Raw genomic sequence first — 57154 nt, 5'->3', positions numbered from 1 at the left:
GAAGGGGTCGTCGCGGTCGAACAGGGCCGAAGAGGCGTAACCGACCACCCGCGCCACCTGCTCGTCGGCATAGCCGCCGGCGATCAGAGTGCGCCGCGCGGCATTGGCGCGATTGGCCGACAGCTCCCAGTTGCCGAAATCGCCGCGACCGACGAAGGGTTTGGCATCGGTGTGGCCGCTGATGCTGATCTTGTTCGGCACCGCGCGAATGGTGTCGGCCATGGCCAGCAGGATGTCCTCGAAATAGGGCTGCAGCTCGGCGCTGCCGAGGGCGAACATCGGCCGGTTCTCGGCGTCCATGATCTGGATGCGCAGGCCGTCCTGGGTGATCTCGAACAGGATCTGGTCCTTGAAGCGCTGCAGCTCGGGGTTCTCGTCTACCTTGTTCTGCAGTTCCTGCAGCAGCAGCTCCAGGCGCTCGCGCTCCAGCTTGTCGGTCAGGGTCTCGACCTGGTCGGCGTCGATCTCCACGTCCTGGCTGTCGGGCTGATCCTGGATTTCCGGGTTGAGGGTGCGCTCCGGCGCCGGCGTCGGCGTGCCGCCGAGATCGATGGCGTGCGGGCTGGCGCTCTCGGTGAAGCCGATGGGGTCCTGGAAGTAACCGGAAATGGCCTTCTTCTGCTCCGGGGTGGCCGAGGACATCAACCACATCACCAGGAAGAACGCCATCATGGCCGTGGCGAAGTCGGCGAAGGCGATCTTCCAGGCGCCGCCGTGGTGCCCGCCGGCGCGCTTCTTGCCGCGTTTGACGATGATCGGCTGGTTGTTTTCCATGGCTTAGTTGCCGCGCATGGCCTGTTCGAGCTCGGTGAAGCTCGGCCGGTGCGCCGGGAACAGCACCTTGCGGCCGAACTCCACCGCCAGGCTCGGCGGCATGCCCGAGGCCGAGGCCACCAGGGTCGCCTTGATCGCCTCGTAAAGGTTGACCTCCTCCTTGGCGTCGTGCTCCAGCGCCACCGACAGCGGGCCGAAGAAGCCGTAGGAGGCGAGGATGCCGAGGAAGGTGCCGACCAGCGCGGTGGCGACCTTCTCGCCGATCTGCGCGTTGTCCGCCTCGGCGAGGATCGACATGGTGATGACGATGCCCAGCACCGCGGCGACGATACCCATCGCCGGCAGGCCGTCGGCGACCTTGGCCACCGCATGGGCGGGGTGCTCCACATCCTCCTTGAGGCTGGCCAGTTCCATGTCGAACAGGCCCTCCAGCTCGTGCGGGGCCATGTTGCCGGAGGACATGATGCGCAGGTAGTCGCAGATGAAGGCGGTCATCCGCGCGTCCTTGAGCACACCTGGATACTTGCTGAAGATCGGGCTGGCGTTGGGGTCCTCGATGTCCGCCTCGATGGCCATCATGCCTTCGCGGCGGCTCTTGTTGAGGATCTCGTAGAGCAGCTTGAGCACTTCCAGGTAATAGGTGTGGGTGAAGCGGGTGCCGAACATGCTCACCGACTTCTTGAATACCGTCATGAACATGCTGCCCGGGTTGGCCTGGAGGAAGCCGCCCAGCGCCGCACCACCGATGATCAGCACTTCGTAGGGATGAACGAGCGCCATGAACTGCCCGCCGGACAGGACGAAGCCGCCGAAGACGCAGCCCAGAACCACGATGATGCCGATGATTTTTGCCATAGAAGAGTGCTTGCAGAGCCAAGAGAGAGGGTTATTAAAAACAACCCTTCTAATTATCGGAACTTATACGCCAGACTATAGCCAGTTAAGGTCAAAAGCCAGTTCGGCTCAACTCACATGTCGACGCCAAAGCCCCTGCCACGCACCCTCGACGCCTGGCTGCAACAGCTGGCCAAGCTGCCCCTGCCGATCGAGCAGGAGCAGCATGCACGCCTGCGGCGCATCCTCGGCGACGGCCGCCGCACCTGGGGCGAGATCGCCGAGGCGATCGAACTCAGCCCGACCTTCGCCCTGCAGGTGCTGCGCGAGGCCAACCAGGCCGGCGGCACCCTCAGCGACCCGGCCGACAGCCTGGAGACCGCGCTGGCCCGCCTCGGCCTGAAGCGCTGCGAAACCCTGCTCAACCAGGCCCCCGCCCTGCCGGCAGGGGAAATCCCGCCGGCCCTGCGCCAGCTCCTGCTGATCAGCCAGCATGCCAGCCAGCAGGCGCGCGGCCTGTTCGGCGCACGTCTGGCGCGCCTGTGGAACGAACTGCATGGCTGCAGCCTGCTGTTTCTCGCCCCGCTCTGGCCGCTGCTATGCGCCCATCCGCAGCTGTTCGAGGCCTGGGAGCAGCGCATCCTGGCCAAGGGCGAGCGGCCGGCCAAGGTGGAGCAGGAGCTGCTCGGCGTACCGCTGCTGCAGCTGTGCCTGCAACTGGCCGAACGCTGGCGCCTGCCAGAGTGGATAGTGCAGGGCTACCGCCTGCTGGAGCGCGACCGCCGCCTGCTGGTCAAGGCGCTGCATATCGCCCGCGACAACCAGCACCCGCTGCACCAGCAGCAGTTGCTCGATGCCGACATCCCCTTGCGCCGCTGGCTGACCCAGCCGAGCAACTGCGTGCTGCTGGCCAACGGCCTGGCGCTGTCGGCGCACCAGGCCTGGAACGCCCCGCACAGCCTGCGCTGGCAGTGCCTGACCGGGCTCTACCTGCAGCTGCCGCTGGCCGAGGTGCAGCAGGAAGTGCACCGACACGCGGTGAGCAGCGCACGCCTGAACCACGACGCCCAGCTCTGGCACCCGGCCCAGGCCCTGCTTTGGCCCTGGGACGCCCGTCGCCTGAACCCGCCGCGCAGCCCGGCGCCGGCGCCCAGGAGCGACGCCCTCGACGCCTGGCGCCAGCACTGCGCCCGCCTGCTGGCCGAGCCCAGCACCTTCGCCAACGTCCTGCAGCTGACCGCCTGCGCCCGCGACGCCGTGCAGGCCTGCGGCCTGAACCGGGTGCTGTTGCTACTCGCCGATCGTCAGCACAGCCGCCTGCAGGCCCAGCAGCAGGCGGGGCTGGAGCCGGCCGCCAGCGCCCTGAGCCTGGACCCGGCGCACAGCCAGGTGCTGCGCCGGCTGCTCGCCGAACCCGGCCAGCTGCGCCTGAGCCCGACCAATATCGCCCAGTTCTCCGCCCTGCTGCCGGGCAGCCTGAAGGCGCTGTTCCCCGGCGAACACCTGCTGCTGCGCTCGCTGGCCAGCAATGGCCGGGTGGTCATGCTGCTGGTCGCCGACCAGGGCGGCCAGCCGTTCAACGAGCTCGGCCTGCAGGCCTTCGGTAAAACCGTGCAATGCATCGAGCGCGCCCTGGCCAGCTTCGCCAGGCGCGGGCGCTAGCCCTTTCCGCTACAATCGGCCTCTTTTCATTCGAGGAGGCCTCCATGTCCGCCTTCGCCAACCTGCCCCTGGTGATCGAGCCCGCCGAGCTGGCCAGCCGCCTGGACGCCGCCGAGCTGATTCTGGTCGACCTCAGCGGCGCGACGCGCTATGCCGCCGGGCATATCCCCGGCGCGCGCTGGGTCGACAGCAAGCGCACCCAGCTGGGCCGCCCGCCCGCCCCCGGCCTGGTCCCGCCACAGGCGCAGCTCGAAGCGCTGTTCGCCGAACTGGGCCATCGTCCGGACGCCACCTACGTGGTCTACGACGACGAGGGCGGGCCCTGGGCCGGGCGCTTCATCTGGCTGCTCGACGTGATCGGCCACAGCCGCTACCACTTCCTCAATGGCGGCCTGCAGGCCTGGATCGGCGAGGGCCGCGCACTGAGCCAGGACAGCCCGCCGGCGCAGCACACGCCGGTGGCGCTGACCCTGCACGACGAGCCGACGGCCAGCCGCGACTATGTGCAGGCGCGCCTGGGCGCCGCCGACCTGGCGATCTGGGACGCCCGCGGCGCGGACGAATACCGTGGCGAGAAACTCAGCTCGGCGCGCGGCGGCCATATCCCCGGTGCGGTCAACTTCGAGTGGACCGCCGGCATGGATCCGCAGCGCGGCCTGCGCATCCGCGACGACATCGCCGAAGTGCTGCAGGATCTGGGCATCACCCCCGACAAGGAAGTGATCACCCACTGCCAGACCCACCGCCGCTCCGGCTTCACCTACGTGGTGGCCAAGGCGCTGGGCTATCCGCGGGTCAAGGCCTACGCCGGCTCCTGGGCCGAGTGGGGCAACCTGCCCGATACCCCGATCGAGCGCTGAACCCGGACGCCAATCAGCTGCACGCGCCGGCTGCCTCAGCACCGGCTCCGAACCCTCAAGGACACACGATGAAACAACGCCTGTTTATCCTCAGCCAGTACCTGCTGCCCCACCACCTGCTGTCGCGGCTGATCGGCTGCGTCGCCGAATGCCGCATCGGCTGGCTGAAGAACCCGCTGATCACCTGGTTCGCCAAGCGCTACCAGGTGAACATGAGCGAAGCCCGGGTCGAGGACCTGCGCACCTACGAGCACTTCAACGCCTTCTTCACCCGCGCCCTGAAGGACGGCGCCCGCCCGCTGGACGAGACCCCCGGCGCCATCCTCTGCCCGGCCGACGGCGCCATCAGCCAGCTCGGCGCCATCGAGCACGGCCGCCTGTTCCAGGCCAAGGGCCACAGCTTCAGCGCCGTCGAACTGCTCGGCGGCGACGCCGAGCGCGCCGCGCCCTTCATGGGCGGCCAGTTCGCCACCGTGTACCTGTCACCCAAGGACTACCACCGCGTGCATATGCCGCTGGCGGGGACCCTGCGCGAGATGGTCTATGTGCCGGGGCGGCTGTTCTCGGTCAACCAGACCACCGCGGAGAACGTGCCCGAGCTGTTCGCCCGCAACGAGCGGGTGGTCTGCCTGTTCGACACCGAGCGCGGGCCGATGGCCGTGGTGCTGGTCGGCGCGATGATAGTCGCCAGCGTCGAGACGGTCTGGGCCGGCCTGGTCACCCCGCCCAAGCGCGAGCTGAAGAACACCCGTTACGACGCCGCCGCGCGCGCGCCGATCGAACTGGCCAAGGGCGCCGAACTCGGTCGCTTCAAGCTGGGCTCCACCGCCATCGTGCTGTTCGGCCCGCAGCAGGTGCAGTGGGCCGCCGAACTGGGCGCCGGCAGCGCCGTGCGCATGGGCCAGTTGCTGGGCCACGCCGAGGCCTGAGCAACGCCGCGGCACTGAACCCGGTCGCAGACCGCCTGGTCATAGTTGCGTACTCTGGCAGGGCCGCCCGTCCCCGGGATGGGCTGCGACCGCGGCGAGATGCTGCTAGAGTTCGCGAGACTATTACGAGAGCCGCTAGCCTTTGCGTGGCCGGAGTATCCGAGTTTGATGGATAAACAGAGTCCCCACCTACTGCTGTTGCGTGTCCCCACCCCGAGCAAGCCAAGCCTGAGCTTCTGCGACGGCAGCCCCCGCGACCTCAAGCGCTGGCTCGCCGCCCTGCCCAAGGCCAACATCGGTGAGACCGCGCGCCAGCTGTACCAGAGCCTGGTGGAACTCAACCAATTCCTCACCCCCTCGGAAAACCGCCTGCGACTGCTGGAGCTGCTGCGCCCGGAAGTGCACTTCGTCTGCCAGCACCTGGAACGCCACTTCCTCAACCAGGCCATCGTCCTCGACGAGCGCCCACGCAAGGTCGCCAACCTGTGCCAGGCGCTGCAGAACCACCTGGCCGTCGGCTACAAGCTGATCATCTCGCGGGCCATGGCGCGCAGCGGCAAGGAGCGCGACCAGCTGCTCGCCGTTGCCCTGCAGCGCGCCAGCCACAGCCTGTGCAACCCGCTGATCCGCGCCAGCCAGCTGTACTGCCCGGTGCCCGAAGGCCTGTGGCTGGAACTGCACCAGCTGTATCAGATCGCCAGTGAGCAGCGCCTGCAGCGCCAGGCGATCCGCGACCCGCTGGCGCGCCATTCGCCCGCCCTGAGCACCGAGCAGTGCTACCTGATCGCCCTGCTGCTCGGCTGCGCGCGCACCAACCAGATGCGCCAGCACGGCATCGCCCGCCTGGCCGAAGCGCTGGAGCCCTGGAGCGCACTGGTCAGCCTGCAGGCCGGCGACCTGCCGAGCAGCCTGTTCGTACTCTCCCCGCAGGTGGACGGCCCGCCGCGCTACAAGTCGCTGTACCCCGACAACGAACTGCACAACCTGCTGGGCATCGACCCGCAGCCGCTGGTGGACGCGATCAGGGAATACCTGCTGCTGCCAGAGGAGGACCGGCCCAGATCGCGCCTGCCGGTGCCCGAAGGCATGAGCCTGGACCTGCTGCAACACGTCGGTGCCGCCTGGGGCGATATCGCCGAGCGCACCTTCCAGCGCACCAGCGGCCGCGGCAACCTGACCCTGTGCATCGGCATGAGTGCGCTGCATTTCTTCCTCGCCGGCGAACAGTCCTTCGGCGAGGTGCTCAAGCGCCCCAGCGAGGCCGGCGCCGCGGTGTTCAAGCCCGCGACCGGCGCCCCGGACGTCTGGGCCAACGCCTTCGACGCGCAGCGCATCGGCAGCGACTTCCACTTCGAAGAAATCCAGTACAGCAAGGTCAGTACCGGCGAGCAGCCCGCCGAGCCGGAAAGCAGCAATGAAAGCTATCCCACTTACGCGCTGGCCATCGTCAACCACAGCCCCGGCGGCTACTGCCTGTCCTGGGCCAAGGAAGTGCCCGCCCAGTTGCAGGCCGGCGAACTGCTCGGCGTGCAGGACAGTCCCAGCCAGGGCTGGAGCGTGGCCATCGTGCGTTGGATCCGCCAGGTGCGCGGCGGCGGCACGCAGATGGGCATCGAGCTGATCGCTCCGCATGCCCGCTCCTGCGGCCTGCAACTGGTGCGCAAGGCCGAGCAGTACAGCCAGTACCTGCGCGCTCTGCTGCTGCCGGAGATCAGCGCCATCTCGCGCCCGGCCAGCCTGATCACGCCGCGCCTGCCGTTCCAGGAAGGCAGCAAGGTGCTGATCAACGACCACGGCGAGGAACACCGCGCGGTGCTGACCCGCAAACAGGCCAGTACCGGCAGCTTCAACCAGTTCGAGTATCACCGCGTCGGTGCCAAAGAAGGCGCCGCCGGGAAGCCGGTCACAGCCTCGCAAAGCCAGAAACCGGCCGGGGAGGAAGATTTTGACTCACTCTGGAAGTCGCTGTAGGCTGCGGCCAACTCACCATTTGTCGCCTTTTCGCGCCCGTTCGGCGCGGTATTGACCCCATCCTATGGCCATCGAAAAGAAAACCATCCGCCTGCTGATTCTCGAGGATTCGCAGAACGAAGCCGAGCGCCTGGTCAGTCTGTTCCGCAATGCCGGACACGCCACCCGCGTGCACCGCCTTAGCTCCAGCGATGACCTCGCCGAGACCCTGCAACAGACCTGGGATCTGCTGATCTGCGCACCGAGCAGCGAGCAGCTCGACCCCGGCGAGGCGATCGGCGCCATTCGCCGCCAGGCCAAGGACATCCCGGTGCTGCAGCTGGTCGAGGGCAACGATTCCGAACTCATCACCGAGGCGCTGCTGTTCGGCGCGCAGGACGCCCTGCCGCAGGGTGAGGACGAGCGCCTGGTGCTGGTGGCCAAGCGCGAGCTGGCCAACCTCGAGGAACGCCGCGCCCGCCGCGCCGCCGAAGTGGCCCTGCGCGAGGCGGAAAAGCGCTGCCAGCTGCTGCTGGAAAGCTCGGTGGACGCCATCACCTACGTCCACGACGGCATGCACATCTACGCCAACCGCGCCTACCTGGAGCTGTTCAGGTACGAGGACGGCGAAGAACTGGAAGGCATGCCGATGATCGACCTGATCGCCAGTGCCGATCAGGGCGCGTTCAAGGACTTCCTGAAGAACTACCAGAGCGCCGAGGGCAATGCCGAGCTGGCCTGTCAGGGCGTGCGCGCCGACGGCAGCAGCTTCGCCGCACAGATGAGCTTCTCCCCGGCCACCTACGACGGCGAGCCGTGCATCCAAGTGGTGATCCGCGCCGAGACCTCCAACGCCGAGCTGGAGGAGAAGCTGCGCGAGATCAGCAGCCAGGACCTGGTCACCGGCCTGTTCAACCGCAACCATTTCCTCGAGCTGATGGACGCCGCCGCCGAGCGCGCGGTCAACGCCGGGCAGCCGTCCGCCCTGGCCTATATCCGCGTCGACCGCTACGCCGGCCTGCAGGGCGAGATCGGCCTGGCCGGCATCGACCTGCTGCTCACCGACCTGACCGGCCTGCTGCGCGCGCACTTCGCCGCCGACACCCAGCTGGCGCGCTTCGGCGACGACGTGTTCGCCGCCCTGCTGCCGGGGCAGACGCCCGAACAGTGCGAGGACAGCCTCGCCGCGCTGCTAAAGAAGGTCGAAGGGCACATGTTCGACGTCAACGGCCGCACGGTGCAGACCAGCCTGTCGATCGGCGTCGCCGGCCTCAGCGAGAAGACCGCCAAGGCCCAGGCAGTCATCGACCGCGCCCACCGCTGCGCCGACGAGCTGGCCGAGGGCAATGCGCTGAAGCTGTTCAACCCGGCCGACGAACTGGCCGCCGCGGCCAACCGCGGCAACCTGCTGGCGATGGTGCAGCAGGCGCTGGAGAACAACAGCTTCCGCCTGCTGTTCCAGCCGATCATCAGCCTGCGCGGCGACGCCCACGAGCACTACGAGGTGCTGCTGCGCCTGCTCAGCCCGCAGGGCGAGGAAGTGCCGCCGACCGAGTTTCTCGCCGCCGCCAAGGATGCCGGCCTGGGCGAGAAGATCGATCGCTGGGTGGTCCTCAACTCGATCAAGCTGCTCGCCGACCACCGCGCCAAGGGCCACAACACCCGCCTGTTCGTCCACCTGTCCAGCGCCAGCCTGCAGGACCAGACCCTGCTGCCCTGGCTCAGCGTGGCGCTCAAGGCGGCGCGCCTGCCGTCCGACGCGCTGGTGTTCCAGTTCAGCGAACCGGATGCCATCGCCTACCTGAAACAGGCCAAGGTGCTGACCCAGGGTCTGGCCGAGCTGCACTGCAAGGTGGCGCTGAGCCAGTTCGGCTGCGCGCTCAACCCCTTCAACACGCTCAAGCACCTGCAGGTGGACTTCGTCAAGATCGACGGCTCCTTCTCCCAGGAGCTGGGTAACGCCGACAACCAGGAAGCGCTGAAGACCCTGCTGAGCAGCCTGCACGCCCAGGCCAAGCTGACCATAGTGCCCTTCGTCGAGAGCGCCAGCGTGCTGGCGACCCTCTGGCAGGCCGGGGTCAACTTCATCCAGGGCTACTACCTGCAGGGGCCGAGCCAGTCGATGGACTACGACTTCTCCGCCGGCGACGAGTAACCCGCGCCGCAACGAAAAAGCCGCCTCGAAGGGCGGCTTTTTTCTGGGCGACGCTGTTACTCCTGGCCTTCGCGGTCGCGAAAGCCGAGCAGGTAGAGGATGCCGTCCAGGCCCAGGGTGGAGATCGCCTGCTTGGCCGACTGTTTGACCAGCGGCTTGGCGCGAAAGGCCACGCCGAGACCGGCCAGGCCGAGCATCGGCAGGTCGTTGGCGCCGTCGCCGACAGCGATGGTCTGCTCCAGCTGCAGGCCTTCGCGCTCGGCCAGCTGACGCAGCAGGTCGGCCTTGCGCTGGGCGTCGACTATGGGCTCCACCGCCACGCCGGTGACCTTGCCGTCTTCGATCTGCAGCTCGTTGGCGAACACGTAGTCGATGCCCAGCTTGGCCTGCAGCTGCTTGGCGAAGTAGGTGAAGCCGCCGGAGAGGATGGCGGTCTTATAGCCCAGGCGCCCCAGTTCGGCGAACAGCGTCTCGGCGCCCTCGGTCAGGCGCAGCGAGGCGCCGATTTCCTCCAGCACGTCCTCGGACAGGCCCTTGAGCAGGCCCAGGCGCTCCCTGAAGCTGGCGGCGAAATCCAGCTCGCCGCGCATGGCCCGCTCGGTGATCTCGGCCACCTGCTCGCCGACGCCGGCGGCCTTGGCCAGCTCGTCGATCACCTCGGCCTCGATCAGCGTCGAATCCATGTCGAAGACCGCCAGGCGGCGGTTGCGGCGGAACACCGAGTCGCGCTGGAAGGCGATGTCGACGTTGAGTTCCTGCGCCACGCTGAGGAACTCGGCACGCAGCGCCGCCGGGTCGGCCGGCTCGCCGCGCACCGAGAACTCGATGCAGCCCTTGCCCTGCTCGGCCGGCATGTCCAGCGGCATGCGCCCGGACAGACGGTCGATATGGTCGATATTCAGACCGTACTTGGCGGTGATGGCGCTGACCCGCTGCAGCTGCTCGGCGCTGACCTTGCGCGTCAGCAGGGTGACGATATGCCGGGCCTTGCCCTGGCCGCCCACCCACTGCCGGTAATCCTCCTCCGAGACCGGGGTGAAGCGCACCTGCTGGTCCAGCTCGTAGCCGGTGAACAACACTTCCTTGAGCACCGACTGGGCGCGGGCGTTGTCGGGTATCTCGATGAGGATGCCGAACGACAGGGTGTCGTGGATCACCGCCTGGCCGATGTCGAGGATATTCACCCCGCCCTGGGCCAGCACGCCGGTGATGGCGGCGGTAAGACCGGGGCGGTCTTCGCCGGTGATGTTGATCAGGACGATTTCGCGCAAGGCGCACCCTCCGGGGCAGACGATTGAGAGGCATGAGGCGGCGAACGACCACCAGGCCGAGGAAAAGGCGCACATTCTACCCAGTTCCGCGCCAGACGGGCACGCTCGCCGCTTTGCCCGCCACAGGGCGACCGCTATACTGCGCGGCAACTTCAGTCGACAAGAGCCGTGCTCTGTGAACCGGCCCGCGCCCGTCAAACCCGATAATTTCTTCCTGCTGATCTTCCACGCCCTGCGCCAGCGGCGCGTGCCCCTGGTCCTGCGCATTGCCAGCCACAGCCTGCTGCTGGTGGCGCTGGCCATGCTGATCTACGCCTGGGTCATGGGCATGCAGTTCAAGCAGGCCATGCAGCAGCAGGCCGACGCCCTCGGCCAGAGCCTGATCACCCAGACCGCCAGCTCGGCCACCGAACTGCTGGTGTCCAACGACATCCTCAGCCTCAACGTGCTGCTGAACAACCTGGCGAAGAACCCGCTGGTGGCCCACGCCGCCATCTACAGCGTGGACAACCGCATCCTCGCCGAGGCCGGCGCACGCCCGACGCGCAGCGTGCTGGGCGAGAGCGAAGGGCTGTACTCCACGCCCATCACCTTCCAGGAGGTGATCGCCGGGCAGTTGCGCATCAGCCTGGACATGCGCCAGTTCCAGCAGCCGATGACCATCAGCCTGCAGAGCATGGGCATTCTCAGCCTGATCCTGCTGGCCCTGACCCTGTCGCTGAGCATGCGTCTGGGCCGGCATATCTCCACCCCGCTGCTGCAGCTGCGCCTGTGGCTGCGCGACCCGGACGACCCCGCCCCCGGCGCCGGGCGCAACGACGAGATCGGCGACCTGGCGCGCCAGCTGCAGTCCCGTCTGGTGCCGGAAAAACCGGAGCCCGAGCCGGAGTTCGACGACGAACCCGCTTTCGCCGACAGCGACGCCTACCCGGACGAACAGGACGACAGCGCCTTCGCCGAGCTGGACGACGAGGTGCCGATCGTCGACGAGCGCGTCTTCGCCGAGAACGAGCCTGGCGATGACCGCGACCAGCCGCTCAAGCCCTGGCCCGAGTCGATAGCGCCGGACGATCCCTTCGCCGAACTGAGCGACGAGCCCGAGGCGCCCGCTGCGGCGACACCGGCGCCGCGCCAGGCCCAGGCCAGCGCGGTGCTGGCCATCCAGCTCGGCGCCCAGGAGCAGCTGCGGCGCCTGCCGCGCACGCGCCTGCTGGACCTGCTGGAACGCTATCGCGGCTGCCTGGAACAGGCCGCCGCGCTCTATCAGGGCCAGCTGCACACGCTCAAGGATGGCAGCAGCCTGATGCTGTTCCACGAACAGGAATGCGGCGAGGACTACCTGACCCACGCCATCTGCTGCGGCGAGCTGATGCGCGCCCTCGGCCACGCCCTGCAGATCGAGGTGGCCGACAGCGGCATCACCCTGCAACTGCAGCTGGGCCTGACCCTGGGCAGCGACCTGGACGGCCTCGGTCAGGCCGAGCTGCTGCTCAGCGACAGCGCCCTGGACGCCCTGGCGCTGTCGCAGCACAGCCGCAATCTGCTGCTGGTGGAACAGCGGGTGGCGCAGGATGGCCTGGCGCGTCAGCGCGCACGCATCCGCCCGATCGCCAGCCCGGAAGGCGCCAGCTGTGTCGAGCGCCTGCTCGACCCCTACCCGGCGCTGCTGGAACGCCAGCTGACGCGCATGCACGAAAGCCGGGCGCACTGACGCCCGGTCACGGCTCAGGCCTGGTGCGCACACCGCGGCGGCGTTGGCGCGCCACAGCGCTGCAGCCAATCCTTCCAGCGAATCCGCTCGTCACGCACCAGCCAGCCGTCCTGCTCGGCGAAACTCTCCGACAGCCACAAGCCGCGGGTGCTGGCCGGCCGCAGTTCGCCCTTGCTCAGGGTGAACAGCTCGCCGCTGGGCAGGCCCTGCTGCAAGGCCAGCAGATAGAGGTCCGGCCGGCGCCGCTCCAGGCGCGCGACCAGGCGTCCATCCTCCAGGCATTCGTCGACATGGAACAGGCTCAATTGGCGCACGTCGCGCGGCAGCTCCAGGCTCAGGTCGTAGACCAGCTGCAGCGAGGCGGTGGGCAGGTGCACGTAGGCACGCGGGCGCTCCAGTAGGGTCAGGTTGCCGCACTGCACCGGGCGCGCCGCGCCGGACAGCGGGCTGAGGCGGAAGTGGCTGGCCTCGCGGTAGCGCAGGGCGCCCTGGTAGGGCGTCGGCAGCCAGGTATCGCCGAAGCGCCCGGCCAACCAGCCATCGGCCGTCTCCAGCAGGCATTCCTCGGCCACTTCCTGGATGGCGGTGAGCAGCGGCAGGTTCAGTTCGTGGGCCGGCACGTAGCCGGAAATCAGCTTGAGCACGGTGTCGCCGCGATCCGGACGGCGCTGGCGCACCAGCAGCCAATAGTCGCGGCCATGCAGGCGCAGGGTCAGGCGCACCGAGACGCCGAGGTTGGCCAGCTCCGCGGCGAAGCGCCAGCTGTCCGCCACCTGCAGCGGCCGGCGCCGCTCGAGCATCTGACGGAAGTTCAGCGGCTGGCCCAGGCTCTGGTAACTCAGGCCCTCGGGCCCGGCCTCGACGAACAGCGGCAGGGTCTTGAAGGTGCTCGGGTCCTTGCGGATCAGCGTACGCGGCATCTCGACTCCTCGTTCCTGCTGGGCGTGCAGCCGGCGCGGCAGACAGCCTGCCCGGCGGACGCAGGGTGGTCAGGGTGAAGCGCAACAATGGCTCAAGGCGGCTCCGAGCGACAACCCGCCACCGGTAAGCGCAGGTTTCAGCAGATGTCCTGGATCACCGCCGCCGCCGTGGCCACGTTGGCCGCCAGGTGCGCGGGGTTGATGGTACCGACGATGGCGCTGCTGACGCCGGGGTGATCGAAGATCAGTTCGAAGCTGGCGCGCAGCGGATCGACGCCGGCGCCCAGGCAGGCATGCCCGCTGGCCAGGGCCTTCTTGATCAGGATGCCCTTGGCGTGACTGGCAGCGTAGTCCAGGACCGGCTTTTCGCCCTGTTCGTTGAGGTTGTAGGTGACCATCGCACAGTCGCCCTGCTGCAGCGCCAGCAGGCCGCCCTCGACGGTCTTGCCGGACAGGCCGTAGGCGAGGATCTTGCCCTCGCGCTTGAGCGCGGCCAGGGTCTCGTACACGCCGCTATCGCGCAGCACCGCCAGGTCGTTGCCGTCGGAGTGCACCAGCAGCAGGTCGATGCGGTCGGTCTGCAGGCGCTTGAGGCTGCGCTCCACCGACAGGCGGGTGTGCGCCGGGGAGAAGTCGAAGCGCGACTGGCCGTGCTCGAACTCCTCGCCGGTCTTGCTGACGATCACCCAGGCGTCGCGCTGGCCGCGCAGCAGCGGGCCGAGGCGCTGCTCGCTGAGGCCGTAGGCCGGCGCGGTGTCGATCAGGTTGATGCCCAGCTCGTGGGCCTGGCGGATCAGCGCGGCGGCCTGGGCATCGTCGGGGATGCGGAAGCCGTTGGGGTACTTCACCCCCTGGTCGCGGCCGAGCTTGACCGTGCCCAGGCCCAGCGGCGAAACCAGCAGGCCGGTGGACCCCAGCGGGCGATGCAGATCGTGCAGGGTGCTCTTCATGGCAACAGCGCCTCCCATACCGGCTGCGCCACGTCCGGGCGCGGCAGCGCCGGCAAGGGCGCATGGCGGCCGGGCTGCACGCCGTCGCGATCCAGCGCGGCCAGCACGCGGTCGGCGAAGTCCGGGGCCAGCGCCAGCTTGGTCGGCCAGCCCACCAGCAGGTGCGGCTGTTCGGCGAGGAAGGCGTTGTCCGGGCGCACCAGGCCGCTCTGCGCCGGCTCGGCACGATCGACGCGCAGGGTCGCCCAACGGGTCTGCGCCTGGTCGACCCAGGGCAGCAGCTCGGCCATTTCCTGCTGCGCGGCGCGGATCTGCGCGGCCTCGTCACGGGCCACGCCGTCGGCCTCGGCCAGGTCGCCGCCGAGGTACCAGACCCACTGGCCGTCGGCCGCCGGATGGCTGGTGACGGTGACCCGCGGCTTCGGCCCGCCGCCCAGGCAGTGGGCGTACAGCGGCTGCAGCGCCGGCCCCTTGGCCAGCACCATGTGCAGCGGGCGCAGTTGCTGTCTGGGCTGTTCGATACCCAGCGCGGCGAGCAGCTCGGCATTGCCGGCGCCGGCGCTGAGCACCACGCGCTGGGCGCGAATCTCGCGACCGTCGACCCGCAGGCCGCGCAGCTCGCCGTCCTCGCGCAGCGGCTCGATCCGCCGGGCCGCCAGCAGGCCGTCGCCGGCCAGCTCGGCCAGACGGGCGATCAGGCTGGGCACGTCGAGCACCAGTTCGGCCAGGCGGTAGACCTTGCCCTTGAATTTCGGGTGCTGCAGCGCCGGCGGCAACTGCTCGCCCTTGACCTGGTCGACCCGGCCGCGCACCGCCTTGCTGGCGAAGAAGCTGGTGAGGTTGCCGGCCAGGGTGCCCGGCGACCACAGGTAGTGGGCCTCGGACAGCACGCGCACGCCGGAGAGATCCAGCTCGCCGCCGCCGGCCAGGACCTCGCGCCAGCGCCGCGGCATGTCGGCGATGGCCTCGGAAGCGCCGCTCAGGGCGCCATGCAGGGCGTACTTGGCACCGCCGTGGATGATGCCCTGGGACTTCAGGCTCTGCCCGCCGCCGAGACTGCCACTCTCCAGCAGCAGGGTGGCGAAACCCTGGCGACGCAGGCGCGCGTTGAGCCAGAGGCCGGCGATGCCGCCGCCGACGATCAGGACATCGGTGCTGAGGGACTGGGACATGAACGGGCCTCGCCGGAAAACAGGGGCGCAAGTATAACCCGCCCGGGCCGGCCTGCCCGAGGCCGCCGTCAGTGGCCGGTGGACTGCGAGAACAGCTGAATCACCAGCACCCCGCTGACGATCAGGCCCATGCCCAGCACCGCCGGCAGATCGAGCTTCTGCTGGTAGAGGAACAGCGCGGCGACGCTGACCAGGACGATACCCAGGCCGGCCCAGATGGCGTAGGCGATACCCACCGGAATGGTGCGCACCACCAGGGTCAGCATCCAGAAGGCGATGGCGTAGCCGCCCACCACCAGCAGCAGCGGCAGCGGCTTGTTGAAGCCGTCGATGGCCTTCATCGAGGTGGTGGCCACCACTTCGGCGGCGATGGCGATGGCGAGGTAGAGGTATCCGGGCATGGCGGCGACTCCTGAGCGATGGCGCGATTCTAAGCTCGTCAGCGATGGGATAAAGTCATTACCAATCTGAATTACAGATAGGTTGACCCCATGAACTGGAACCTCGATCAGCTGCACCTGTTCGTCCGCACGGCCGAATGCCGCTCCTTCTCCGCCGTGGCGCGGGAGGTGGGGCGCGCCCAGTCGGCAGTGAGCACCGCCATCGCCCTGCTCGAAGCCGACCTCGGCGTGCAGCTGTTCGAGCGCAGCAGCGGGCGCCAGCCACAGCTGACCGAAGCCGGTGCGGCCCTGCTGGAGGAAGCCCGCAGCGTGCTGCAGCAGTGCGAGCGCCTGGACGGCCGCGCCTTCGGTCTGGCGCGCGGCGAGGAGGCGCGCCTGCGTCTGGCGCAGGACGAAGCCATGCCCTACCAACCGGTACTGGCCAGCCTGGGGGCGCTGGCCGAGGCCTTTCCCCGGCTCGAGGTGCAGCTGTCCAGCGGTGCCCAGGGCGATGTGGCGCGCAAACTGCTGCAGCGCCAGGCCGACCTGGGCCTGCTGTTTCATCACGAACAGATGCCCAGGGAGCTGGAAAGCCAGCGCCTGGGCACCATCGAGATGGTCACGGTATGCAGCCCGCAGCATCCGCTGGCCGGACGTGCCAGCGTGGAGCGCCGCGATCTGGCCGAACACCGCCAGTTGCTGATGACGCCGCAGGACAGCCACTACCCCGGCGGCGAGCAGATCAGCCCACTGGTGTGGCGCGCCGACAGCTTCTACGTGATGGCCGAGCTGGTGATTCGCGGCCTGGGCTGGGCCTGGCTGCCGCGCCACGTGGCGCAGTACCCGACCTATCAGGGCCACCTGCAGGAACTGCGCAGCGACTGGGCGCCGCTGCCGCTGGTGGTGGAGCTGGTATGCCGCCGCGACGGCGCGCTCGGCCCGGCGGCCAACTGGCTGGCCGACTGCCTGGCGCGCGAGCTGCTGCGCCCGCAGGCCTGAGAGCCCCTCCAAACTCTGCTGCGCGTCGGCACTGCTGCGTTAAAAACAGGCTCGGAATGCTCATGTACAAAAGCACACTCCGCTTCCTCGCCTGTTTTTGCCTTGCATTGCTCTAGCTCGCGAGACGTTGAACGGGCTCTAAGTCCACTTCCAGGAGCGGGCCTCGACCGCTAAGCTGCGCGCCCATGAACAGACACCTCTATACCCTGCTGCTGCACCTGGCCCTGCCCCTGATCGCCCTGCGCCTGGCCCTGCGCGCGCGCAAGGCGCCGGCTTACGCGCGACGGATCAAGGAGCGTTTTGCCTTCGCCCTGCCAGCGCTGAAACCGGGCGGCGTCTGGGTGCACGCGGTGTCGGTGGGCGAGAGCATCGCCGCCGCACCGCTGGTCCGCGCGCTGCAGGCGCGTTATCCCGATCTGCCGATCACCGTGACCTGCATGACCCCGACCGGCTCAGAACGCATCCAGGCGCTGTTCGGCGATGGCGTGCAGCATTGCTACCTGCCCTACGACCTGCCTTGGGCCGCCGCGCGTTTTCTGCGTCGAGTGCAGCCGCGCCTGGCCGTGGTAATGGAAACCGAGCTGTGGCCCAACCATATCCACCAGTGCGCCAGGCGCGGCATCCCGGTGGCGCTTGCCAACGCGCGGCTGTCGGAACGCTCGGCACGCGGCTACGGGCGCTTCAGGCGACTCACCGCGCCGATGCTCGCCGAGCTGTCGCTGATCGCCGTGCAGACCCAGGCCGAGGCCGAGCGCTTTCTCGCCCTCGGCGCGCGCCGCGACTGCGTCGAGGTGACCGGCTCGATCAAGTTCGACCTGCAGATCGATGCCGGCCTGGTGCAACGCGCCGCCGAACTGCGCCGCGCCTGGCAGGCCGAGCAGCGCCCGCTGTGGATCGCCGCCAGCACCCATGCCGGCGAAGACGAGATCGTCCTTGCCGCCCATCGGCAGCTCCTGGTCTCCAGGCCGGATGCCCTGCTGATTCTGGTGCCGCGCCACCCCGAGCGCTTCAACTCGGTCCATCAGCTGTGCCTGCACCAGGGCCTGACGACGCGCCGCCGCTCCACCGGCGAGGCCGTGCAGGCCGGCGACCAGGTGCTGCTCGGCGACAGCATGGGCGAGCTGCTGTTTCTCTACGCCCTGGCCGACGTGGCGTTCGTCGGCGGCAGCCTGGTGGCCAACGGCGGGCACAACCTGCTGGAGCCGGCGGCCCTGGGCAAACCGGTGCTGAGCGGCCCGCACCTGTTCAACTTCCTCGAGATCGCCGCGCAGCTGCGCGAAGCCGGCGCACTGGGCGAGGTGCAAGGCGCTGACGACCTGGCCGGCGAGGTCGCGGCGCTCTGGCGCGAGCCGGCTCGCAGCGAGCGCATGCGCCAGGCCGGCCTGAACGTGCTCAAGGCCAACCAGGGCGCGCTGCAACGCTTGCTGGCGGGGCTGCAAAGGCTGCTGGAAGGGCGTCGCCCCTAGCCCCTGCCGACCCGCGTCAAGAAAAAGCCCGACACGAAGTCGGGCTTTTGCTTGACGCGGGTGGTTCAGAAATCCGGATCGCCCTGCAGGCGCGCCTCGGCGGCCGAGGCCAGATCCGGCGGCAGGAAGTCCTCGTCCGGGTTGTAGTCCGGCTTGAGGAAGCTGCCCAGCGCTTCCAGGTCGGCCGGGCTGAGGGTGCCGGCGGCCTGCTTCAGGCGCAGGTTGTTGAGGATGTAGTCGTAGCGCGCGTCGTTGTAGTTGCGCACCGAGCTGTACAGCTGACGCTGGGCGTCGAGCACGTCGACGATGTTGCGGGTACCGACCTGGTAGCCGATCTCGGTGGCCTCCAGCGCACTCTGGTTGGAGATGATCGACTGCTTGCGCGCCTGCACGGTTTCCACGTCGGTATTCACCGCACGGAACAGGTTGCGGGTGTTCTGCACCACCTGGCGGCGCAGGCTCTCGCGCAGCTGCTCGGTCTGGCCCAGGCGCTGGTAGGCCTCGCGCACCTGCGAGCTGGTCAGGCCGCCGCTGTACAGCGGGATGTTCAGTTGCAGGCCGATGGAGCGCTGGGAGACGTCGCCGCTGTAGGTCGGGCTGCCGAAGGTGCCGCTGTTGCTGAAGCCCAGGCTGTCGTTATCGCCCTTCTGGTAGCTGGCCACCGCGTCCAGGGTCGGTGCATGGCCGGACTTGCGCTGGCGCAGGGTTTCCTCGGCGGCGTCCACCGCATAGTAGCTGGCCTGCAGGTTGAGGTTCTGCGCGGCGGCGGTGTCGACCCAGGACTTGGCGTCGTTCGGCGTCGGCGCCAGCACCGGCAGGGTATGCACGATGCCTTCGACTGCCGCGTAGTCGCGGTTGGTCAGGGTCACCAGGGCCTCGAAGGCGTCCTCCACCGCGCGTTCGGCGAGGATGCGGTTGGCGCGGGCGGTGTCGAAGCCGGCCTGCGCCTCGAGCACGTCGGTCTTGTCCGACAGGCCGACGTCGAAGCGCTCGTTGGCCTGGTCCAGCTGGCGCTTGAACGCCGCTTCCTCGGCCTTGGTCGAGGCCAGGGTGTCCTGCGCGCGGAGCACGGCGAAGTAGGTCTCGGCGCTCTGCAGGATCAGGTTCTGCTCGGTGGCCGACAGCTCCAGCGCGGCCTGCTCGCTGGTGGCCTCGGCGGCCTGCAGCTGGAACCAGCGGTCGGCGCGGAACAGCGGCTGGCTGAGGTTGGCCTGGTAGGTGGTGCCGCTGCGCGAGGCGCTGTTGCTCGGCGAGTCGATCTCGGTGCGGGTGTCGCCGTAGGTGGCGCCCGCCGACAGGTTGGGCAGCAGCCCGGCGCGGGCCTGCGGCACCACTTCCCGGCGCGCCTGGTAATCGGCGCGCGCGGCGGCGATATCGGCATTGTTCTTCGCCGCTTCCTGGTACACGGTCACCAGGTCGGTCTTGCTCGACAGCGGGGCCTCTTCGGCCTGGGCCAGGCCTGCGGCGACAGCGGCAATGGCGACGGCCAGGGAAAGTCTGCGCAACATGAAGGTCGATCCTTGAATGGGCGGTGATGGGCAAGGCTACGGGGCGCCGCGGGCGAGGGTCAAGCGCACCTTGGACGGCATCAGTCTAGCTGGCGGCAAGCTATGTTGCTCGCCGGGAACAATGCCCGGCAGGTGGCACTAGCGGTCGTTTTCCGACGCACGGGTCGACCTTTTCTGACCCTCGGGTTGGTTTTATCGCTCAAGCTTGATTAGACTGCCTGGGTTCTTGTCGGGGTGCCCCATATGCGGGGCTGAGATTGGCAGCTGCCGGATCCCGTTGAACCTGATCAGGTTAAGGCCTGCGTAGGGAACAAGATGTCCTCGCCAGCGTACCGGCGAGTCCTCTCGGCACCGCCCCATGGTGCGCCTTCGCCCCTCCTCTCTCAGGTTCTGCTCCGACAACCATCCCCGGAGAGAGCCTTGATGAGTGCACAACAACAAAAGAATCTGAGTGAATCGGCTCAGGTCGATCAGCAGTCCGTACAACCCTTTCCCCGTTCGCAGAAGGTCTATGTAGAGGGCTCGCGCCCGGACATCCGCGTGCCGATGCGCGAGATCAGCCTGGACGTGACGCCCACCGACTTCGGTGGCGAGATCAACGCGCCGGTCACCGTCTACGACACCTCCGGCCCCTATACCGATCCGAACGTGACCATCGACGTGCGTAAGGGCCTGGCCGACGTGCGCAGCGCCTGGATCGAGGATCGCGGCGATACCGAAAAGCTGCCGGGACTGTCCTCCGAGTTCGGCCAGCGCCGCCTGGGCGACGCCGAGCTGGCCGCCATGCGCTTCGCCCACGTGCGCAACCCGCGCCGGGCCAAGGCCGGCAAGAACGTCAGCCAGATGCACTACGCCAAGCAGGGCATCATCACCCCGGAGATGGAATACGTCGCCATCCGCGAAAACATGAAGCTGGCCGAGGCCCGCGAGGCGGGGCTGCTCAACGAGCAGCACGCCGGCCATAGCTTCGGCGCCTCGATTCCGAAGGAAATCACCCCCGAGTTCGTGCGCAGCGAAGTGGCCCGCGGTCGCGCCATCATCCCCGCCAACATCAACCACGTGGAACTGGAGCCGATGATCATCGGCCGCAACTTCCTGGTGAAGATCAACGGCAATATCGGCAACTCGGCGCTCGGCTCCTCCATCGAGGAAGAAGTGGCCAAGCTGACCTGGGGCATCCGCTGGGGTTCGGACACCGTGATGGACCTGTCCACCGGCAAGCATATCCACGAGACCCGCGAGTGGATCATTCGCAACAGCCCTGTGCCGATAGGCACCGTGCCGATCTACCAGGCCCTGGAAAAGGTCGGCGGCGTGGCCGAGGACCTGACCTGGGAGCTGTTCCGCGACACCCTGATCGAGCAGGCCGAGCAGGGCGTGGACTACTTCACCATCCACGCCGGCGTGTTGCTGCGCTATGTGCCGCTCACGGCGAAACGCGTCACCGGTATCGTTTCCCGCGGCGGCTCGATCATGGCCAAGTGGTGCCTGGCGCACCACAAGGAAAACTTCCTCTACACCCACTTCGACGACATCTGCGAAATCATGAAGGCCTACGACGTCAGCTTCTCGCTGGGCGACGGCCTGCGTCCCGGCTCGATTGCCGACGCCAACGACGCCGCGCAGTTCGGCGAGCTGGAGACCCTCGGCGAGCTGACCAAGATCGCCTGGAAGCACGACGTGCAGTGCATGATCGAAGGCCCCGGCCACGTGCCGATGCAGCTGATCAAGGAGAACATGGACAAGCAGCTGGAATGCTGCGACGAGGCGCCGTTCTACACCCTCGGCCCGCTGACCACCGACATCGCCCCCGGCTACGACCACATCACCAGCGGCATCGGCGCGGCCATGATCGGCTGGTTCGGCTGCGCCATGCTCTGCTACGTCACGCCCAAGGAGCACCTGGGCCTGCCGAACAAGGATGACGTCAAGACCGGCATCATCACCTACAAGATCGCCGCCCACGCCGCCGACCTGGCCAAGGGCCACCCGGGCGCGCAGATCCGCGACAACGCCCTGTCCAAGGCGCGCTTCGAGTTCCGCTGGGAAGACCAATTCAACCTCGGCCTCGATCCGGACACCGCGCGCGCCTTCCACGACGAGACGCTGCCCAAGGACTCGGCCAAGGTGGCGCATTTCTGCTCCATGTGCGGGCCGAAGTTCTGCTCGATGAAGATCACTCAGGAAGTGCGCGACTATGCTAAGGAACAGCGTATCGACACCCTCGACCTGGACGCCGAACAGGGCATGCAGGCCAAGGCCGAGGAGTTCAAGGCCCAGGGCAGCCAGCTGTACCAGAAGGTGTAGCCCTCTGGTCATGGAAGCTTGATCTGGCAGCGCTAAGCTCGCTAGTGTGATCGGTAACGGGCCAACTGGCCCGTTACTGCCAGTTGGGGGATGCCTATGGGCAAAGACGACATCGACATCATCGAGCGCGAGGCCTGCTTCCGTGGCTTCTACCAGCTCGACCGGGTGCGCCTGCGCCATCGCCAGTTCGCCGGCGGCATGGGCCCGCAGCTCAGTCGCGAGCTGTTCGTGCGCCACGACGCCGTGTGCGTGCTGCCCTACGACGCGCAACGCGACGAAGTGGTGCTGATCGAGCAGTTCCGCGTCGGGGCCATGGACAAGCGCGCCAACCCCTGGCTGCTGGAGCTGGTGGCCGGCCTGATCGACAAGGACGAAGAACCCGAGGAGGTCGCCCGCCGCGAGGCGGTCGAGGAAGCCAACCTGCAGCTGACTGCACTGTGGCCGATCACCCAGTACTACCCCTCGCCCGGCGGCTCCGACGAGCGCGTGCACCTGTTCGTCGGGCGCTGCAGCAGCGAGGGCGCCGGCGGCGTGCATGGCCTGGCCGAGGAAGGCGAGGACATCCGCGTGCACGTCTGGCCGCTGGCCGATGCCCTGCAGGCGGTGAAGGACGGCCGCATCGACAACGCCGCCAGCATCATCGCCCTGCAATGGCTGGCGCTCAATCGCGACGAAGTGCGGGGGATGTGGTCGTGAACCTGGTGCGCGAGCGCTACCGGGTCGACCTGGTCGAACTGCAGGCCGCCTGCGAAGCCAACTACGCTCGCCTGATGCGCCTGCTGCCGGACATGCGCAGCGAGCCCCAGGCGCGTCGCGTGGCCCTGAGCCAGGGCGACCGCCTGCTCGGCGTGCTCAGCCTGGAAGTGGTCGAAGCCTGCCCCTACACCACCACCCTGCGCGCCCGCCAGGAGCACAGCCTGCCCTGGCTGCCGGTGCCGCAGCTGGAGGTGCGGGTCTATCACGACGCGCGCATGGCCGAAGTGGTCGGTGCCGAGAATGCCCGCCGCCTGCACAGCCGCTACCCTTATCCCAATGCCGCCATGCACCAGCCGGACGAGAAGAGCCAGCTCAACCTGTTTCTCGGCGAATGGCTCAGCCATTGCCTGGCCTGTGGCCACGAACCCCAGCCGGTCATCTGAACCGTCAAGCTTCGCACCGCCCGGCCGATAGCGCGGCGCCACGCTGTTTTTCTGTGATCTGCGTCCGCTTCGCGGGTTTTCCCTTTAGCGCGGCAACCACCATAATTCACCTGATTGTGCCCTAGGAGACGGTCTTGCCGAGCCTGCCCACCCCTTCCGCTGATTCCTCGGTCCTGCTGGTGCAGCTGTCCGACAGCCACCTGTTCGCCGAAGCGGATGGCAAGCTGCTGGGCATGGACACCTGCGACAGCCTGCAGCGGGTGATCGAACGGGTGCAGCAGGAGCAGGCGCAGATCGACCTGATCCTGGCCACCGGCGACCTGTCGCAGGACGGCAGCCAGGCCTCCTACCAGCGTTTCCGCCAGCTCACCGCCGCCATCGGCGCGCCGGCGCGCTGGCTGGCCGGCAACCACGACGAAGTGCCGCCGATGCAGGCCGCCTGCAACGGCAGCGCGCTGCTGGAGCCGGTGATCGACCTCGGTGCCTGGCGCATCGTCATGCTCGATTCCTCGATCCCCGGCGCGGTGCCCGGCTTTCTCGCGGACAGCCAGCTTGAGCTGCTGGAGCGGGCGCTGAGCGAGGCGCCGCAGCGTCACCACCTGATCTGCCTGCACCACCACCCGGTGTCCATCGGCTGCAAATGGATGGAACCCATCGGCCTGCGCAACCCGGACGCCCTGTTCGCCGTGCTGGCCCGCCACCGGCAGGCCAAGGCCCTGCTCTGGGGTCATATCCACCAGGAATTCGACCAGCAGCGCGGCGACCTGCGTCTGCTCGCCTCGCCCTCCACCTGCGTGCAGTTCGCCCCCGGCAGCGAGGAATTCCAGGTCGGCAGCGAGGCGCCCGGCTACCGCTGGCTGCGCCTGCATGCCGACGGCCGCCTGGACACCGGCGTATCGCGCGTCACCGGCATCCATTTCGAGGTGGATTACAGCGTCAAGGGCTACTGAAACACCCCCAATCAGCTTGAGGCTTGCAGCTTGCGGCCTCGGACTAGTAGCCTCCCGCCCCATGACCGCATCCATCCTCTATATCCACGGCCTCAACAGCTCGCCGGCCTCGCACAAGGCCAGCCAGCTGAGCCGCGCCATGCGCAGCCTGGGCCTCGACGCCCGGCTGCGGGTGCCGGCGCTGCACCATCATCCGCGCCAGGCCATGGCGCAGCTCGAAGCCCTGGTGGCGGAACTCGGCCAACCCGTGCTGGTGGGCAGCTCCCTGGGCGGCTACTACGCCACCCATCTGGCCGAGCGCCATGGCCTCAAGGCCCTGCTGATCAATCCCGCGGTACGCCCGCACCTGCGTTTCGACGGCTACCTCGGCCCGCAGCAGAATTACTACAGCGACGAGACCTGGGAACTGACCGAAGATCACATCGAGGCCCTGGCCGAGCTGGAGGTGGCGCCCCCCAGCGACCCGGCGCGCTACCGGGTATGGCTGCAGACCGGCGACGAGACCCTCGACTACCGCGACGCCGAACACTACTACCGGGCCTGCGCCCTGCGCATCCAGGCCGGCGGCGACCACGGTTTCCAGGGCTTCGCCGCCGACCTGCCGATGATCTTCGCTTTCGCCGGGATCGACGCCACACTCTGGCGCGATACCGACTTTTCCGCACTCATTTGACGAACAAGAGAGCCCATGGCCCAGCAGAACGCCTATAACGCCGACGCCATCGAAGTCCTTTCCGGCCTCGACCCGGTGCGCAAGCGCCCGGGCATGTACACCGACACCACGCGGCCCAACCACCTGGCCCAGGAAGTCATCGACAACAGCGTCGACGAGGCGCTGGCCGGGCATGCCAAGTCGATCCAGGTGATCCTCCATGAGGACAACTCGCTGGAAGTGCTCGACGACGGCCGCGGCATGCCGGTGGACATCCACCCGGAAGAAGGCGTGCCGGGCGTCGAACTGATCCTCACCAAGCTGCATGCCGGCGGCAAGTTTTCCAACAAGAACTACCAGTTCTCCGGCGGCCTGCACGGCGTCGGTATCAGCGTGGTCAACGCCCTGTCGACCCGCGTGGTGGTGACCGTCAAGCGCGACGGCAACGAGTACCAGATGAGCTTCGCCGACGGCTTCAAGGCCAGCGAGCTGGAAGTGGTCGGCACGGTGGGCAAGCGCAACACCGGCACCAGCGTGCACTTCTGGCCGGACGCCAAGTATTTCGACTCCTTCAAGTTCTCGGTCAGCCGCCTCAAGCACGTGCTCAAGGCCAAGGCCGTGCTGTGCCCGGGGCTCTCGGTCAGCTTCACCGACAAAGCCAGCGGCGAGCAGGTCGAGTGGCTGTATGAAGACGGCCTGCGCTCCTACCTGGTCGACGCCGTCAGCGAGTTCGAGCGCCTGCCCGCCGAACCCTTCGTTGGCAGCCTGGCCGGCAACAAGGAGGCGGTGGACTGGGCCCTGCTGTGGCTGCCCGAGGGTGGCGACGCGGTGCAGGAAAGCTACGTCAACCTGATTCCCACCGCCCAGGGCGGCACCCACGTCAACGGCCTGCGCCAGGGCCTGCTGGACGCCATGCGCGAGTTCTGCGAGTTCCGCAACCTGCTGCCGCGCGGGGTGAAACTGGCGCCGGAAGACGTCTGGGAACGCATCGCCTTCGTCCTCTCGATGAAGATGCAGGACGCCCAGTTCTCCGGGCAGACCAAGGAGCGCCTGTCCTCGCGAGAGGCGGCCGCCTTCGTCTCCGGCGTGGTCAAGGACGCCTTCAGCCTGTGGCTCAACGCCCACCCGGAAACCGGCCTGGCCCTGGCCGAGCTGGCCATCAGCAACGCCGGCCGTCGCCTCAAGGCGGGCAAGAAGGTCGAGCGCAAGAAGATCACCCAGGGCCCGGCGCTACCCGGCAAGCTGGCCGACTGCGCCGGGCAGAACCCGCTGCGCTGCGAGCTGTTCCTGGTCGAGGGCGATTCCGCCGGCGGCAGCGCCAAGCAGGCGCGCGACAAGGAATTCCAGGCGATCATGCCGCTGCGCGGCAAGATCCTCAACACCTGGGAAGTCGACGGCAGCGAGGTGCTGGCCTCGCAGGAAGTGCACGACATCGCCGTGGCCATCGGCATCGACCCCGGCTCCAGCGATCTCTCCGGGCTGCGCTACGGCAAGATCTGCATCCTCGCCGACGCCGACTCCGACGGCCTGCATATCGCCACCCTGCTCTGCGCCCTGTTCGTCCGCCACTTCCGCGCCCTGGTCGACGCCGGCCACGTCTACGTGGCCATGCCGCCGCTGTACCGCATTGACCTGGGCAAGGAGATCTTCTATGCCCTCGACGACGCCGAGCGCGACGGCATCCTCGACCGCCTGGTGGCCGAGAAGCGCCGCGGCAAGCCGCAGGTGACCCGCTTCAAGGGCCTCGGCGAGATGAACCCGCCGCAGCTGCGCGAAACCACCATGGACCCCAACACCCGCCGCCTGGTGCAGCTGACCCTGGACGATTTCGAGGGCACCCGCGAGGTGATGGACATGCTGCTGGCGAAAAAACGCGCCGGCGACCGCAAGAGCTGGCTGGAAACCAAGGGCAACCTGGCCGAGGTACTGGCCTGATGCGCAGGCTGTTGCTGGCACTCGGCCTGCTGGCCGGCGGCGCCCACGCCGAGCCCGCGGCGCTGGAAGAACTGCAGCTGCAGGCCGAATACCCGGTGAACGAGATGACCGGCGGCAACCTGTCCGGCCTGGCCCAGTGCGGCGAGGCGCTGTGGGCGGTGTCCGACCGCGACGACGCGACCCTCTACCAGCTGCACCGGGAAGACGGCCTGCTGCGCGCCGAGGGCGAACCCTTCGTCGCCCCCGAGCCGCCCGACAGCGCCCTGCCCTGGGGCCTGCGCATGCGCAACTGGGCCGCCAGCCTGGTACGCGGCGGCAAGCTGGATTTCGAGGGGCTGTCCTGCGATGCCCGGGGCAACCGCTACCTGGTCAGCGAGACGCGCGCCGCGGTGCTGCAGGTGGCGCCCAGCGGCAGCGCGCAGTGGCTCAACCTGCCCAGCGGTCTGGTGCGCCAGGCGCGTGCCAGCGGCATGCTGCTGCACTTCAACCAGGGCTTCGAGGGCATCGCCGTCGACCCCAGCGGCGAGCGCCTGTGGCTGGCCGCCGAACAGCGCCGCCGCGGCCTCACCGTGCTGCACCGGCAGAACAGCACCTGGCGCTGCACCGGCGGCTGCGTGCTGATCAGCGAGAGCGGCGAAGAGCCCTCGCCCGCAGCGCTCGGCGGCCGCGCCGCACCGCGCGACTTCGCCGGCCTGGCCTACTTCGGCGAGAAGCTGTTCACCCTCGAACGCCAGGCTCATCGCATCTGCCGCCGCACCCTGAGCAACGGCGAGGCCGAGCTGTGCTGGTCGTTCGCCGGCGAGGCGCTGGCCGAAGCGCGTCGCTACCCGCCGAAATACGGCATGGCCGAAGCGCTGTGGATCGACCAGGACGGCGCCTGGATCGGCGTCGACAATGGTAGCCAGACCCGCGCCGACGGCGAGCAACGCCCCCTGGTCTGGCGCTTCAATGCGCCCAAGGGCGGCTGGAGCCGTCGTCCGTGAGCGAGCAGACGCCCGGCCGCCGCGCCGGACGGGTAATGTGGGTGCTCGCCTGGGGCGCCGGCCTGCTGCTGGCCACGCATTTCTTCGGCAACTGGGAAGACAAGCAGCGCAACCCCAACCAAGTGCCGCAATCGGTGCAGGGCGAGGGGTTCGTCGAGGTGCGCCTGGCCAGCAGCCGCCAGGGCCATTACCTGGTCAACGGGCAGATCGACGGCCAGGACGTGACCTTCCTGCTCGACACCGGCGCGACCCAGGTGGCGGTGCCCAGCGCCGTGGCCGAGCGCCTTGGCCTGGCGCGCGGCGCGCCGATCGTCATCAGCACCGCCAACGGCCGTGCCACCGGGCATCGCACGCGCCTGGCCAGCCTGCGCCTGGGCGATATCGAACTGCGCGACGTCGCCGCGCTGATCGCCCCGGGCATGGACGGCGACGAGGTGCTGCTGGGCATGAGCGCGCTGCAACAACTCGAATTCAGTCAAAAGGGCGGCACCCTGGTGCTGCGCCAATCAACCTTGCAATGAGGCCCGCATGAGCGAATCCCTCGATTTGAGCCTGGAAGGCGTGGAACGTCGGTCGCTGGCCGACTTCACCGAGCAGGCTTATCTCAACTACTCCATGTACGTGATCATGGACCGCGCCCTGCCGCATATCGGCGACGGCCTCAAGCCCGTGCAGCGGCGCATCGTCTACGCCATGAGCGAGCTGGGCCTGGACGCGGACTCCAAGCACAAGAAGTCGGCGCGCACCGTCGGCGACGTGCTCGGCAAGTTCCACCCGCACGGCGACAGCGCCTGCTACGAGGCCATGGTGCTGATGGCGCAGCCGTTCAGCTACCGCTACACCCTGGTCGACGGCCAGGGCAACTGGGGCGCGCCGGACGATCCTAAGTCCTTCGCCGCCATGCGCTACACCGAGGCGCGCCTGTCGCGCTATTCCGAGGTGCTGCTGAGCGAGCTGGGCCAGGGCACCGTCGACTGGGTGCCGAACTTCGACGGCACGATGAACGAGCCGGCGACCCTGCCGGCACGCCTGCCCAACCTGCTGCTTAACGGCACGACGGGTATTGCGGTCGGCATGGCCACCGACGTGCCGCCGCACAACCTGCGCGAAGTCGCCACCGCCTGCGTACGTCTGCTGGACGAGCCGGGCGCCACGGTCGAGCAGCTCTGCGAGCATATCCAGGGCCCGGATTTTCCCACCGAGGCCGAGGTCATCACGCCCAAGGCCGATCTGCTGAAGATCTACGAAACGGGTCGCGGCTCGGTGCGCATGCGCGCCGTCTACCGCGTCGAGGACGGCGACATCGTGGTCACCGCCCTACCGCATCAGGTCTCCGGGGCCAAGGTGCTGGAGCAGATCGCCGCGCAGATGCAGGCCAAGAAGCTGCCGATGGTCGCCGACCTGCGCGACGAATCCGACCACGAACACCCGACCCGGATCGTCATCATCCCGCGCTCCAACCGCGTCGATGCCGACGAACTGATGACCCACCTGTTCGCCACCACCGAGCTGGAATCGAGCTACCGGGTCAACACCAACGTCATCGGCCTCGACGGCAAGCCGCAGGTCAAGGACCTGCGCACCCTGCTGAGCGAGTGGCTGGTGTACCGCGTCGGCACCGTACGGCGCCGCCTGCAGTTCCGCCTGGACAAGGTGGAAAAGCGCCTGCACCTGTTGGAAGGCCTGCTGATCGCCTTCCTCAACCTCGACGAAGTGATCCGCATCATCCGCACCGAAGACCAGCCGAAACCGGTGCTGATGGAGGCCTTCGGCCTGACCGAGGTGCAGGCCGACTACATCCTCGACACCCGCCTGCGCCAGCTGGCCCGCCTGGAAGAGATGAAGATCCGCGGCGAGCAGGACGAGCTGGCCAAGGAACGCGAGAAGCTGCTGGCCCTGCTCGGCAGCGAAGCCAAGCTGAAGAAGCTGGTGCGCAAGGAAATTATCGAGGACGCCGAGAAGTACGGCGACGACCGTCGCTCGCCGATCGTCGCCCGCGCCGAGGCCCGCGCCCTGTCGGAAACCGAGCTGATGCCGACCGAACCGGTCACAGTGGTGCTCTCGGAAAAGGGCTGGGTGCGCTGCGCCAAGGGCCACGATATCGACGCCACCGGCCTGTCCTACAAGGCCGGCGACAGCTTCAAGGCCGCCGCGCCGGGCCGATCCAACCAGTACGCGGTGTTTATCGACTCCACCGGACGCAGCTATTCGCTCGCCGCCCACAGCCTGCCGTCCGCGCGCGGCCAGGGCGAGCCACTGACCGGTCGTCTGACCCCGCCGCCGGGGGCGACCTTCGACTGCGTGCTGCTGCCGGAGGACAGCGCCCTGTACGTGATCGCCTCGGACGCCGGCTACGGCTTCGTGGTCAAGGGCGAGGACCTGCAGGCCAAGAACAAGGCCGGCAAGGCCCTGCTCAGCCTGCCCAACGGCGCCCGGGTGGTGGCGCCCAAGCCGGTGGCCAGCGTCGAGAACGACTGGCTGGCGGCGGTGACCACCGAAGGCCGCCTGCTGCTGTTCAAGGTCGCCGACCTGCCGCAACTGGGCAAAGGCAAGGGCAACAAGATCATCGGCATCCCCGGTGAACGGGTGGCCAGCCGCGAGGAATACCTCACCGATCTGGCCGTGCTGCCCGCCGGCAGCTCGCTGGTGCTGCAGGCCGGCAAGCGTACCCTGACCCTCAAGGCCGACGATCTGGAGCACTACAAGGGCGAGCGCGGCCGCCGCGGCAACAAGCTGCCGCGCGGCTTCCAGCGCGTCGACCAGTTGCTGGTGGAATAAGCGCCGCCCCTACCGACAGGCGGGCAAGGCTGGAGTCGCGGCGCGGTTTGACGGATGATACGCGACCCGGGTCGTCAGGATGACGACCCGCCGGCATGACATGGGATTGATGCGCAGCCGCCCGCAGCGGCTGCCGGGAACGAATGATGACTGTAGTACGCCCCCTGGCCCTGCTTCTGACCACCCTGCTCAGCCTGAGCGGTTGCAGCCTGCTGCAGCAGAAGCCGGTGCCACTCTACCAACTCGACAGCGGCAGTGCCGTCGCCCCGGCCAAGGACAGCGGCATGGCGGTGCTGGTCGGCCCGGTCAGCATCGCCGACTACCTGCGCCAGGAACACCTGCTGCAGCGTCAGGCCGACGGCAGCCTGGTGGCCGCCCGCGATGCCCGCTGGGCCAGCGGCCTGGCCAACGACATCGACCAGCAGTTGCTGCGCCAACTGGCCTGGCGCCTGGACAGCCAGCGCCTGGCCCTGGCGCCGGCCGCCCCCGGCTTCAGCGCCGACGCCCAGGTGATGCTGACCATCACCCGCCTCGACTCCGGCCCGCTGGTGCCGGCGGTGCTGGAAGCGCAGTGGCGCCTGCTGGATCGCCGCGGCCAGCTGCGCGACAGCCGCCTGGTGCGCCTGGAGGAGGGCCACAACGGCGCCGTGGCCGAGCAGGTCAAGGCGCAGAGCCTGCTGCTGCAACGCCTGGCCGCCGAGCTGGCGGTGGCCATCCAGCCGATCGCCGTGGCCGAGGAGGCCCCGGCCGAGCCACCGCGCAAGAAGGCCCCGGTGGCCAAGGCCAAACCGCAGGAACCCGGGCCGAAGATTCCGGTGGCCGAACCGATCAAGATCGATACCGAAGTCTTCCGCTTCTAAGCAAAAAGCCCGCAGATGCGGGCTTTTTTGTGACCTTCCATCCCAGGCTGAACACCACGCGTACCGCCAGCCGGTAGGTTGGGTTGAGGCGCGTAGCGCCGAAGCCCAACTCGCCATGTCGCAGGTCGTTGGGCTTCGCTGCGCTCAGCGCCAACCTACGGCGCTACCAAGCGCAGCTCGCCGCGATGCCCTATTTGAGTTCGCTGGAACTCTTGCCCAGCAGGCGCCGGGCGACGATCAGCAGCTGGATCTGCTGGGTGCCTTCGAAGATGTCGAGAATCTTCGAGTCGCGCGCCCACTTCTCCAGCAGTTCGTCCTCGCCGTAACCCAGGGCGCCGGCCAGCTCGACGCATTTGAGCGTCACCTCGCTGGCCACCCGTCCGGCCTTGGCCTTGGCGATGGACGCCTCCTTGGAGTTGGGCAGCTTGTTGTCGGCCATCCAGGCGGCCTTGAGCGTGAGCAGGCGCGCCGCTTCCCACTCGGCCTCCAGCCGATACAGCGTGGCCTCGGCATGGCTCACGGCCAGCAAGGGCTTGCCATAGTCGAAGCGGCAGCCGGCCTTGACCAGCAGCTCGCGGGTGCGCTCCAGCGCCGCCCGAGCCACCCCGACCGCCATGCCGGCGACCAGCGGACGGGTGTTGTCGAAGGTTTCCATGACCCCGGCGAAGCCCTTCTGCACGTCGATCTCGGCGTTGCCCAAGAGGTTGGCCGCCGGCACCCGGCAGTCGCTGAAGCTGATCGAGGCGGTGTCCGAGGCCTTGATCCCGAGCTTCTTCTCCAGGCGCGTCACGCTCATGCCCGGCGTGCCCTTCTCGACCACGAAGGACTTGATCGCCGCGCGCCCCAGGCTGCGGTCGAGGCTGGCCCAGACCACCACGGCGTCGGCGCGCTCGCCGGAGGTGACGAAGATCTTCTCGCCGTTGAGCACGTAGTGCTCGCCGTCCTTCACCGCCGTGGTGCGGATCGCCGCCGAGTCCGAGCCGCAGCCCGGCTCGGTGATGGCCATGGCCGCCCAGGTCCTGCCGAAGCGCGCCAGCTGCTCGTCGTTGGCCACCGCGGCGATGGCGGCATTGCCCAGGCCCTGGCGCGGCATGGCCAGGAGCAGGCCGACGTCGCCCCAGCACAGCTCCATCACGCCGAGCAGCGCGGCCAGGTTGCCGCCGTTCTTGACGCCCTCCTGCTGTTCGCGGGCGGCGCCGCGCTTGCTCGCCGAACCGGCGCCGACGGCGTCGGGCGAGCCCTCGTTCATGCCGTCGAGCAGCGCGGCGAGCAGGTCCAGCTCCTTGGGATAGGCGTGCTCGGCCTTGTCGTACTTGCGCGAGATCGGCCGGAAATAGTGCTTGGCCACCTGCTGCGCCTGCTGCTGCAGGCCACGGAATTTCTTCGGGGTTTCCAGATTCATCGTTGTCACCTGTTCAGAGATGAAGGCCGCCGGCCAGCACGGCCACGCTGCGCAGATCGCGGTACCAGCGCTCGACCGGGTGCTCCTGGGTGAAACCATGGCCGCCGAGCAGTTGCACCGCATCGCTGCCGATCTTCATCGCCTTCTCCGCACAGAGCAGCCGCGCCAGGTAGGCCTCGCGCCGGAACGGCAGGCCGGCCTCGGCGCGGGCGCAGGCGCGCCACAGCAGCAGGCGCATGGCATCCAGTTCGATGGCGATGTCGGCGACCATAAAGGCCACGCCCTGGCGATGGCTGATGGGCTCGCCGAAAGCCTGGCGCTCGTTGCAGTAGCTGGTCACATAGTCCAGCGCCGCCTGCGCCGTACCGACGGCAAGGGCGCAGAAGGCCAGCGCGGAATGATCGAGAAAGGCCTGAAAATCGAAGCCAGCGCCAGCCAGCCGGCACTCGCCCGGCACCTTGACGCTTTTGAGTTGAATACGCGCCAGGCCACAGGCCTTGAGGCCCATGGCCGGCTCGGCGCGGCGGCCGATGCCCTTGCTCGCGGCATCGACGATAAACAGCGCCGGGCCGTCGCCGGCCTGGGCGCTGACGATCAGCCGGCTGGCCTCCAGCCCGCCCAGCACCAGGGCCTTCTCGCCGTCGAGCAGATAGGCTTTGCCGCGTTTGCGCGCGCGCGTGGCGGGCACCCGCGGGTCGCTCAGCACGCCCGGCTCGCCCACTGCGAGGGCGAAGGGTTGCGCCCCCGCCTCGCTGACGAAGGCCGGCAGCCAGGCCGCCTGTTGCGCCGGCGAGCCCCAGCGGCGGATGCAGTTGGCCGCCGACAGCGGCAGCAGCAGCGCGGCGGCCAGGGAGAAGTCGCCTCTGGCCAGGCTTTCGCCGATGAGCGCGTTGCTCAGCACGGTGCGCGCCCCGGCCAGGCCGCCCTGCGCCTCGCCGACGCCATAGTGGGCCAGGCCCAGCTCATGGACCTGACTGCGCAGCGCCGCCGGCACCCGCGCCTGGGCGTCGGCCTCGTGCGCCAGCGGGCGCAGCACGTCCAGGGCGAAGCCCTGGAGCATCTCCACCAGCATCTGCTGCTCGTCGGAAAGCGACAGGTCGAACAGCTCGTCGGCCGCCGCCGGACGCGGCGTGCGCGTCTTGCCGGCGGCCAGACGGAAGCTGGCGCGGCTGCCGCTGTAGACGAGTCTTTCGAAGGGTTTGCGCAGCTTGAGGCGATCCGGCCAGTCGGCCTGGGCCAGCTTACTCAGTACGCTCAGGGCCTGGCCCTGCATATCGACGGTCATGGCATCTCGCTCCACAGGGGGGATGCCATCGATGATGCGCCGCCGGCTGGCGAGCGCCTATGACCCTCAAGCCACGAGCCGGCGGCAATCGGGTCAAGCGGTCACACAGAGGAACGTAGGGTGAGCATGGCGCCCGCCTTGCCCACCGCCAGCGCTGGATTGGTGGACAGGCCTTCGGCCTGTCCAGCCTATTTGTTGCGGATCTTCTCGACTATGGCGGTGGTCGAGCTGTTCTCCACCAGGCCGAGCACGCGCACCTCGCCGCCGTAGGCCTGGACGATATCGGCGCCGACCACCTGGTCGATGCCGTAGTCGCCGCCCTTGACCAGCACGTCCGGCTGCACCTGCTTGAGCAGGCGCTCGGGGGTGTCCTCGGCGAAGCTCACCACCCAGTCCACCGCACCGAGGCCGGCGAGCACCGCCATGCGCCGGTCCACCGCGTTGATCGGCCGGCCCGGGCCCTTGAGGCGGCTGACCGAGGCGTCGTCGTTGATCGCCACGATCAGGCGGTCGCCCTGGGCGCGCGCCTGCTCCAGGTAGGTCACGTGGCCGGCATGCAGGATGTCGAAGCAGCCGTTGGTGAAGACGATCTTCTCGCCGTGGGCGCGGGCGTCCTCGATCGCCACCAGCAACTGGTCGAGGCTCAGTACGCCGCGCTCGGAGCCCTCCTCGCGCTGCACCGCGCGGCGCAGCTCGGGAGCGCTGATGGCCGCGGTGCCGAGCTTGCCGACCACGATGCCGGCGGCCAGGTTGGCCAGGGCCACGGCCTGCGGCAGCTCCTCGCCGGCGGCGATGGAGGCGGCCAGGGTGGAAATCACCGTGTCGCCGGCGCCGGTGACGTCGAACACCTCGCGCGCCCGCGCCGGCAGGTGCAGCGGCGCGTGGTCCGGGCGCAGCAGGGTCATGCCGTGCTCGCCGCGGGTCACCAGCAGCGCGCCGAGTTCCAGCTCACGCATCAGCTTGGCGCCCTTGCTGACCAGCTCGGCCTCGTCCTTGCAGCCGCCGACTATGGTCTCGAACTCGTGCAGATTGGGGGTGATCAGGCTGGCGCCGCGGTAGATGGAGAAGTCCTTGCCCTTGGGGTCGGCCAACACCGGGATGCCCCTGGCGCGCGCGGCCTGGATCAGCACCTGGTGGTTCTGCAGCGCGCCCTTGCCGTAATCGGACAGCACCAGCACCTTGACCCCGGCGAGCAGTGCCTCGACCTGGCGCGCCAGGGCCTGGGTGTCGGTGGCGAAGGGTTCTTCGAAGTCCATGCGCAGCAGCTGCTGGTGGCGGCTCATGACGCGCAGCTTGACGATGGTCGGCTGCTCGTCACGGCGCTGGAAGTGCGCCTCGACGCCGGCGGCGGCCAGGCTGTCGGCCAGGCTGTCGGCCGCCTCGTCCTCGCCGGTGACGCCGACCAGCAGCGCCGGCGCGCCGAGCGCGGCGATGTTCAGCGCGACGTTGGCCGCGCCGCCCGGGCGATCCTCGATCTGCTCCACGCGCACCACCGGCACCGGCGCCTCCGGCGAGATGCGCGAGGTGCCGCCATGCCAGTAGCGGTCGAGCATGACGTCGCCCACCACCAGGACGGGGGCTTGATCGTAACGGGGCAGGGTCAGCTTCATGGTGGCTCCGGAGCGTCGAAAACGCCGCGGATCATAACATAGCCGCTCAGTCGGCCCGCGACTCCCGCATGCCGGCGCGACGCACCCAGAACAGCTCGTGACGACGCACCGCCTTGCGGAAGAAATCGTCCTGCCCCACCTCCGGCCAGCGCCGCCCGACCAGCAGCCACTGGATGAGCCGGCGCAGGCGCTTCTTCAGCGGCAGGGGGGTCTGCAGGTCGTGCTGCATGGCCAGGGCCTGGGTCTTGTCCAGCCGTGCCCCCGCATCCAGCAGAGGGCTCCACAGGCCGTCCGCCGGCAGGGGTTGCTGACGCGGCGGCAGCGCCACGCCGGCGCCGACCGGGCCCATGGGCCAGCGATCGTTGTCATAGAGGTGATTGGCGTAGAGCAGGCGCACCTCGGGGCACCAGCCGGCGAGCGCGACGGCCTCGTCCAGCGCCTGGCTGGCCTGGATATGGTCGGGATGGGGATCCAGTTCCGGGTGGGGCAGCACCACCACCTCGGGGCGAAAGCGCTTGAGCAACGCCGCGAGGTCGCCCACCAGGTTGTGCCAGCTGGGCATGCCGTCGACATCGCCCGGCAGCGCCAGGGGGTTGAACCGGCGCACGCTGCGGATGTCCGACTCGCCGGACTCCAGCGACGGGAAGGCCCGGTGCGGCTCGGCGCGCATGGCCGTCAGTTGCAGGCAGTAATACCCCAGCTGCACGCAGCGGCTCGCCGGCACGCCGCCCCAGAGCGGCACGCTGAGGCTGCTCCAACTGCGCAGACGGCCCTTGAGGCGAGCGGCAGCCGCCTTGTCGAGCCCCATGCGGCGATAATGCTGGGCCTCGACCTCGCCCTGGGTGAGGGTGACGATGCTGACCTCCGCACTGCGGCTGTAGAGGCCGAAGGCGGCGAGCTCGGCATCGTCGGCATGGGGGGCGATGATCATCAGGCGACGCGCGGCATAGTCCGGATTGCTGAAGGCATACAGGCTGACCTCCGCGCCCAGTCGGCAGAAGCGTCCGCGCAACTGTACGCGCCCCTCCCGGAGAGCCGGCAGCAGACCGGACAGGTTGAGGTAGCGACAGCCGCGCACGCCGCGCTCGAAGTCCTGACGATCGCAGGGCTGGCCGTCGCGAATCAGTACATGGGGATCCAGCCAGCGACCCAGCCAGGTGCTGCGCACCTGCACCGCGAGGATCAGGGTGTCGGCCTCGGCCGGCAGCTGGGCGAGGTCCAGCTGCAGCCGCCCCTTTTCCAGACGGCCGGCCAACTGCGGCGCCGAGTCGGGGAAGGCGTAGCGATAGTCCTCGCGCGGCGAATAGAAGAGGTGGTCGGCGAACCAGGCCTCGTGGGCGATCCAGGCCAGCACCAGAAACACCGGCAGGCTGTTCCAGCCGGCAAACCAGTCAAGCGCCACCAGCACCAGCAGCGCCGCGACCATGAACAGGCGCTTGCCGCGCCGGTGACGGCGCAGCAGTTGTTGTTTGCGTGTATCCATTCACTCACACCCTAAAGGTGGCAACCCTGTTGCACCAACGATCCTTGTAGTCCCGATCGGCCCGCCCGAACGAGTAACGCAATACCTTGCCCCGCGCCCGCGCGTCCGCCCAGGCAGCCTGGGTGTTGATGAAGCTGAGGACGCTGCCGGGACTGAGGTGCTGAGCCCGGGGGTCGACACCGCCATTGATGTACTCGTAGCTGATCCAGTCTGCCGATTCGGCCCTGTACAGCACCTGAACGGCCACCGGAAAACCGTCCAGCATCAACAGCGATCCCTGGAGGAATTCCCGCATCAGACCGAAGACCTCGGCCAGCCTCGGCTTGCCCGGCACCTCGAAGCCCCAGCGGCGCTCGAACAGCTCGCCGTAGATCGCCGCCAGCTCGGCGGGGGTGAACTCCGCCACCGCCCGCACCACGCCGCCCGCCTCCTCGAACAGGCGCAATTCGCGCCGCTGGTTGTAACGAAACTTCTTCGACCACTCCTCCGGCGCCCGCGCCATGGCCAGCTGCTCCTGCTGCGGCCGCAGGCCACTGAAGCCATGCCGGTTCAACTCGGAAAGGTAGGCGACCTCATGCCGCAACGGCACCCCCGCGTTCGGCGCGACCGGCAGGATCACCTCGGCATTGCCCAGGTCGAAGAGATTGCGCAGCCCCCGGCGCTTCAACACTGGCCGCGACAACGCCAGGTGCCGTCCCCAGGTGGGGATCGCCGCCCTGAGCTCGCCGTCGACGCAATGCCCGAGGTAGCGCACCGGCACGCCCGCCAGCCCGGCCAGGCGGGCGACGACCTGCGGCTGGGTGATGACGCTGCCGCCGAAACGGGCCCAGGTCTCGGCATAGCCGGCCGCATCGATGGGCGTCCAACCGCGCTCGCGCCAGCTGCGCAAATGGTTGAGCATCAGGCGTCCTGTTCGGCGGCGACGACCTCGCCCCCCTCCTCGAACTGACGGGCGTGCAGGCGCGCATAGTAGCCATTGCGCGCCAGCAGCTCGGCGTGGCTGCCGCGCTCGACGATCTGCCCCTGGTCCATCACCAGGATCAGGTCGGCCTTCTCGATGGTGGACAGGCGGTGGGCGATCACCAGGGTGGTGCGGCCCTGCATCACCTTATCCAGCGCGGCCTGGATATGCCGCTCGGACTCGGTGTCGAGTGCCGAGGTGGCCTCGTCGAGCACTAGCAGCGGCGCGTCCTTGAGCAAGGCGCGGGCGATGGCCAGGCGCTGGCGCTGGCCGCCGGAAAGCAGCACGCCGTTCTCGCCGACCAGGGTGTCGTAGCCCTGCGGCATCTTCTCGATGAACTCGGCGGCGTAGGCATCGGCGGCGGCCTGCTTGACCGCCTCCAGCGGCGCCCCGGCCAGGTCGCCATAGGCGATGTTGTTGCGCACCGTGTCGTTGAACAGGGTGACGTGCTGGGTCACCAGGGCGATATGCCGGCGCAGGTTGCGCAGGCTGTAGTCCTCGACATCGACCCCGTCGAGGAGGATCTGCCCCTGCTCATGGTGGTAGAAGCGCGGAATCAGGTTGGCCAGGGTCGACTTGCCGCTGCCGGAGCGCCCGACCAGGGCGATCATCTGTCCCGGCTCGGCCGTGAAACTGACGTCGACGAGCACGGCTTTTTCGCTGCCGGGATAGCTGAAGCTCAGGTTGCGCACCTCGAGACGGCCACCGACGCGCTCGCGCTCGACGCTGCCACGATCCACCTCGGGCGCCTCGTCGAGCTGCTGGAAGATGCTCTCGGCGCCGGCCAGGCCCTTCTGGATGGTCGAGCTGACCTCCGAGAGCTGACGGATCGGCTTAGGCAGCAGGCCGGCCAGGGTGATGTAGGCCACCAGATCGCCGGCCGAGGCATCGCCGCGCATGAACAGCACCAGGAACATCAGCACCGCCATGGCGCTGTAGATCACCAGTTGCAGCATTGGCGTGTAGATAGCGCCGGTCTTGGTCATGCGCAACTGCTTGCGGGTGTTGTCGCTGGAGGCGAAGCGAAAGCGCTGCGACTCGTAGGGCTCGCCACCGAAGCTGCGCACCACGCGATAACCCTGGATGGTCTCGGAGGCGACGTGAGTGACGTCGCCCATGGCCACCTGGATCTTCTTGCTCTGCTTGCGAAATTTCTTGCTGGCGCTGCTGACCATCAGGCCGATCACCGGCAGGATCGCCAGCATCACCAGGGTTAGCTTCCAGTTCATCAGCAGCAGGGTGGTGAACAGGAACACCACCGTCATGCCTTCGCGGATCACCACCTTGATCGCGTCGGTGGCCGCGCCGGTGACCATGGTCACGTTGAAGGTGATGCGCGAGATCAGATGCCCAGAGTTGTGGTTGTCGAAGTAGCGGTTGGGCAGCACCAGCAACTTGTCGAACAACTCCACGCGCAGGTCATGCACCAGCCCTAGGGAGACCTTGGCCAGGAAATAGTTGCCCAGGTAGGAGCCGATGCCCTGCCACAGCGCGATCAGCACGATCAGCAGCGGCACCGTCTGCAGCAGCTTCAAGTGGGCGAGGAAGGGAATCTCCGACAGGTAGGGGACGCTGGCGAAGAAGCTGGCCTCGGGATTCGACAGACCGTCGACGAAGTACTTGAGGACGTAACCCAGCATGGGCTGGGTTGAGGCGAAGATGACGAAGCCGACGATGCTGAGCATGAAGAAGCCGATATAGGGCTTCACATAACCCAGCAGACGGAAGTAGACCTTCAGGCTGGAGGGCTCGGACTGATCGTTGCGGCTCATAGGCTCTGCGCTCTAAAAGGGGGGCGGGAGTGTAACACAGGGCCTTTTTTCCTCTTTCAACAGGATGACTGAGTTAATATACGCGGCCTTCACACGAGACCCATTGATTGATGCAAGCCCTGGATCACGACGCTTACCTTAGATTGAGCGCTGACGCCAAAGTCCTGGAGGCCGACCGGTACGGTGACAAGGTACTGCGCCTCGCCGATGGCAACTTTCTTAAGCTGTTTCGCCGTAAGCGCCTGCTTTCCTCGGCCCTGTACTATCCCTACGCCCAACGCTTCGCTGATAACGCCAAGCTACTGCAAACACATGACATCCCCTGCCCCAAGGTGCTTGCAGTTTATCGGGTGAGTACCCTGGCGCGAGATGTCGTGCATTACCAACCGCTCCCCGGGGAAACCTTGCGTCAGCTCTACCTGCATCGCTCCGACAGCGCCGACCGGCACCTCAAGGAACAGCTGGGAGCCTTTATCGCCACTCTGCACGACCGGGGGATTTACTTTCGTTCCCTGCACCTTGGCAATATCGTGCTGACCCCTGACCACACTCTGGGTTTGATTGACATCTCCGACCTGAAAGGCCAAACAACGCCCTTGGGTCGACACAAACGCCTGAGGAATTTTCGCCACATGCTGCGCTACACCGAAGATCGACGCTGGTTACTGAATGATGCCGGGCAGGCTTTTTGGAATGCCTATATTGCCGCCAGCACACACCCGGCAGCGCTGGCCTTGGCCAACCAACTAAAACCGCTTTGACCTGAGAACTCCGTGACTGCACTCCTCGCTTTTGGCAATCGGCTGACCAAGACCTCTACCTGGCTGGTTCAATACATTCTGCCCACTGGCTGGTTCGCGCTGCTCACCGGAATGTTCTGGATAGGGGACAGGGCGCTCTACCACAAATTGTATTACCTCCTGCTGGCCGCCCCAACGCTGCTCGCCTTGCTCGGCCGCCCCCGAGATATCAAGGATCTGTTCACGTCCCCGCTGATCGCCGCATTCTTTCTATTCGGCCTGTACACAGCCATTAGTCTTGCCTGGTCCAGCACAGACGACGCCTTCGGCTCACTGGTCAAAAGACCCATATACGTGCTGTTCCTGTTCTTCTCTGCAGCCCTGCTGGCACAACAAGCGCCGCAGCGACTGCTTTTCAGCCTCAAAGCCAGCGCCATTTTCGCCAGCCTGGCCGGCGCAGCAGCCCTAGGCTTCCATCTGTATAACGGTGGGGCAGGACGCCTGTCTGGCTATGGTGCCCTATACAATCCCTTGCTCAGTTCGCACGTCTATGGCTTCTTCGCTGCGCTATGGGCCGGTTACTGGTTCAACGGCAAGAGTGTGTTCAACCCACTGGCACTGATCTCGCTAAGCATATTAGCGGTCCTGCTTCTGGAGACGGGGTCGCGAACCCCAATCATGGCCCTGACTGCTTGCCTGCTATGGCTGGTAATCGCCCACTGGAACAGGCGCAGCCTTATCGCACTGGCCGCCGTCGCAGTGATCGGCATCCTGCTCATCAATCTCTACCCCGACGAACTCACCAGCAGAGGGCTATCGTCTCGCCCGGAAATCTGGGGCAAGGCCTGGCTGCAAATCCTCGAGGCCCCCTGGCTAGGCCAGGGTTATGACGCCCCCCTGAGCATCTGGATCACAGCGCACAACTACGCGATGGCGGATCCGCACAACATGCTGCTGGCCGTCCTCTACTACGGTGGGACCGTGGGTTTGGCGCTCTGGCTCTCACTGTATGCAGTTGCCTTTATATTTGCCTGGCGCAACCGCAAGGTGCCCTCGGTGATGATCTGCTCAGGTCTATTGGTGTTTGGTTTGGCAGCCAGCATGACCGAGGGCGGCGCCTTTCTCTCGCGCCCCAAGGAGCATTGGTTCCTAATCTGGATCCCCATGGCTCTACTGACTGCCACCTGGTTCATCTGCAGAGGTAAGGAGCAGGCCCGTGAAATGGAAGGAACTTGAGCAGCGCATCAGGAAAGCCTGGAAACGCTGGCGGAAAGGCCCAGAGCAACCCCGTTTCTACCGGCCGCAAATCCGTTTTCGCCAGCGCTACCCCCAATATCAGATAGGCCTCGGCAGCTACGGCCTACCACTGGTTCACGACTGGGACGAAGGCAGCACACTCAAGATCGGCAATTTTTGCTCAATTGCCGACAACGTACAGATATTCCTCGGTGGCCACCACCGCATCGACTGGGTCAGCTGCTACCCATTTCCGGCCTACCTTCCGGAAGCAGCCCATATTACCGAGTACGGCGGGACCCGCGGCGACGTGATTATCGGCAGCGATGTCTGGCTCTGCGCGAACTGTACGATTCTCTCAGGCGTCACAGTAGGCCACGGGGCGGTGGTTGCCAGCGGTGCAGTCGTCAGCCGCGATGTTCCGCCCTACTCTGTAGTCGCTGGCAATCCAGCCAGGCACGTGCGCTGGCGCTTCGATGAGAAAACCCGAAACGAACTGCTCGACAGCGCGTGGTGGAACTGGCCCGAAGCAGAAATAAGACAAACTGTCGAAAAACTGTGCAGCAGCGACATACAGGGCTTCCTCGCTTATGCCCGCTCCCGTCCCGTCAGTGAGTAGGTAGCAGCATCCGCGCCAGGCCACGCAGCGTTTTCCAGCGCCAGAAGCGCGGCGGAATCTCGCGCAACAGGGCCCAGGCAAGGGCGCGGTCGCTGCGCGCGCACTTGAGCAGCATCGAGTTGCGAAAACGTGCGCAGACCTCCGGGTAGGCCGGGTGGTCGCTGAAACGGGCATAGGTCTTCAGCACGTTGTCGACCATGAAGCGGTAGTTCTTGTAGGTGTTGCTGTCATGCACCCGGTAGAGCGCCAGGGGCTCGCCGAGAATATCGATGAAGTAGCCGGCATGGGTGATCTTCAGCTCGATCATCAGGTCCTCGAGACGCACCTCGGGCTCGAAGCCGCCGACCCGCTCCAGCGCCTCACGACGGAACAGCAAGGTGGGCGCCGGCGCGCCCGGCTTGCGGTCCATGAACACATCCTCGAAGTCCAGCCGCCGCAGCGGCAGCGCGCGCGGCTTGGCGCCGGGCCTGCCGTCGGCGTCGATGGTCTGGATAGCGCCGGCGCAAATGCCCACTTCGGGCTTGTCGGCCATATAGGCCACCTGGGTGGCGATACGCTGCGGCAACATGATGTCGTCGGAGCCGAAGGGGGCGATCAGGCTGCCCCTGGCCCGCTCGATGGTCTCGTTCAGGGTGCGCGAGAGGCCCTTGTTGGCCTGCACGCGAAAGTCGAATCCATGCACCTTCTGCAGCGCCTCGATGCGCGCCACGCTGTCGTCGCGGGAGCCGTCGTCCACCACCAGCAGCTCGATGTTCGGGTAGCTCTGCTGCAGCACGCTCTCGATGCTCGCCTGGATATAGGGGGCATGGTTGTATGAGGCGATGATCACGCTGACCAGCGGCTGCGAGGAATCACTCGTGGACGTCATGGTGGCTACTCAAAAGAAATTGAAGCGCGCACGCAAGGCCTGCCAGGCGGAGACTTTGCCCGCCTCGGGCCAGGCTTGCTGCAACACGTCGAACAGGTGCTCGGCCAGGTGCACATGGCTCATATGCGCCTCGACGAAGCGGCGTCCCTGCTCGGCGATGGCCTCGGCCCGCACCGGATCGCCACGCAGCTCGGCGAGGTGCCCGCGCAACTCGTCGAGGTCGGAATACAGCAGCAGGTGGACGCCATCCTGCAGGCCGATGGCCGCCTCCTCGCTACCCTGGCGCCAGGCCAGGAGCACGCAGCCGCAGGCCATCGCCTCGAAGTTCTTGGCCATGTACTCGCCGAGCCCGACATCGGCGCTGACGAAGTAGCGGATGCGGTTGAGCATCTCGCGATAGGGCTGGCCCGGCGCGGTGCGCAGCAGCTGCAGCGGCTCTTGCGCCGCCAGCCGCTCCAGCAGTTCCTTGCGCTCGCCGTAAGCGGCGCTGGCAGTACGCCCGACGAAACCCAGCTCGATATCCCGCGCGCGCCCCTCGCAGTAGATGGTGCGCGGATCGTAGCCCTTGGCGAGAAAATGCACGTTGAACCCCTCGCCGCGCAGGCGTTCGGCGACGCTGGCGCCGGTCACCACGATGCGGGCGTTGGGCAGGGCGCGGTAGAAGCGACTGAAGCGCCCGCGCCAACGGGAAGCGGCCAGGTAGTTCTGGCAGGCGTCTTCCTCGTAGATCAACAGCCCGGGGATCTGCCGCAAGAAGGCGGTCTGGCGGCGGATGTTCTTGAAGTGCAGGTCCAGCAGCACGCGGTCATAACGCCCCAGATCGAGGCCGCGCAGATAGCGGCGCAGGTCGCGTTGCTCGTCCTTGCCGAGGATGCGCAAGTCGAGGTCGACCAGTTGTCCGAGCCGTTCATGGACGCAGGACAGATCCGGCTCGCGCCCCGCACTGCTGAGCGCCAGCACCTTCATAGGGTTCGGCTCAACCACAGACGGATGGCCTTGCGGGTGTAGGACCACTTCAACGCCACTCGCCAATCCGTGCGCAGCGCCTCGCGGTAGTAGCCGCGCGCCTGGTCGCGGTCGCCGGCCAACAGGCAGGTGCGAAACAGCGACAGGCAACGCTGGGCGCGGTAGGCCGGCTTGAGCGCTTGCAGGTCGGCCGGCAGTTGACGGAAGACCTCGTCCACCAGGGCCAGGCCGACGCGGCGTGCCGCCTCGGCGTTATGCCGTAGGCTGTCGGGATGTTTGTGGATGCGCGCCAGCATCAGGTCGAGCACCGCCACCCGAGGCTGGCTCAGGCAGTAGGCGAACACCGGGATGTCCTCGCTGTGCCGCAGGTGCTCGGGGTACGGCCGCTGCAGCAGCAATTCGCGGCGGAACAGGCAGGCGCCGTGACTGAGGGCGATGCGCTTATCCAGCAGGTAGCCCCGCAAGCGCGGCAAGACGTCGGCGGGAACGGCACTGGCAGGATGCTCGCGCTCACGGCCATCGGGCTGCACCGCCACATGCCCGGCCAGCCACAGGTCCACCTCGGGCTGGGCGCGCAGGCGTTCGCAGAGGCCAGGCAGTACCCCGGGCACCAGCTCGTCGTCGGCGTCGAGCAGCAGCACATGGCGCCCCCGCGCCAGTTGCACGCCCTTGTTGCGGGCCGCGGAGGGGCCGGCGTTGTCCTGGCGCACGCCCTGGAAGGCGGCGCCATGACGCTGACTCAGGCTGGCGAACAGCGCCGGCGTGTCGTCGCTGGAGCCATCGTCCACCACCCAGAGTTCGACCTCGGGGGTGGCCTGGGACAGCACCGAGTCGACGGCGCGCGACAGCACGCCGGCATAGTTGTAACTGGGGATGACGACGCTAAGCAGCGGCTCAGCCGACATTGTCGTACCAGTCCTTGCCATCCTTGACCACCAAGACGTCTTCCATGATCAGGTACTGCAGGTCCGAGCCGTAGAACATGTTCAGCGCGTCGGTCGGCGAGCAGATCATCGGCTCGCCGCGGCGGTTGAGCGAGGTGTTCAGCGACACGCCGTTGCCGGTGAGCTGCTCCAGCTGCAGCATCAGGTCGTACCAGCGCGGGTTGTACTCGCGCTTGAGCACCTGGGCGCGCGAGGTGCCGTCCTCGTGCACCACTTCGCCGACGCGCTCCTTCCAGCCCTCGTTGACCTCGAAGGTGAAGGTCATGAACGGACTCGGATGGTCGACCTTGAGCATCTGCGGCGCGACGGTGTCGAGCATCGACGGGCAGAAGGGGCGCCAGCGCTCGCGGAACTTGATCTGTTCGTTGATGCGGTCGGCCACCCCCGGCACGCTCGGGCAGCCGATGATGGAGCGGCCGCCGAGGGCGCGCGGGCCGAACTCCATACGGCCCTGGAACCAGGCCACCGGATTGCCGTCGACCATGATCCTGGCGATGCGCTCGGGCACGTTGTCGATCTGCTTGAATACCGGCTTGCTCGGATGCCGCGCGCAGGCTGCGATCACGTCCTCGTTGGAGTAGGCCGGGCCGAGGTAGACGTGCTCCATCTTCTCCACCGGCACGCCGCGCTGGTGCGAGACGTAGGCGGCGGCGCCGACCGCGGTGCCGGCATCGCCGGAGGCCGGCTGGACGAACAGTTCCTTGACGTCGTCGCGGGCGATGATCTTCTGGTTCAGCTTGACGTTCAGCGCGCAGCCGCCGGCGAAGGCGATCTTGCCGGTTTCCTTGAGGATGTCGCCGAGGTAGTGCTCCATCATCTGCAGCGCCAGCTTCTCGAACAGCGCCTGCATGCTGGCGGCGTAGTGGATATAGGGGTCGTCGGCGATGTCGCCCTGACGCTTGGGCCCCAGCCACTCGATCAGCTTCTTGGAGAAGTAGTAGCCCTTGCCGTTTTCCTTGTAGCGACGCAGGCCGATGACGTTGGCGTAGTCGGTGTTGATCACCAGCTCGCCGTTCTCGAACTTGGCCAGACGCGAGAAATCATACTTGCCGGCATCGCCATAGGGCGCCATGCCCATGACCTTGAACTCGCCGTCGAGCATCTCGAAGCCGAGAAACTCGGTGATCGCGCCGTACAGGCCACCGAGGGAATCCGGGTCGTAGAATTCCTTGATTTTGTGGATCTTGCCGTTCTCGCCCCAGCCGAAGAAGGTGGTGGCGTACTCGCCCTTGCCGTCGATGCCGAGGATCGCGGTCTTCTCCTTGAAGCCCGAGCAGTGGTAGGCGCTGGCGGCGTGGGCCAGGTGGTGCTCGACCGGCTCGATCTTGATCTTCTTCGGATCGAAGCCCAGCTGCTCCAGGCACCAGACGATCTTCTTGCGGTAGCGCTTGTAGCGGCGGTTGCCCATCAGCAATGCGTCGAGGGCGCGATCCGGGGCGTACCAGTAGCGCTTGGCGTAGTGCCAGCGGGCCTTGCCGAACAGGCTGATGGGGGCGAAGGGAATGGCCACCACGTCGACGTCGGACGGCTTGATGCCGGCCTGCTCCAGGCAGAACTTGGCCGATTCGTAGGGCATGCGGTTCTTCGCGTGCTTGTCGCGCACGAAGCGCTCCTCTTCCACCGCCGCGATCAGCTTGCCGTCGATGTACAGCGCGGCGGACGGATCGTGACTGAGGGCGCCGGACAGGCCGAGAATGGTCAGTGCCACAGGTTTGAGCCTCTAATTCGGGCAGGTGCCGGGCACCTGCGGTAAACGTTGGTCGAGCAACCGGTGCAGGGCGGAGTCCGCCGGCCAGTTGCGCAGAAAACGGGCGCGGTCGCGGGCATAGGCCCGGGCGAAGCCGCGCGCACTGCGATGCTGCTGCATGGCGTCCAGATCGATAAGAGACCAGTGCCCCGAGGCATCATCCCGCTCTTCAATCCAAAGCAGGTTGTGCCCCTTGAAATCGCCATGGCTGATGCGTTCGCGCAGCAAGGCGGCGAACAGGCGATCGAGCGCCAGCAGCTCGGTTTCCGGGGGCGATCCCTGCAGATGCGCCTGAAAACGCGCGATTATATCCTGCCCGCCGCAATATTCGGTAATCAGGTAGGCGCGCCCGCGCAGCCAGCACCAGCGTCGCTCCAGCACCGCCAGCGGGCGCGGCGTGGCGATGCCGAGCAGCTCCAGGCGATGGCCTTCGCGCCAGCTGTGCCAGGCCCGGCTGGGCCGCCAGAAGCGCCGCAGCCAGTGCCCCAGCCCCTTGAGGTTGTAGCGCTTGACCACCAGGGCACGGCCGCCCAGCTCGATGCGCGCGACGGTGGCGCTGCCGCCGCGCTTGAGCGCCTGGCCGTCCGCCAGCACGGCATCCGGGGCGTCGAGCAGGGGCTGCAGCTCGGCGGCGCACTCGCGGCGCACCACGCGCAGGCCGAAGGCACCGACCTTCGCGGCGAACAGGCTGCAGTCGCGACCGACCTTGCGCAGGTAGTCGCGCAGGCGCCAGCATCGCACTTTTTCCACTTCCTTGAGCAGCGCCTCCAGTGGCAGCGCGTGCTCGCCGTTGGCCAGCAGGTAGTGGATCAGCAGCTCCTCGGTGAAGGGCGCAAGCTCGGCCGGCAGCTGGGCGAAGAACACGCCGAGGTTCTCCAGCACCCTGGCTCGCGACAACGGTTGCCCCGGGGTCTCGACCCGGACCCCGCCACCGTCGATCAGATACAGGCGACCGTCATGCCGCAGCAGGTTGTCCAGGTGCAGGTCGGCCTGCCACAGGCCCTTGCCGTGCATCTGCGCGATGGCCGTCAGGGCCTCGCCCAGCACCGCCTGCTGGGCGACGGACAGCGGCGCCTCGCCGGCCACCTCGCGCCAGGCATCCCAGAGGCTGTGCGCGCCATCGAGGTAGTCGAACAGCAGCCAGCCGCCCTGGCCCTGGGCAAAACCCTCGGCCAGCAGCTCGGGGGTGAGCAAGGCCTGCTCGGCCAGCAGCCGGGCGCCGTCCAGCTCGCGGCGAAAATGCCGCTCGGCCTTACCGCCAACCAGCAACTTGGCCAGCACCGCCCGCCCTTGCCACTGCGCCAGGCCGACGTAACGCTGCCCCGGCAGCACCCGCAGCCAGCGCTCGACACGCAGCTCGTCGCCCGCCAGCGTCAGGTTCAGCGGCAGGGCCGGTGCACGGCCGCTGCCGGCCAGTTGCTCGAGCCGCATCAGCGCGATTCCTTGTGCAGGCGACGGGCGCCCAGGCGGGCGAACCAGCGTTCGAGGCCGACTTCGCCGCCCAGGTAGGCGGCCAGCAGCTTGCGCATCTCCGCCTCGCCCCAGGCGCTGGCACGGCGCAGCAGCGGCTCGAGGTCCTTGATCCGGTCGCGCCGGCCGAGCAGCAGCGGGCGGGTCTTCTCCAGGTCGATCAACTGCGCGGCGAAGCCCTTCGCGCCCTCGCGCAGGAAGATGTGTTTGGGGTAGAAGCAGCCGTGCACCTGGCCGGCCTGGTGCAGGCAGCGGGCCAGCTCGCCGCAGGCCTGCAGGATGCCGGCGCGGCGCGCAGCGTCCAGTTCGGACCAGCGCGCCAGCCAGTGTTCCAGGTCCTGCCAGCCGTCCAGGGCGCGCGTCAGCAGCACCGCGCGCTGCTCGCCGGGCGCACGGCGCTGGGCGAAGAACACCGCCTGCAGCGCGGGGATGCCCAGTTCACCATAGCGTCGGATATTGCGGAACTCGCGGGCGAAGGTGGGCTCGCCGAACGGATGGCACAGGCTGCGCCTCAGGTGGTTGCTCTGCCGCTTGAGGTAGAACGCCGAGTCGCCCAGTTCCAGGCGATAGACGCTGCTCCAGCCGCCGCGCTCGGTGTTGGGCTCGTCCACCGCCTCCAGCCTGAGCGCCCACAATGCCTCGAAACTGGCCAGGCCGTGCTGCTCCAACAAGGCGCGTTCCTGCGCGGCGATAAAGTCCTTCATTCCCTGCCCTCGAAAAACGTCAGTATCTGCCGCAGACGCCGCTTGTCGCCGGGCGTCAGCCGCGTGCGGCCACGATACTGCAGGTAAAAACGCAGTCGCTGGGTGCGCGACAGCTGGTACTTGGCCACCTTGTCCAGGCAGGCCAGGTCCTTGACGATGCGATAGCGCAGCAGCGGCCCCCACCAGAAACTGCCGGTGGGGCAGTCGATGAAGAACAGCTCGCCGGCCTGGTTGACCAGCAGGTTGCGCCACTTCAGGTCGTTGTGGGTGAAGTGGTGATCGTGCATCAGGCGGGTGGCGCGGGCCAGTTGCCGACTGATGCCGTCGACCCAGGCCGGGTCGCGCAGGCGCGCATCCTGGGCATGGGCCAGCGCCGCCAGGTCCAGGGTGCCTTCCAGCTCGCGGGTGATCAACGCGCCGCGGACGAAGGCGCCGGCCTGGCGTTCCAGGCCATGGGCGACGATGGGCGCGGTAGGAATGCCCCACTTGGCGAAGTGCTTGAGGTTCTGCCACTCGGCCTTGACCCGCGGCCGGCCGACGAAGCGGCGCAGACCCTTGCCGGCGCCCCAGTAGCGCTTGACGTAGTAGCGCACGCCGCCGCGCTCGAGGCGGATCACCTCGGACAGCGGATCCCTGGTCAGACGCTCGCCTTCGAGGGCGAACACCGCCTGCAGGCTGGCGAACTCCACGGCCAGGGCGGCGGGCAGGTCGTCCGCCAGGCGCCATTCGCTCATTGCCCGGCCCCCGACGCGTACTTGCGCTCATAGCGGCCGCGCAGGCGCTGCGCCTTGCCCTCCAGCCAGGCGAGCAGGCGCGCCTCCTCCTGCAGCACCTGACGCAGCGGCCGTTGGAAGTAGCCGCGCAGGAAACGCAGCTTGTCGCGGCGGGTCAGGCCGATGTCCAGGGCGGAGAAATACAGCCCGGCCAGGTCCTTGTCGCGCCAGCGCCGTGGCGTGGCGGCGCGCACCTGGGCACGGTGCAGGTCGATCAGCGACAGGCGCAGGGCGTCGGCCGTCGGCGGCCGATCGGTATGCAGCAGGAAGTGGCAGATATAGCAGTCGCGGTGATTGACCCCGGCACGGTGCATGGTGCCGGTCATCTGCGCCACCTCGCGGATCAGCGCCCATTTCAGCTGCGGCGCCGGCGGCCGCTCGCGCCAGTGCAGGCTGAACTGCTCCAGGTCGACGGTCGGCGCCAGCTCCTCGGTAACGATGAAGGAGTGCTGCCTGGCCGGGTTGGCGCCGCGCTCGCCGTAGGCCACCGCAGTCATGGTCGCCACGCCGGCCTCGGTCAGACGCTGGATCGCCCGCCACTCCTGGCCGGCGCCGAGCACCGGAGCCTTGGCGCTGAGCAGGTTCTTGGCGATCTCACCCCAGCCGACGCCGCGGTGGATCTTGACGAAATAACCGCGCCCCTCGACCTCGGTGCGCAGCGTGCGGCGCCCTTCCAGCTCGCGGTAGACCTGCCCCTGCAGCGCCTCGACCGCGGCGAAGGCGTCCTGCCCGGCCCACAGGCGCTTGAACGGCTCGGCGAGGATCAGCTTCACGCGCGGCGCTCCGCCAGGATCACGTCGGCGGCCTTCTGCGGCATGGAGTACAGGTCGGCGCTGTCGGCGTAGGCCAGACCGTTGCGTCCCCAGAACGCGCGGCGCTCGGGGTCGGCGAGCATGTCGGCGAGGGTCTGGTTGAGCTGCTCCTGGCGGAACGGGCTGGGTAGCACGCGGCCGCAGTCGGCGTCAGCGATGTAGTGGGCGTAGCCGCAGACGTCGCTGACCAGCACCGGCAGGCCGGCCACCAGCGCCTCCAGCAGCACGGTGCCGGTGTTCTCGTTGTACGCCGGGTGGATCAGCAGGTCGGCGCCGAGCAGAAAGCGCGGAATATCGCTGCGGCCCTTGAGGATCTGCACCCGATCGGACAGGCCCAGCGCCTTGATCTGCAGCAGGAAGGGATTGGGGTCGTCCTGGCCAATGGCGATCAGACGGGTGCGCTGCCTCAGCTCGCGCGGCAGCGAGGCCAGCGCCTTGAGGCTGCGATCCAGGCCCTTGGTCTTGAAGCCGGAGCCGATCTGCACCAGCAGCAGCTCGTCGTCGGCCAGCTCGAACTCGCGACGGAACTCGGCGCGGATCTCGGCGGCATTGGCCGGCGCGCGACGATCCTGGGCGATGCCCGGCGGCAGCAAGTGGAAGCGCTGCAGCGGGGTCTTGTAGTGCTTGACGAACAGCGGCTGCTGCACCTCGGAGATCATCAGGATCTCGGTCCTGGACTCCGGCGCGAACACCGCACGCTCGTAGTCGGCAAAGTGCCTGTAGCGCCCCCAGCGCCGGTAGAGCGGGTTGCGCAGGGTCTGCGCCTTGTCCTCGAAGCAGCCGTCGGCGGCGTAGTAGACGTCCAGGCCCGGCATCTTGTTGAAGCCGATCACCCGGTCGACCGGGTCGCGTTTCAGATCGGCCTGCAGCCAGGCGCTGAACTTCTCGTTGCGGCGGTGGTTGAACAGCGCCCTGACCGGCGCCACGCGCACGTCGAAACCGCCCGGGTTGTCGCCTTCCCAGATCGGCGTGTAGACGCGGATGGCGTGGCCACGGGACTGGCACTCCAGGGCGATGCGCATGAAGTCGCGCTGTAAGCCCCCAAACGGGAAGTACTTGTAAAGGACGAAGGCCAGTTGCATCAGTGATGTTCCCTGAGGGTAGGTTGGCGCCGAGCGTGCGAAGTCCAACGATAGGCCGATTCGGGCGTCGCCGCGCTCGGCAACCTGCGATTGCATGACGGCATCAGAGGGTCTCCGGCGCCAGCAACAGCGCCTCCAGTTCGGTGCCTACGCGCTCAGCGTCCAGGCCGTCGAAACAGGGTGTATGGCGATCGCCGCTGCCGGCGCCGGGGCCGCTGGCGCACAGGTGAACCTGGCTGCGGCCGTAGGCGCCGACCTTGCCCGGCAGCGTCGGGCCGTACAGCGAGATGCTCGGCACATCCAGCGCCGCGGCCAGGTGGCCGAGGCCGGTGTCCACCGCCACGCAGGCGCTGGCGCCGGCGATCACCTTGGCCACCCCGGCCAGGTTCAACTTCGGCAGCACGGCGGCATGGGTCAGGCCGGCGGCGATGCGCTCGGCGCGCGCCTTCTCCGTCTCGTTGCCCCAGGGCAGGCGCACCGCCCAGCCGAGGGCGTCCATGCGCTCGGCCAGGGCGCGCCAGTTGGCCTCCGGCCAGTGCTTGCTGGCCCAGGTGGTGCCGTGCAGAAACAGCAGATAGGGCTGCGCGGCGCCGTCCGCCATCGCCGCGCGGTTCAGCCCGTAATCGCCGGTGCCGGCCGGCAACGGGTAATCCAGCGCCTGGGCGAACAGCTGGCGCACCCGCTCCAGCGCGTGCTGATCCTTGGCCACCGCGTAACGGTGGTCGTAGAAACGGCTGGCCAGCGGCTCGCGCGCCGAATCGCGATCCAGCCCGGCCACCGGCGCCTTGACGTAACGGGTCAGCCAGGCGCTTTTCAGCAGGCCCTGGGCGTCGATCACCAGGTCGTAGCGAGTCTCGCCCAGGCGCTGCTTGAAGCGTTTCCACTCACCGCTGCGCCAGGTGCGCAGCGGATGCTGGCGCCAGCGGCGGATGGCCACCGGAATCACCTGGGCCACGGCCGGGTGCCAGGCGGGGATCTCGGCGAAGCCCTCCTCCACCACCCAGTCGAAGCGGATGCCGGGAATCGCCCGCGCCGCATCGGTGAGCGCCGGCAGGGTATGCACCACGTCGCCCAGCGACGAGGTCTTGACGATCAGTACCCGCACTACTCGACCTCGACCGGGTCGCCCACCAGGCGATCGAGGGCCTCGATCACCGGCCGCGGCTTGAGTTCGCGCAGGCAGTTGTAGTGGCCGAAGCGGCAGGTGCGGTCGAAGCAGGGGCTGCAGTCCAGACCCAGGCGGACGATCTCGACCTGGTCGGCCAGGGGCGGGGTGAAGCCCGGCGAGGTGGAGCCGTACACCGCCACCAGCGGCCGGTTGAGCGCCGCCGCCACGTGCATCAGCCCGGAATCGTTGGACACCACCGCGCCGGCCGCCGACATCAGGTCGATGGCCTCGGCCAGGCTGGTCTGCCCGGAAAGGTTGACCACCTCCTCGCGCAGCCCGGGAATCAGGCGCATGCGGATGTCCTCGCCGCCGGCGTGGTCGTTCTTCGAGCCGAACAGCCACACCTGCCAGCCGGCGCGGATCTTGATCTCGGCCACCTTGGCGTAGTACTCGGCCGGCCAGCGCTTGGCCTCGCCGAACTCGGCGCCGGGGCACAGCGCCAGCACCGGGCGATCCAACTGCAGCTCGAACTTGGCCAGCGCCGCCTGACGACTGCCCTCATCGATTTGCAGACGCGGCTGCGGATAGGGCTGAGGAATCTCGGCGCCATCTTCATAGGCCAGCGCCATAAAGCGCTCGATCATCAGCGGATAGCGGTCTTTGTCCAGCGTGCGGATATCGTTGAGCAGGCCGTAGCGCAGCTCGCCCTTCCAGCCGGTGCGCTGGGGGATACCGGCGAACCAGGGCACCAGCGCGGATTTCAGCGAATTGGGCAGCAGGATCGCCTGGTCGTACTGGCCGGCCAGCGACTTGCCGATGCGCCGGCGGGTGGCCAGATCGAGCACGCCATGGCCGAGCGGCAGGCTCAGGGCGGCGCGCACCTCGGGCATGCGCTCGAGAATCGGCCGGCTCCAGTCGGGCGCCAGCACGTCGATCTCGCAGCCGGGATGGCGCTGCTTGAGGCAGACGAACAGGGTCTGCGCCATTACCATGTCACCGACCCAGCTGGGGCCGACAATCAGAATTTTCATACGGGCAATATCGGTAGGTTGGGTTGAGGAGCGAAGCGACGAAGCCCAACGGGCATGGCCTGGGTCGGCGCCATGTTGGGCTTCGCTGCGCGCTCAGCCCAACCTACGGGTCACTTCACCAGAGTGCGCCACTCGGCGTGAGCACTGGTCTTGCCGGTGACCAGGTCGAAGTAGGCCTTCTGCAGCTTCTCGGTGACCGGGCCGCGGCGGCCGATGCCGATCTGCCGGCCGTCGACTTCGCGGATCGGCGTGACTTCGGCGGCGGTGCCGGTGAAGAAGGCCTCGTCGGCGATGTACACCTCGTCGCGGGTGATGCGCTTCTCCACCACCTTGATGCCCAGCTCGCCGGCCAGGGTCAGGATGGTGCTACGGGTGATGCCGTTGAGGCAGGACGTGACTTCCGGGGTGTACACCACGCCGTCCTTGACCAGGAAGATGTTCTCGCCCGAACCCTCGGCCACGTAGCCTTCCGGATCCAGCAGCATGGCCTCGTCGGCGCCGCCGGAGATGGCCTCCTGCAGGGCCAGCATCGAGTTGATGTAGTTGCCGTTGGCCTTGGCGCGGGTCATGGAGATGTTGACGTGGTGGCGGGTGTAGGAGCTGGTGCGCACCTTGATGCCGTTGACCAACGCTTCCTCGCCCATGTAGGCGCCCCAGTGCCAGGCGGCGACGATCACGTGCACCTTGAGACCCGAGGCGCGCAGGCCCATGCCCTCGCTGCCGAAGAACACCATCGGACGCAGATAGGCGCTTTCCAGGCCGTTCTCGCGCACCGCGGTGCGCTGCGCCTGGTTGATCTCTTCCTTGGAGAAGGGGATCTGCATGTTGAAGATATGCGCCGAATCGAACAGGCGGTCGGTGTGCGCCTGCAGGCGGAAGATGGCGGTGCCGTCCGGGGTGTTGTAGGCGCGCACGCCCTCGAACACGCCCATGCCGTAATGCAGGGTGTGGGTCAGCACATGGGTGTTGGCTTCGCGCCACGGCACCAGCTCGCCGTCGTACCAGATCACGCCATCACGGTCGGACATCGACATCTTGCCTGCTCCTCAATTCGCTTCGCGGTTCAATCATGCTCGGGGCCATCGCCCCCGTTATTCAGCTCAGTTCCAGCTGCCGCCAAAGGCGCATCACGGCGCGGCGTTCGGCCTGGAACTGATCGCCCGGCACCACCCCGGGCTGCTTCTGCAGCGCCTGGCGGTGGGCGGCCGAGCGGTAAACCTTGTAGACCTCGCGCAGCAGACCGGCATCCTCGGGGGACATCAGACCGACCCGCTCCAGCCCTTCCAGAATGCGGATATTGTCAGTGAACTCGAGCAGCTGCGGGTGTTGCCACGACCAGGCCAGGGCCGCGTATTGCACCATAAATTCGATATCGACGATACCACCGGCATCCTGCTTCAGATCGAAGGAGGCCGTGGCCTCGAAGGCATTCTCCGCGGTGCCGGCGGCGGTGGCGCGGGTGCCGAGGTTGTCGCGCATCTTCGCCCGCATCTCGCTGACCTCGCTGCGTAGCGCGGCGATATCGCGCCGGCGGCCGAGCACCTCGCCACGCACCCGGGCGAACTCGCCGGCCAGCCGCTCGCAGCCCACCAGCACCCGCGCGCGCACCAGCGCCTGGTGCTCCCAGGTCCAGGCCTCGCTCTCCTGGTAGCGCTGGAATGCGCCGAGCGAACTGACCAGCAGCCCCGCCGCCCCCGAAGGCCGCAGGCGCATGTCCACCTCGTAGAGCGCGCCGGAGGTGGTCTGGGTGGTCAGCAGGTGAATGATGCGCTGGCCCAGGCGGGTGAAGAACTGCGCGCCATCGATGGGCTTGGCGCCATCGGTCTCGGCCTGCGGATCGCCATCGTGGATAAACACCAGGTCCAGATCCGAGCCGTGGCCAAACTCCAGGCCGCCGACCTTGCCGTAGCCGACAATGATGAAATCGGGGTCGCAGGGCGTACCATCGGTACGAAACGGCCGGCCATGACGCTGCACCGTGTGCTGCCAGGCCAGCGCCAGCACCTGGTCGAGAATGGCCTCGGCCAGCCAGGTCAGGTAGTCCGAGACCTTCATCAGCGGCAGCGTGCCGGCGATCTCCGAGGCCGCCACGCGCAGGCTGTGGGCCAGCTTGAAGTGACGCAGCGCCTCCATCTGCTGCTCCAGGTCGTCCTCGGGAATGCGGATCAGCCGCTCGCGCAGCTCGGCGGCCAGCTCCGGCGCCAGCGGCGGGTGATACAGGCGACCCTCGTTGAGCAGCTCGTCGAGCAGCAGCGGGAAACGCGCGATCTGCTCGGCGATCCACGGGCTGGCGGCGCACAGGGCGATCAGCCGCTGCAGCGCGCCGGGGTTCTCGGAGAGCAGCACCAGGTAGGCCGAGCGTCGCGCCACCTTTTCCACCAGCGGCAGCACCCGCTCCAGCACCAGGTCCGGCGCTTCGTGCTCCACGGTCTGCGCCAGCAGGCGCGGCACGAAGGCATCCAGGCGCTCGCGACCGAGGCGCTGCATGGCGCGCACCTGCGGGCCGTTGCGCAAGTCGCCGAGGCGCTTGAGCGCGGTGGCCGGCTCGGCAAAACCCGCCTCCTGCAGCTGGCGGCAGGCACCCTCCTCGTCCAGCGCCTCCTCCCACAGCGGCAGCCATTCGGCGCCGACGCAGGCCTCGCCGCCCTGCGCCTCGTCCTCGTCGGGGTCGGCGATCACCTGCTGGAAGTGCCATTCGATGCGTCCGCGCCAGTGCATCAGGCGCTCATGGAAACTCGCCCAGTCGGCAAAGCCCATGATGGTCGCCACCCGCGCCTGGTCGCGCGCGTCGGCCGGCAGCATCTGCGTCTGCCGGTCGCCGATGCCCTGCAGGGCGTGCTCGGTGTAGCGCAGGAACTCGTAGCCCTCGCGCATCTCCGCCACCACCGCCGGCGGCAGATAGCCCTGACCCTCCAGGGTCGCCAGCACCTTGAGCAGCGGCCGCTGCTGCAGGCTGAGGTCGCGCCCGCCGTGAATCAGCTGGAAGGCCTGGGCGATGAACTCGATCTCGCGGATGCCGCCGGCGCCGAGCTTGATGTTCTCACTCATGCCCTTGCGCCGCACCTCCTGCTGGATCAGCAGCTTCATCGCGCGCAGCGCCTCGATGGCGGAGAAATCCAGGTAGCGCCGGTAGACGAAGGGCCGCAGCATCTCCAGCAGCTCGGCGCCGGCGACCTGGTCGCCGCCGACCACGCGCGCCTTGATCATGGCGTAGCGCTCCCAGTCGCGGCCCTGGTCCTGGTAGTACTGTTCCAGCGCGTTGAAGCTGAACACCAGCGCGCCGCTCGAGCCGTAGGGGCGCAGGCGCATGTCGGTGCGAAAGACGAAGCCGTCGACGGTGATGGCATCCAGAGCCTTGATGAGTTTTTGCCCGAGACGGATAAAGAACTCCTGGTT

The 57154-nt window shown here is 67.8% G+C and carries 47 protein-coding genes, 1 pseudogene and 1 riboswitch (2 of these 49 running past the window's edge); of the genes and pseudogenes, 21 read left to right on the top strand and 27 right to left on the bottom strand.

What is annotated here, in order from left to right:
- Both motB and motA read right to left on the bottom strand, forming a co-directional pair.
- A protein-coding gene (gene motB / locus ACIGFL_RS01440) for a flagellar motor protein MotB (protein WP_397495892.1) crosses the window boundary here: on the bottom strand, nucleotides 1-774 show its 5' portion. It extends 222 nt beyond the left edge of the window; the window shows 774 of its 996 coding nt (coding positions 1-774); it begins with the start codon at nucleotides 772-774; the stop codon falls past the left edge of the window.
- A gap of 3 nt (nucleotides 775-777) precedes the next feature.
- Nucleotides 778-1629 carry a flagellar motor stator protein MotA gene (gene motA / locus ACIGFL_RS01435; protein ID WP_122109169.1) on the bottom strand — a complete coding sequence of 284 codons (852 nt, stop codon included), beginning with the start codon at nucleotides 1627-1629 and terminating at the stop codon, nucleotides 778-780.
- Nucleotides 1630-1746: 117 nt separating this feature from the next.
- On the opposite strand from motA, the gene ACIGFL_RS01430 reads away from it, so the two are divergent.
- The 5 genes from ACIGFL_RS01430 (at nucleotide 1747) to ACIGFL_RS01410 (ending at nucleotide 9164) form a co-directional block, all read left to right on the top strand.
- Complete coding sequence (locus ACIGFL_RS01430) at nucleotides 1747-3270, top strand: HDOD domain-containing protein (protein WP_397495891.1); 1524 nt, start codon at nucleotides 1747-1749, stop codon at nucleotides 3268-3270.
- Nucleotides 3271-3314: 44 nt separating this feature from the next.
- Nucleotides 3315-4130, top strand: a complete 816-nt coding sequence (locus ACIGFL_RS01425; RefSeq protein WP_397495890.1) for a rhodanese-like domain-containing protein — start codon at nucleotides 3315-3317, stop codon at nucleotides 4128-4130.
- 68 nt (nucleotides 4131-4198) lie between these two features.
- Nucleotides 4199-5059 (top strand): archaetidylserine decarboxylase, encoded by an 861-nt coding sequence (gene asd / locus ACIGFL_RS01420; RefSeq protein WP_397495889.1) that lies wholly within the window; start codon nucleotides 4199-4201, stop codon nucleotides 5057-5059.
- Between the two features lie 168 nt (nucleotides 5060-5227).
- Nucleotides 5228-7030: a molecular chaperone gene (locus ACIGFL_RS01415; RefSeq protein WP_397495888.1), complete on the top strand. Its 1803-nt coding sequence runs from the start codon at nucleotides 5228-5230 to the stop codon at nucleotides 7028-7030.
- Between the two features lie 64 nt (nucleotides 7031-7094).
- Entirely contained in the window at nucleotides 7095-9164 is a 2070-nt protein-coding gene (locus ACIGFL_RS01410) for an EAL domain-containing protein (RefSeq protein ID WP_021443120.1), read from the top strand.
- 56 nt (nucleotides 9165-9220) lie between these two features.
- Here ACIGFL_RS01410 and serB read toward each other — a convergent pair whose 3' ends face one another.
- Nucleotides 9221-10435: a phosphoserine phosphatase SerB gene (gene serB / locus ACIGFL_RS01405; RefSeq protein ID WP_397495887.1), complete on the bottom strand. Its 1215-nt coding sequence runs from the start codon at nucleotides 10433-10435 to the stop codon at nucleotides 9221-9223.
- Nucleotides 10436-10610: 175 nt separating this feature from the next.
- Here serB and ACIGFL_RS01400 point away from each other — a divergent pair, with 175 nt between their 5' ends.
- Entirely contained in the window at nucleotides 10611-12146 is a 1536-nt protein-coding gene (locus ACIGFL_RS01400) for an AhpA/YtjB family protein (RefSeq protein ID WP_397495886.1), read from the top strand.
- On the opposite strand, the pseudogene ACIGFL_RS01395 reads toward ACIGFL_RS01400, so the two are convergent.
- From ACIGFL_RS01395 to ACIGFL_RS01380, 4 genes and pseudogenes are all read right to left on the bottom strand, one after another.
- A pseudogene (locus ACIGFL_RS01395) lies at nucleotides 12144-13066 on the bottom strand (metal ABC transporter ATPase); the annotation flags it as partial. The gene ACIGFL_RS01400 and the pseudogene ACIGFL_RS01395 sit on opposite strands and share 3 nt — an antisense overlap.
- Nucleotides 13067-13203: 137 nt before the next feature.
- On the bottom strand, nucleotides 13204-14016 hold the full coding sequence (locus ACIGFL_RS01390; RefSeq protein ID WP_397495885.1) for an aldo/keto reductase: 813 nt from the start codon (nucleotides 14014-14016) through the stop codon (nucleotides 13204-13206).
- Entirely contained in the window at nucleotides 14013-15188 is a 1176-nt protein-coding gene (locus tag ACIGFL_RS01385; protein WP_397495884.1) for an NAD(P)/FAD-dependent oxidoreductase, read from the bottom strand. Before ACIGFL_RS01385 ends, ACIGFL_RS01390 begins: the two co-directional genes overlap by 4 nt.
- Nucleotides 15189-15256: 68 nt before the next feature.
- Complete coding sequence (locus tag ACIGFL_RS01380; RefSeq protein WP_021441921.1) at nucleotides 15257-15589, bottom strand: multidrug efflux SMR transporter; 333 nt, start codon at nucleotides 15587-15589, stop codon at nucleotides 15257-15259.
- A 90-nt stretch (nucleotides 15590-15679) separates the two neighbouring features.
- Between ACIGFL_RS01380 and ACIGFL_RS01375 the strand changes: the two genes are divergently transcribed.
- Both ACIGFL_RS01375 and waaA read left to right on the top strand, forming a co-directional pair.
- Nucleotides 15680-16567 (top strand): LysR family transcriptional regulator, encoded by an 888-nt coding sequence (locus tag ACIGFL_RS01375; RefSeq protein ID WP_021441922.1) that lies wholly within the window; start codon nucleotides 15680-15682, stop codon nucleotides 16565-16567.
- A gap of 185 nt (nucleotides 16568-16752) precedes the next feature.
- Nucleotides 16753-18033, top strand: a complete 1281-nt coding sequence (gene waaA / locus ACIGFL_RS01370) for a lipid IV(A) 3-deoxy-D-manno-octulosonic acid transferase (protein WP_397495882.1) — start codon at nucleotides 16753-16755, stop codon at nucleotides 18031-18033.
- A gap of 65 nt (nucleotides 18034-18098) precedes the next feature.
- On the opposite strand, the gene ACIGFL_RS01365 is transcribed toward waaA, so the two are convergent.
- Nucleotides 18099-19541: a TolC family outer membrane protein gene (locus ACIGFL_RS01365; RefSeq protein ID WP_021441924.1), complete on the bottom strand. Its 1443-nt coding sequence runs from the start codon at nucleotides 19539-19541 to the stop codon at nucleotides 18099-18101.
- A gap of 220 nt (nucleotides 19542-19761) precedes the next feature.
- Nucleotides 19762-19868: riboswitch (TPP riboswitch) on the top strand.
- A gap of 96 nt (nucleotides 19869-19964) precedes the next feature.
- Here ACIGFL_RS01365 and thiC point away from each other — a divergent pair.
- From thiC to ACIGFL_RS01315, 10 genes are all read left to right on the top strand, one after another.
- Entirely contained in the window at nucleotides 19965-21848 is a 1884-nt protein-coding gene (thiC, locus tag ACIGFL_RS01360) for a phosphomethylpyrimidine synthase ThiC (RefSeq protein WP_031302564.1), read from the top strand.
- A 96-nt stretch (nucleotides 21849-21944) separates the two neighbouring features.
- Complete coding sequence (locus ACIGFL_RS01355; protein ID WP_397495881.1) at nucleotides 21945-22544, top strand: NUDIX domain-containing protein; 600 nt, start codon at nucleotides 21945-21947, stop codon at nucleotides 22542-22544.
- On the top strand, nucleotides 22535-22987 hold the full coding sequence (locus ACIGFL_RS01350) for a DUF1249 domain-containing protein (protein ID WP_021441927.1): 453 nt from the start codon (nucleotides 22535-22537) through the stop codon (nucleotides 22985-22987). The genes ACIGFL_RS01355 and ACIGFL_RS01350 overlap by 10 nt, the downstream gene beginning before the upstream one ends.
- A 134-nt stretch (nucleotides 22988-23121) precedes the next feature.
- Nucleotides 23122-23937 (top strand): 3',5'-cyclic-AMP phosphodiesterase, encoded by an 816-nt coding sequence (gene cpdA, locus ACIGFL_RS01345; RefSeq protein WP_397495880.1) that lies wholly within the window; start codon nucleotides 23122-23124, stop codon nucleotides 23935-23937.
- Between the two features lie 61 nt (nucleotides 23938-23998).
- Nucleotides 23999-24610: a YqiA/YcfP family alpha/beta fold hydrolase gene (locus ACIGFL_RS01340; protein WP_397495879.1), complete on the top strand. Its 612-nt coding sequence runs from the start codon at nucleotides 23999-24001 to the stop codon at nucleotides 24608-24610.
- A gap of 15 nt (nucleotides 24611-24625) precedes the next feature.
- A complete protein-coding gene (gene parE, locus ACIGFL_RS01335; RefSeq protein ID WP_397495878.1) occupies nucleotides 24626-26524 on the top strand; it encodes a DNA topoisomerase IV subunit B in 1899 nt (632 codons plus the stop codon).
- On the top strand, nucleotides 26524-27507 hold the full coding sequence (locus tag ACIGFL_RS01330) for an esterase-like activity of phytase family protein (RefSeq protein WP_397495877.1): 984 nt from the start codon (nucleotides 26524-26526) through the stop codon (nucleotides 27505-27507). The genes parE and ACIGFL_RS01330 overlap by 1 nt, the downstream gene beginning before the upstream one ends.
- Nucleotides 27508-27542: 35 nt before the next feature.
- A complete protein-coding gene (locus tag ACIGFL_RS01325) occupies nucleotides 27543-28028 on the top strand; it encodes a TIGR02281 family clan AA aspartic protease (RefSeq protein WP_371921475.1) in 486 nt (161 codons plus the stop codon).
- Nucleotides 28029-28035: 7 nt separating this feature from the next.
- Nucleotides 28036-30285 carry a DNA topoisomerase IV subunit A gene (parC, locus tag ACIGFL_RS01320; protein ID WP_397495876.1) on the top strand — a complete coding sequence of 750 codons (2250 nt, stop codon included), beginning with the start codon at nucleotides 28036-28038 and terminating at the stop codon, nucleotides 30283-30285.
- Nucleotides 30286-30428: 143 nt separating this feature from the next.
- The gene (locus ACIGFL_RS01315; RefSeq protein ID WP_122109187.1) at nucleotides 30429-31145 is read left to right on the top strand and encodes a membrane integrity-associated transporter subunit PqiC; all 717 of its coding nucleotides are present in this window, start codon (nucleotides 30429-30431) and stop codon (nucleotides 31143-31145) included.
- A gap of 190 nt (nucleotides 31146-31335) precedes the next feature.
- On the opposite strand, the gene ACIGFL_RS01310 is transcribed toward ACIGFL_RS01315, so the two are convergent.
- The 6 genes from ACIGFL_RS01310 to msbA form a co-directional block, all read right to left on the bottom strand.
- Nucleotides 31336-32547, bottom strand: a complete 1212-nt coding sequence (locus ACIGFL_RS01310) for an acyl-CoA dehydrogenase family protein (protein ID WP_397495875.1) — start codon at nucleotides 32545-32547, stop codon at nucleotides 31336-31338.
- 13 nt (nucleotides 32548-32560) lie between these two features.
- Nucleotides 32561-33832, bottom strand: coding sequence for an acyl-CoA dehydrogenase family protein (locus tag ACIGFL_RS01305; RefSeq protein WP_397495874.1), 1272 nt, complete (start codon nucleotides 33830-33832; stop codon nucleotides 32561-32563).
- 188 nt (nucleotides 33833-34020) lie between these two features.
- Entirely contained in the window at nucleotides 34021-35442 is a 1422-nt protein-coding gene (gene hldE / locus ACIGFL_RS01300; RefSeq protein ID WP_122109189.1) for a bifunctional D-glycero-beta-D-manno-heptose-7-phosphate kinase/D-glycero-beta-D-manno-heptose 1-phosphate adenylyltransferase HldE, read from the bottom strand.
- 46 nt (nucleotides 35443-35488) lie between these two features.
- On the bottom strand, nucleotides 35489-36925 hold the full coding sequence (locus ACIGFL_RS01295) for a PIG-L deacetylase family protein (RefSeq protein WP_397495873.1): 1437 nt from the start codon (nucleotides 36923-36925) through the stop codon (nucleotides 35489-35491).
- Nucleotides 36926-36929: 4 nt separating this feature from the next.
- Nucleotides 36930-37826, bottom strand: coding sequence for a GNAT family N-acetyltransferase (locus ACIGFL_RS01290; RefSeq protein WP_397495872.1), 897 nt, complete (start codon nucleotides 37824-37826; stop codon nucleotides 36930-36932).
- On the bottom strand, nucleotides 37826-39658 hold the full coding sequence (msbA, locus tag ACIGFL_RS01285; protein WP_397495871.1) for a lipid A export permease/ATP-binding protein MsbA: 1833 nt from the start codon (nucleotides 39656-39658) through the stop codon (nucleotides 37826-37828). The genes ACIGFL_RS01290 and msbA overlap by 1 nt, the downstream gene beginning before the upstream one ends.
- A gap of 110 nt (nucleotides 39659-39768) precedes the next feature.
- Between msbA and ACIGFL_RS01280 the strand changes: the two genes are divergently transcribed.
- The 3 genes from ACIGFL_RS01280 to ACIGFL_RS01270 are packed head-to-tail and all read left to right on the top strand — an operon-like array spanning nucleotide 39769 to nucleotide 42253.
- Complete coding sequence (locus ACIGFL_RS01280; protein WP_397495870.1) at nucleotides 39769-40419, top strand: lipopolysaccharide kinase InaA family protein; 651 nt, start codon at nucleotides 39769-39771, stop codon at nucleotides 40417-40419.
- Nucleotides 40420-40431: 12 nt separating this feature from the next.
- Nucleotides 40432-41634, top strand: coding sequence for an O-antigen ligase family protein (locus ACIGFL_RS01275; RefSeq protein ID WP_397495869.1), 1203 nt, complete (start codon nucleotides 40432-40434; stop codon nucleotides 41632-41634).
- On the top strand, nucleotides 41615-42253 hold the full coding sequence (locus ACIGFL_RS01270) for a CatB-related O-acetyltransferase (protein ID WP_345940837.1): 639 nt from the start codon (nucleotides 41615-41617) through the stop codon (nucleotides 42251-42253). The genes ACIGFL_RS01275 and ACIGFL_RS01270 overlap by 20 nt, the downstream gene beginning before the upstream one ends.
- On the opposite strand, the gene ACIGFL_RS01265 is transcribed toward ACIGFL_RS01270, so the two are convergent.
- The 13 genes from ACIGFL_RS01265 to glnE all read right to left on the bottom strand — a co-directional run.
- Nucleotides 42243-43121 carry a glycosyltransferase family 2 protein gene (locus ACIGFL_RS01265; RefSeq protein WP_397495868.1) on the bottom strand — a complete coding sequence of 293 codons (879 nt, stop codon included), beginning with the start codon at nucleotides 43119-43121 and terminating at the stop codon, nucleotides 42243-42245. The genes ACIGFL_RS01270 and ACIGFL_RS01265 overlap by 11 nt on opposite strands.
- Nucleotides 43122-43130: 9 nt before the next feature.
- The gene (locus tag ACIGFL_RS01260) at nucleotides 43131-44087 is read right to left on the bottom strand and encodes a glycosyltransferase (protein ID WP_122109194.1); all 957 of its coding nucleotides are present in this window, start codon (nucleotides 44085-44087) and stop codon (nucleotides 43131-43133) included.
- Nucleotides 44084-44992, bottom strand: coding sequence for a glycosyltransferase family 2 protein (locus ACIGFL_RS01255; RefSeq protein WP_397495867.1), 909 nt, complete (start codon nucleotides 44990-44992; stop codon nucleotides 44084-44086). Before ACIGFL_RS01255 ends, ACIGFL_RS01260 begins: the two co-directional genes overlap by 4 nt.
- On the bottom strand, nucleotides 44982-46739 hold the full coding sequence (locus tag ACIGFL_RS01250) for a carbamoyltransferase (RefSeq protein WP_397495866.1): 1758 nt from the start codon (nucleotides 46737-46739) through the stop codon (nucleotides 44982-44984). Before ACIGFL_RS01250 ends, ACIGFL_RS01255 begins: the two co-directional genes overlap by 11 nt.
- 12 nt (nucleotides 46740-46751) lie before the next feature.
- Nucleotides 46752-48209, bottom strand: coding sequence for a lipopolysaccharide kinase InaA family protein (locus ACIGFL_RS01245; protein WP_397495865.1), 1458 nt, complete (start codon nucleotides 48207-48209; stop codon nucleotides 46752-46754).
- Nucleotides 48209-48952 carry a lipopolysaccharide kinase InaA family protein gene (locus ACIGFL_RS01240; RefSeq protein ID WP_397495864.1) on the bottom strand — a complete coding sequence of 248 codons (744 nt, stop codon included), beginning with the start codon at nucleotides 48950-48952 and terminating at the stop codon, nucleotides 48209-48211. The genes ACIGFL_RS01245 and ACIGFL_RS01240 overlap by 1 nt, the downstream gene beginning before the upstream one ends.
- On the bottom strand, nucleotides 48949-49686 hold the full coding sequence (locus ACIGFL_RS01235) for a lipopolysaccharide kinase InaA family protein (protein WP_397495863.1): 738 nt from the start codon (nucleotides 49684-49686) through the stop codon (nucleotides 48949-48951). The genes ACIGFL_RS01240 and ACIGFL_RS01235 overlap by 4 nt, the downstream gene beginning before the upstream one ends.
- Nucleotides 49683-50498: a lipopolysaccharide core heptose(I) kinase RfaP gene (gene rfaP / locus ACIGFL_RS01230; protein ID WP_021443204.1), complete on the bottom strand. Its 816-nt coding sequence runs from the start codon at nucleotides 50496-50498 to the stop codon at nucleotides 49683-49685. Before rfaP ends, ACIGFL_RS01235 begins: the two co-directional genes overlap by 4 nt.
- Nucleotides 50495-51619 (bottom strand): glycosyltransferase family 4 protein, encoded by a 1125-nt coding sequence (locus tag ACIGFL_RS01225; RefSeq protein WP_397495862.1) that lies wholly within the window; start codon nucleotides 51617-51619, stop codon nucleotides 50495-50497. The genes rfaP and ACIGFL_RS01225 overlap by 4 nt, the downstream gene beginning before the upstream one ends.
- A gap of 103 nt (nucleotides 51620-51722) precedes the next feature.
- Nucleotides 51723-52724, bottom strand: coding sequence for a lipopolysaccharide heptosyltransferase I (gene waaC, locus ACIGFL_RS01220; protein WP_397495861.1), 1002 nt, complete (start codon nucleotides 52722-52724; stop codon nucleotides 51723-51725).
- The gene (waaF, locus tag ACIGFL_RS01215; protein WP_397495860.1) at nucleotides 52724-53758 is read right to left on the bottom strand and encodes a lipopolysaccharide heptosyltransferase II; all 1035 of its coding nucleotides are present in this window, start codon (nucleotides 53756-53758) and stop codon (nucleotides 52724-52726) included. Before waaF ends, waaC begins: the two co-directional genes overlap by 1 nt.
- 110 nt (nucleotides 53759-53868) lie before the next feature.
- Nucleotides 53869-54792, bottom strand: coding sequence for a branched-chain amino acid transaminase (locus ACIGFL_RS01210; protein WP_397495859.1), 924 nt, complete (start codon nucleotides 54790-54792; stop codon nucleotides 53869-53871).
- 61 nt (nucleotides 54793-54853) lie between these two features.
- A protein-coding gene (glnE, locus tag ACIGFL_RS01205) for a bifunctional [glutamate--ammonia ligase]-adenylyl-L-tyrosine phosphorylase/[glutamate--ammonia-ligase] adenylyltransferase (RefSeq protein ID WP_397495858.1) crosses the window boundary here: on the bottom strand, nucleotides 54854-57154 show its 3' portion. The gene runs 642 nt beyond the window's last position; the window shows 2301 of its 2943 coding nt (coding positions 643-2943); its start codon lies beyond the right edge, outside the window; the stop codon is at nucleotides 54854-54856.

It is taken from the genome of Pseudomonas sp. NPDC077649, assembly GCF_044542855.1.
Lineage (GTDB): Bacteria > Pseudomonadota > Gammaproteobacteria > Pseudomonadales > Pseudomonadaceae > Aquipseudomonas.
Note: the sequence above shows the minus strand (reverse complement) of the source record. Positions and strands in the feature narration are given on the sequence as shown.

Bases quoted from the DNA above. Each gene is read 5' to 3' on its own strand.
- ACIGFL_RS01280 (WP_397495870.1), top strand. From the start codon at position 39,769: ATGCAAGCCCTGGATCACGACGCTTACCTTAGATTGAGCGCTGACGCC.
- ACIGFL_RS01255 (WP_397495867.1), bottom strand. From the start codon at position 44,992: ATGTCGGCTGAGCCGCTGCTTAGCGTCGTCATCCCCAGTTACAACTAT.
- ACIGFL_RS01265 (WP_397495868.1), bottom strand. From the start codon at position 43,121: ATGACGTCCACGAGTGATTCCTCGCAGCCGCTGGTCAGCGTGATCATC.
- parC (WP_397495876.1), top strand. From the start codon at position 28,036: ATGAGCGAATCCCTCGATTTGAGCCTGGAAGGCGTGGAACGTCGGTCG.
- ACIGFL_RS01225 (WP_397495862.1), bottom strand. From the start codon at position 51,619: ATGCAACTGGCCTTCGTCCTTTACAAGTACTTCCCGTTTGGGGGCTTA.
- waaA (WP_397495882.1), top strand. From the start codon at position 16,753: ATGAACAGACACCTCTATACCCTGCTGCTGCACCTGGCCCTGCCCCTG.
- ACIGFL_RS01355 (WP_397495881.1), top strand. From the start codon at position 21,945: ATGGGCAAAGACGACATCGACATCATCGAGCGCGAGGCCTGCTTCCGT.
- hldE (WP_122109189.1), bottom strand. From the start codon at position 35,442: ATGAAGCTGACCCTGCCCCGTTACGATCAAGCCCCCGTCCTGGTGGTG.
- ACIGFL_RS01425 (WP_397495890.1), top strand. From the start codon at position 3,315: ATGTCCGCCTTCGCCAACCTGCCCCTGGTGATCGAGCCCGCCGAGCTG.
- ACIGFL_RS01325 (WP_371921475.1), top strand. From the start codon at position 27,543: ATGTGGGTGCTCGCCTGGGGCGCCGGCCTGCTGCTGGCCACGCATTTC.
- waaF (WP_397495860.1), bottom strand. From the start codon at position 53,758: ATGAAAATTCTGATTGTCGGCCCCAGCTGGGTCGGTGACATGGTAATG.
- ACIGFL_RS01290 (WP_397495872.1), bottom strand. From the start codon at position 37,826: ATGCTCAACCATTTGCGCAGCTGGCGCGAGCGCGGTTGGACGCCCATC.
- ACIGFL_RS01245 (WP_397495865.1), bottom strand. From the start codon at position 48,209: ATGCGGCTCGAGCAACTGGCCGGCAGCGGCCGTGCACCGGCCCTGCCG.
- ACIGFL_RS01330 (WP_397495877.1), top strand. From the start codon at position 26,524: ATGCGCAGGCTGTTGCTGGCACTCGGCCTGCTGGCCGGCGGCGCCCAC.
- ACIGFL_RS01235 (WP_397495863.1), bottom strand. From the start codon at position 49,686: ATGAGCGAATGGCGCCTGGCGGACGACCTGCCCGCCGCCCTGGCCGTG.
- thiC (WP_031302564.1), top strand. From the start codon at position 19,965: ATGAGTGCACAACAACAAAAGAATCTGAGTGAATCGGCTCAGGTCGAT.
- ACIGFL_RS01380 (WP_021441921.1), bottom strand. From the start codon at position 15,589: ATGCCCGGATACCTCTACCTCGCCATCGCCATCGCCGCCGAAGTGGTG.
- msbA (WP_397495871.1), bottom strand. From the start codon at position 39,658: ATGAGCCGCAACGATCAGTCCGAGCCCTCCAGCCTGAAGGTCTACTTC.
- ACIGFL_RS01415 (WP_397495888.1), top strand. From the start codon at position 5,228: ATGGATAAACAGAGTCCCCACCTACTGCTGTTGCGTGTCCCCACCCCG.
- ACIGFL_RS01340 (WP_397495879.1), top strand. From the start codon at position 23,999: ATGACCGCATCCATCCTCTATATCCACGGCCTCAACAGCTCGCCGGCC.
- ACIGFL_RS01210 (WP_397495859.1), bottom strand. From the start codon at position 54,792: ATGTCGATGTCCGACCGTGATGGCGTGATCTGGTACGACGGCGAGCTG.
- ACIGFL_RS01430 (WP_397495891.1), top strand. From the start codon at position 1,747: ATGTCGACGCCAAAGCCCCTGCCACGCACCCTCGACGCCTGGCTGCAA.
- ACIGFL_RS01295 (WP_397495873.1), bottom strand. From the start codon at position 36,925: ATGGATACACGCAAACAACAACTGCTGCGCCGTCACCGGCGCGGCAAG.
- asd (WP_397495889.1), top strand. From the start codon at position 4,199: ATGAAACAACGCCTGTTTATCCTCAGCCAGTACCTGCTGCCCCACCAC.
- ACIGFL_RS01375 (WP_021441922.1), top strand. From the start codon at position 15,680: ATGAACTGGAACCTCGATCAGCTGCACCTGTTCGTCCGCACGGCCGAA.
- ACIGFL_RS01410 (WP_021443120.1), top strand. From the start codon at position 7,095: ATGGCCATCGAAAAGAAAACCATCCGCCTGCTGATTCTCGAGGATTCG.
- ACIGFL_RS01315 (WP_122109187.1), top strand. From the start codon at position 30,429: ATGATGACTGTAGTACGCCCCCTGGCCCTGCTTCTGACCACCCTGCTC.
- parE (WP_397495878.1), top strand. From the start codon at position 24,626: ATGGCCCAGCAGAACGCCTATAACGCCGACGCCATCGAAGTCCTTTCC.
- ACIGFL_RS01390 (WP_397495885.1), bottom strand. From the start codon at position 14,016: ATGAAGAGCACCCTGCACGATCTGCATCGCCCGCTGGGGTCCACCGGC.
- ACIGFL_RS01365 (WP_021441924.1), bottom strand. From the start codon at position 19,541: ATGTTGCGCAGACTTTCCCTGGCCGTCGCCATTGCCGCTGTCGCCGCA.
- ACIGFL_RS01385 (WP_397495884.1), bottom strand. From the start codon at position 15,188: ATGTCCCAGTCCCTCAGCACCGATGTCCTGATCGTCGGCGGCGGCATC.
- ACIGFL_RS01240 (WP_397495864.1), bottom strand. From the start codon at position 48,952: ATGAAGGACTTTATCGCCGCGCAGGAACGCGCCTTGTTGGAGCAGCAC.
- ACIGFL_RS01260 (WP_122109194.1), bottom strand. From the start codon at position 44,087: ATGAAGGTGCTGGCGCTCAGCAGTGCGGGGCGCGAGCCGGATCTGTCC.
- motA (WP_122109169.1), bottom strand. From the start codon at position 1,629: ATGGCAAAAATCATCGGCATCATCGTGGTTCTGGGCTGCGTCTTCGGC.
- ACIGFL_RS01305 (WP_397495874.1), bottom strand. From the start codon at position 33,832: ATGACCGTCGATATGCAGGGCCAGGCCCTGAGCGTACTGAGTAAGCTG.
- ACIGFL_RS01310 (WP_397495875.1), bottom strand. From the start codon at position 32,547: ATGAATCTGGAAACCCCGAAGAAATTCCGTGGCCTGCAGCAGCAGGCG.